We start from the raw sequence: 57,671 nt of genomic DNA, 5'->3' as shown, positions 1-57,671 counted from the left end.
ATGCGCATCATCGGAATCGACCCCGGCCTCACCCGCTGCGGCGTCGGCATCGTGACCGCAGGGACGGGGCGCCGCGTTGAGTTTTCGCACGTTGAGGTACTGGGCAGCCCCGCTGGCGCCAGCCTGCCTGCACGCTTGCACCAGATCGGCTCAGGGATCCGACGGCTGCTCGATGGAGAGCGCCCCGATGGGATCGCACTCGAGCGTGTCTTTGCGCAAAGCAACGTCGCGAGCGTCATGGGCGTCGCGCAGATCAGCGGGGTCGTCATGTACCTGGCTGAAGAGCGTGGGATCCCGGTGGCGCTCTACACCCCGAACGAAGTGAAGTCTCAAGTGACCGGCTACGGCGCTGCCGACAAGGCGCAGGTCACCACGATGGTCACCCGACTGCTCGGCCTCGCGGCACCGCCGAAGCCCGCCGACGCGGCTGACGCGCTCGCCCTCGCCATTACTCACGCCTGGCACCTGGGGCGTGGTGGCGCGGCCGACCGCCAAGGGAAGGGCGTTGCGCCGGCGGGGGAGACCCCGGCCCAGCGCGCGTGGCGCGAGGCCGAGGCGAAACTCGGTCGTCGGCGAAGCGGGCCCCGCGCGTAGCCTCCGAGCGAGGAACAGCTACTCGCGTCGGTCTTCCGGCGGGCACTCCCGCGGGTCTTCGCCCGGGCCGGGACGCATGTCCCACAGCGGGTCTGGCTTCACCTCTGGGCTTGCTCCCGTGGAGTGTGAGCGCGCGGCCCCGCTCGCGGTTCCGAAGTCATCGACCTCGCCAAGATCGGTCACATCCGCGAGGTGCGAGAGATCGATGGGCAGCGTGATCGCGCCGGTCGTGAGCGCCTCTTCGATGACCTGCTCCACCTGGCGCTGTCGGCGCAGTTGGATTCGGCTGAGCGCGCGCTGCTCGGGAAGACTCCACCCGAAGCGCACGGCGAGCAACCGCAGGATCGCTGTGACGATGACACACACAACGCCCGCAACCATCACGGGAACCCCGAGGGCGAGGAGCACCGCGAGCGTCGCGACGCCGACGAGACTTGCGACCGCGTAGAGCGAGCCGACGTGCATGAGAGCGATCGGAATGTTGAGCATCACGTCACGGAGCACGCCGCCACCCACCGCGGAGACGGTGCCGATGAAGAGCGCCGGGATCACGGGCATTCCCATGGCGAGCGCCTTTGTCGTGCCGATCGCGCCGAACATCCCGATGCTTAGCGCGTCGAGCACGGTGATCACCGGGTCGACCTTCTGGAGGAGACGCGGCAGCAGCATGCCGACGAACGCCGCGAGCGTTGCGACGACCAGATACAGGTTTTCGGAGAACGCGGCGGGGGTGACGCCGAGCAGAATGTCGCGGAGGAAGCCGCCGCCGATGCCCGACGCGATGCCGATGATCGCTACGCCGAGGAGATCAATGCGCTTGAAGCCTGCGGCGAACAGCGCACCCTGCAGACTGCCCACGCCGACCGCGATGAGATCGATGGGGAGCGGGGTACGGAACGTCTCGTCAAGCACACATCTATTCTCCTGCATCCCCCGGGATGGCGCCTGCTGAGCCTCCCAGCCGCGCTGCGCGGAGTCCGTTCGCGATCACCACGACCTCAGCGATCTCGTGCACCAGCACAACTCCGCCGAGGCTGAGTACGCCACTCAGAGCGAGCGGGACAAGAACGGCAATGATCCCAATCGAGAGGACGATGTTCTGTGTCATGATGCCGCGGCTCCGCTTGGCGTGCGCGAGCATGATCGGGATCGCCGAAAGCGTGTGCCCGGCGAGAGCCACATCCGCCGCTTCAACGGCCGCGGCCGAGCCCGCAGTCCCCAGCGCGATACCGACGGTCGCCGTCGCGAGTGCGGGGGCGTCGTTCATGCCGTCACCCACCATAGCGGTCGGCGCGTCTTCGCTCAGTGTGCGAACCGCGGCTGCCTTGTCGGCGGGGAGCTGTTCCGCCCGCACATCGGTGATGCCGGCCGCGTCGCCCAGTGCGCGGGCGGTACGCGCGTTGTCGCCAGTCAGCATGAGGGTGCGCAGGCCCTGCGCGGTGAGCTGTCGTACGGTGCGCGCAGCGTCCGCTCGAAGTTCGTCGCGCACCCCGATCACGCCTACCGGGGCGCCCGCACGCTCGACCACGACTACGGTCATCCCGTCGGCGGCGAGCTCGTCCGTGCGTTCCGCGAGCGCACCGGGGGAGATCCAACGGCTGCTGCCGACGCGGACTGCGACCCCATCGACCATGCCTGCAACGCCCTGCCCAGGGTGCTCGCGCACTGCCGTGGCCGGGAGCGCATGTGGCACTGCGGCTGCGAATGCCGCCGCGAGCGGGTGTCCGCTGTCGCGCTCCACCGCAGCCGCCCACGACAGCACCTGTTCTGGAACTCTGCCCTCGGCCGCGTGACAGGCGACGATGCGCGGGGTTCCGGCGGTGAGCGTTCCGGTCTTGTCGAATGCGATCGTGCGAATCCCACCCAGCCGTTCGAACGCGGAGCCGGAAGTCACCACGATGCCGAGCCGGGCGAGCGCGCCAATGGCGCTGATCACGGTGACGGGGACCGAGATGGCGAGGGCGCAGGGGGAAGCAGCAACCAGCACGATGAGTGCTCGCTCGAGCCACGCTCGTGGATCGTCTGACCAGAGTCCCAGAATTGCCACCACCGCGGCCAGCCCGAGAATTGTTGGAACGAGGGGGCGCGCAATGCGATCGGCCAGCCGTGCGCGTTCACCCTTCTGGGCTTGTGCTTCACGCACCAGCGTGACCGTGTGGGTGAGGGAACTGTCGCTTCCCGGCGCGGTTGCGGTGAGACGCAGTGCACCGCTGTTGTTCAGGCTGCCCGCAAGCAGGGCGTCACCCGGCCCGACGGCCACCGGGATGGACTCGCCCGTCACTGCTGAAGCGTCGACGGTGGAGTTGCCTGACTCGATGACCGCGTCCGTGGGCACCCGGTCGCCTGCTCTGAGCAATATGAGGTCGCCGACGCGCAGCTGGGCAACAGGCACTTCGCGCGCCTCGCCTGCCGCGACAATGTACGTCGTTTCGGGGAGCAATGTGAGGAGTGTGTAGACCCCGTCGCGTGCGTGACGCATCGCGCGGTGCTCAAGTGCCTCCGCGAATGCGAAGAGAAAAGCAAGCATGGCGGCCTCTGCGAGCTGCCCGAGCGCGATCGCCCCAACCGCGGCGATGGTCATGAGGAGCCCGATAGTGAGGACTCCGCTGCCCAGCTTCCGGAGTGCGCGCGGCGTGAACGTCGAGCCACCGAGCGCGACCGCGACGAGGAAGGCTGCCTCCGATGCGATCTTGAATCCAAGGAACTCGATTGCCACGCCAACAATCAGCGTGAGCCCGGCCGCGAGCGGCACGAGCATCGTGGGATCACGCCACCAGCTGGGCTGTGTGGGCGATCGTGGCTTCTTCTCTGCTGTGGGTGAGGGAGTGCAGCAGTCCTCGCTCACGCGTTCGTTCCGGTCTGCGCGTCACAGCCCGGCACCGAACACGTGGGGTCAATGCAGGGGACGCGCTCATCGACGTTCAGTGTGACCTCGACCAGCGCCCGGAATGCGGCAGCGAGGTGCGGGTCAGCGAGTTCATACCGCGTCTTTCGTCCCTCCGGTGTCGCGGTGACAATGCCGCACCCGCGGAGGCAGGTGAGGTGGTTGGAGACATTCGTGCGCGTGATGTCCAGCGCGCGGGCAAGCTCGGCCGGGTATCCGGGGTGTTCGAGGAGAGCGAGCAAAATTCGAGAACGCGTGGGGTCGGCCATGGCGCGGCCCAGGCGATTCATCGCGTCGACACGATCAGGAATGGTCAGCATGTGATGACCATACAGTGAATGCTGACCAATTGCGAGCCTGTGGGGCCTGGCGTACGGCGCGAGTGTCAGCGGGGTGCGCGATACTGGGGGAGTGCCCCTCTATCGTGAACAAGGTGTGGTGCTTCGCACGCACAAGCTCGGCGAAGCCGACCGCATCGTCACGTTCCTGACCCGTGGTCGCGGCGTGCTGCGCGCCGTCGCGAAGGGGGTGCGACGCACGTCGTCGAAGTTCGGCGCGCGGCTTGAGCCGTTCATGGTGGCCGACCTCCAGTGCTTCGAGGGCCGAACACTCGACACGATTACGCAGGCCGAGACTGTGGGAGCCTACGGGCCAGCAATCAGCGCAGATTACGAGCGATACCGCGCGGGAAGCGCGATGGTCGAGGCCGCCGAAAAACTCGCGGAGGGCGAGCCGACGCAGGCGTTCTACACGCTCCTGGTGGGCGCGCTCCGCACGCTTGCGGCGGGCAAGATCCCAAGCGAACTCGTGCGCGATGGATACCTGCTCCGCGCACTTGCGCAGGCCGGTTGGACCCCGGGGTTTGTGGACTGCGTGCGCTGCGGGGCCCCGGGCCCTCACACCGCGGTCGTCGTGCAACTCGGCGGCGTGGTGTGCGAGGAATGCCGCCCGCCGGGCGCGCCCCGCCTGGACCCCGGCAGCATCACGCTCTTGCAGGCGCTCCTCGCGGGCGACTGGGAGACAGCGCTGGCCGCCTCCGAGCGCGAGCGCGGCCAGGCGGCAGGCATCGTCGCGGCGTACACGCAGTGGCACCTCGAGCGTGGCCTGCGCTCCTTCTCCACACCGCGGCTTTAGAATCGGAACCATGTTCTCTGCCCCCGACGCACTCGTACCGGTTGATTGGACAGGGGTCGAGCCGCCCCGCTTCGCGGGCCCCGCCCCGAAGCACGTTGCCATCGTGATGGACGGCAACGGACGCTGGGCGAATCAGCGCGGCCTGTCCCGCGTTGAGGGGCACCGCATGGGCGAGCAGGTGCTGCTCGACGTGGTGGCTGGCGCGATCCAGGCGGGGGTGACACACCTCAGCGTCTACGCGTTCTCCACGGAGAACTGGCGGCGCTCGCCCGATGAGGTCCGCTTCCTGATGGGCTTCAACCGAGACGTGCTGCGCCGCCGTCGCGCCCAGCTCCACTCTTGGAATGTGCGCATGCGCTGGGCCGGGCGCAAGCCCAAGCTCTGGGGGTCGGTGATCAGCGAGCTGCGCGCATCCGAGCGGGAAACCGCAAACAACACCGGCCTCACTCTCACGATGTGCGTGAACTATGGCGGACGCAACGAGCTCGTGGACGCGGTACGCGCCATCGCCGCGGACGTCGAGAGCGGCCGGCTCACCCCGGGCGGCATCACGGAGCGCACCCTCGAACGCCACTTGTATGTGCCGGAGCTGCCCGACGTGGACCTCTTCCTGCGCAGCTCGGGCGAACAGCGCACCAGCAACTTCATGCTCTGGCAGTCCGCCTACGCGGAGATGGTATTCCTCGACACCCTGTGGCCGGATTTCAGCCGCGAGGAGCTGTGGCGCGCGATCCAGATCTATCATGCGCGGGATCGGCGCTTCGGTGGGGCTGTGGATACGCCGACTGCGGACTCCTGAACGTGAGAGAATAGGCAGGATATGACTGCCCAGACCCTTCCCGACTCCCGGCTTCGCATCGGGCCGCTCACGCTCGACGTGCCCGTGGTGCTCGCCCCGATGGCCGGAATCACGAACACCGCCTTCCGGCGCCTGTGCCGCGAGTACGGCGCTGGCCTGTACGTGAGCGAGATGATCACCAGCCGTGCGCTCGTCGAGCGCACGCCCGCGTCGCTGCGTCTCATCAAGCATCACGAGAGCGAGACGCCGCGCTCCATCCAGCTCTACGGGGTCGACCCGAAGACGGTGTCTGAAGCGGTGCGCTTCCTGGTGGATCAGGACCTCGCGGATCACATCGATCTGAACTTTGGTTGCCCTGTGCCGAAGGTGACGCGGAAGGGCGGCGGCTCCGCGCTGCCATGGAAGCGCGACCTGTTCGAGGCCATCGTCACCGGCGCGGTGAAGGCGGCGGGCGATATCCCGCTGACGATCAAGATGCGCAAGGGCATCGATCAGGATCACCTCACGTACCTGGATGCCGCGCGCGCGGCGGAGGGTGCCGGCGTTGCCGCGATCGCCCTGCATGGTCGCACGGCGAACGAGTTCTACTCGGGCGAGGCCGACTGGTCGTCGATTGCGACCCTCAAGGAGACGATTACGAGTGTGCCGATCCTCGGCAACGGTGACATCTGGTCCGCGGAAGACGCGATTCGGATGGTGCGCGAGACCGGTTGCGACGGCGTGGTGGTCGGGCGCGGCTGCCTCGGTCGCCCGTGGCTCTTCGGGGATCTCGCCGCGGCGTTCCGCGCCGAGGCTGGCGAGCTCAGCTGGGACGAAGCGGAGGCCGCGATCGCGAAACCGCCGCTCGGCTTCGTGATGGAGGCGATGCGCCGCCATACCGAACTGCTCATCGAATTCTTCGACGGCGAGGAGGATCGTGCCTGCCGCGATATTCGCAAGCACGTCGCCTGGTACTACAAGGGCTACGGCGTGGGAGGCGACACACGCCGCGCACTCGCGACGGTCGAGTCACTTGCGCAGATGGATGAGATCTTCGCGACGATGGACGCCGCGATGCCGTACCCCGGTGAGGGTGCGGAGGGGCAGCGCGGCAGAGCGGGTTCGCCGAAGCGCGTGCACCTGCCCGATGGCTGGCTGAAGAGCCGCACGAGCGAGGGTATTGACTTCGCAGACCTTGCTGAGGCTGAGCGGGACGATTCGGGTGGCTGAGGCGCTGCCCGAGGGGTACAGCGCTGAGGACGCAGAGCGCTTCGCACCGGAGACCCACGGTGGCGCACGTTCCGATTTTGCGCGGGATCGTGCGCGTGTGCTGCATTCGAGCGCCTGGCGCCGCTTGGCGGCAAAGACGCAGGTGCTCAGTCCCACCGCGGGAATCGATTTCGCGCGGAATCGGCTGACGCACTCGCTCGAGGTCGCGCAGATTGGCCGTGAGCTTGCTGTTGCGCTCGGGCTCGCGCAAGACGTCGTAGATACCGCGTGCCTCGCGCACGATCTGGGCCACCCACCGTTTGGGCACAATGGGGAGAAAGCCCTGAACGCTTGGGCGGCCGACGCGGGCGGCTTCGAGGGCAATGCGCAGACGCTGCGCCTGCTCACCCGACTCGAGCCGAAGCGCTTCGCAGCTGATGGCTCGAGCCTGGGGCTGAACCTCACCCGTGCCACCCTCGACGCGAGCTGCAAGTACCCGTGGAGCCTCGCCGAGGCTGAGCCGGGCAGCGTGAAGTTCGGCTACTTCGCGGATGACGAGCCCGTGTTCGCCTGGCTGCGCCAGGGCGCTCCGGCTCGGGTGAAGTGTGCCGAGGCGCAGGTCATGGATCTCTCGGACGATATTGCGTACTCCGTGCATGACTTTGAGGACGCCGTCGTGAGCGAGTACATCGATCCTGAGATCCTCACCGCGCGCTCGGGGCACGACTCGCTCATTCGCGCTGTCTCAGAGTGGGCCGGTGGGTCGTTCTCTAGTGATGAGCTCGGCGCGGCGTACGACCGCATCGCGGAGACCGACACCTGGCTGACTCGGTGGGACGGCTCGCGTGGCCACCAAGCGCAGCTGAAGAACTTCACGAGCGACATGATTGGCCGCTTCGCCCGCGCATCAATCACGGCGACTCTCGCGGAGGCCGATGGTCGGCCGCTCGCCCGCTACGGCTCCGGCGTCGTCGTGCCTGCCGAGATCCGCGCCGAGATTGCCGTCCTCAAGGGCATCGTGGCGGCCTTCGTGATGGCGAGTGGGCGCCGCCAGCCGACGTATCGCCGCCAGCGTGATCTGCTCACCGAGCTGCTCGAAGCGCTGTGGGCGGCGGGGGAGCGTTCGCTCGAGCCCGCGTTCGCGGCTGACTTCCGCGCCGCGACCGACGAGGCGGGGGCGCGACGCGCGGTCGTCGACCAGGTGGCGTCGCTCACGGATCAGGCCGCGATCGCCTGGCACAAGGAACATTGCGACATTCCCCTCGTGTGACGCGCCGAAAGGCGCGAGCTCAGTGAAGTGGGCCCCGCGCGCTCCGCCTGTGGAGATCGTCGGTGCCGGTGCCGTTCGCGGCACTAAGCTGGCGGGTATGGCAGGCAGGATCCGCGCGAGCGACATTGAGGAAGTGAAGCGGCGCACGAACCTCGGCGATCTCGTGGGCGACTACGTCACGCTCAAGAACGCGGGGATCGACTCGATGAAGGGGCTGTGCCCGTTCCACGACGAGCGCAGCCCGTCGTTTCACGTGCGCCCCGCGCTTGGGTACTACCACTGCTTCGGCTGCGGTGAGTCTGGCGACGCCTTCACTTTCCTGCAGCGCATGGACCATCTCACCTTCGCCGAGTCGGTTGAACGTCTTGCCGCGCGCATTCACTACGTGCTCACCTACGAGGAAGGCAACTTCCAACGGGAGGACGGCCCGAATCGTGCGCGCCTGCTCGCCGCGAATCAGGCCGCCGCGGCCTTCTACGTCGCGCAACTAGCGACCGAGGAGGGTGCCGCTGGACGCGCATTCCTCGAGCAGCGCGGCTTCGACCCCGCGGCCGCCGAGCGATTCGGCGTCGGCTACGCGCCGCGCGGCTGGAACGGCGTGACCGATCACCTGAAGGCGCAGGGCTTCACACCCGCCGAGCTTGCCCAGGCTGGCCTGGTGTCGGAAGGCCAGCGAGGCGTCTACGACCGCTTTCGCGGTCGCGTGGTGTGGCCCATTCGAGACACGAGTGGGCAGACGATCGGCTTCGGCGCGCGCAAGCTGTACGAGGACGACAACGGACCGAAGTACCTGAACACCCCGGAGACGCCGGTCTACCACAAGTCGCAGGTGCTCTACGGGCTTGACCTCGCGAAGCGCGCGATCTCCCGCGGCAAGCGTGCCGTCGTGGTGGAGGGCTACACCGACGTGATGGCCTGCCACCTGGCCGGAATCGACACGGCGGTTGCCACCTGTGGCACCGCGTTCGGGAAAGAGCACATCTCGGTGCTGCGCCGCATCATGGGCGATGACACCGCCGCCGAGGTGGTCTTCACATTTGACCCCGACGAGGCCGGCCAGAAGGCCGCGCTGCGCGCGTTCAGCGAGGAGAAGCGCTTCACCGCGCAGACGTATGTCGCGGTGGCACCCGATGGCTACGATCCCTGCGACCTGCGACTGCACCGCGGGGATGAAGCGGTGCGAGAGCTCTTCACCCGAAAGCAGCCGCTGTTCGAATTCGCGCTCCGCCAGGCGGTCTCGCGCTTCGACCTGAACTCAGTGGAGGGCCGCGTCTCTGCGCTCCGCGCCGCCGCGCCGATCGTCGCGGAAATCAAGGATCCCTCGCTCCGCCCGGGGTACGCGCGGGAGCTCGCGCGCATGCTCGGTGTCGAGCTCGCCGAGGTGCAGCATGCGGTGCGCACATCCGAGCGCGGCGGACGCGGCGCAGCCTCGCAGGCTGGCCCCGACCGTGGCCCGGAACCGGACTACTCGGGCAACCTGGGCGGCGCGCCCGCCGCGCCCGTACTGGGTATCGCAGCGCTCCGAAATCTCCCGACGACGCGACTCGAGCGGGATGCGCTGATGGCGATGTTGCAGCAGGGCGACGCAATCGGCGCGGAGCTGCTGCAGCAGGCCGCGACCGCGCAGGTGAACGAACCAAACCTGCGCATCGTGCGCGATGCCATCGCCTCGGCGCTCCCCGCGCTCGGCACGCCCGAGTGGCTCGAGACCGTGTCCGCCGCCACGCCCGAGACGCATCGCGGGCTGTTCCGTGAGTTGACGGTGTTGCCGATGCCGGAGCGCCGGGCCGAGCACCTACCGGTGTACGCGCGGGACGTTGTGGTGTCGCTCCTCGACCGAGATCTGGTAGGGCTGAAGCAGGAGCTCCTGGCGCGCATGCAGCGCATCGGCGACTCCTCCGACCCGGGCTCACGACGCCTGCAGGAGCAGCTCGTTGCGCTTGAAGCGGCGCGCCGAGGCCTCCGCGAAGAGTAAACACGTCGGGCGCGCAACGCCAGCGTGCATGCGCCGTCCCCTAGGCTTGCGCACACGGACCCTTGGTGCACGTTGCCGCGGCGTCCGGGTGTACCCCTTCCGCCCACCCCGAGGAGACTAGCCCGTGGCTCATCCCAACCTCGACGCGGCCCCTGCGATCCGCGTTTCCGATATCTCGCTCTCGTACCCGGCGCACGCCGGCGGCAAAGAGTTTGAGGCCGTTGAGGGCGTGAGCTTCGAGGTGGGGCGTGGCGAGGTGATGGCCTTGCTCGGCGAAAGCGGCTCGGGCAAGTCGACGATCGCGCGCTTTCTGGCGGGTCGAGCGCTCGACGCGGGGGAGAAGTCCTCACGAATGAAGCTCACGGGCGGCGCGGCCACCGTGCTTGACGTCCCCATGCGCCGCCTCGGCCGTCGGAGCCGCAGCCGACTGACGGCCTACGTTGGGCATCTGGCGCAGGACGCCGGTGCGACCCTCACCCCGGAGCTCAACGTCGGCGACATCCTCTTCGAGCCGATCGCCGAGCGAAGCCGGGATTTCGACCGGGAGGCGCTTGGCGAACTGGTCGCCGAGATGATGGACATCGTCGCGCTGCCGCTCGCGAAGCTGCAGGAATACCCGTACGAGCTCTCAAAGGGGCAGCGCCAGCGTGTCGCGGTGATGCGCTCACTCATGCTGAATCCGCCCGTTCTCGTAGCCGACGAGCCCACCCTCGGTGTCGACGCGAACAATCGCCCACGCATCGTCGAGCTGCTCCGCTGGTATCGGGAGCGCACCAGCGCAACGATGCTGCTGATCAGCCACGACATTGGGATGCTCGAGGCGCTGGTGCAGGACGTCCTGGTGATGCAGCAGGGACGACTTGTTGGTCACGGCGACATCAACGAGATCTTCCGCACCGCGGATCACGGCTACGTGCAAAAGCTCGCTCAGGCGCTGCGTGCCACCGCCTACGACGAGATTGCCGAGGAGTAGCCCTGCGCGGCGCGCCCGGCTTCCCGCCCGTGGTGGCCCGATTTGCATCCCGTTTCACCGCCTTGGTACGATAATCAGGTTGCAACGCAATGATCCCCTGTAGCTCAGTTGGCAGAGCGCTTGACTGTTAATCAGGATGTCGCTGGTTCGAGCCCAGCCGGGGGAGCGATAAGGCCCTCACCGTTTGGTGGGGGCCTTTTGCGATCTTCAAGGAGGCAGACGTGAGTGAAGTAGGCACGCCAGAGGGGCAGCGCGACGGAGCGGTGGGAGTACCGAACGGTTCGCATGGCCTCGTGATCCCACTCGATCCGCAGCGTTTCCCGCACGTTGCGTCAAGCGCGTGGCTCGCCCCCGGGGCCGTGGTGGTGGGCGACGTGACCCTCGGTGAAGATGTCAGTGTCTGGTACAACGCGGTGCTACGTGGGGACTCGGATGCGGTGCGTGTGGGGCCGCGGAGCAACCTCCAGGACGGCGTTGTGGTGCACACTCAGTCCGGCGATCCCGCGCTGATTGGCGCCGATGTCTCGGTGGGGCACAACGCAATCATCCATGGCGCGACCGTCGAAGATGGGTGTTTGATCGGCATGGGGGCGACGGTGCTGAGTGGCGCCACGATCGGATCGGGATCGCTCATCGCCGCGGGCGCGCTCGTACCGCAGGGGGTGACGGTCCCGCCCCACACGCTCTTCGCAGGTGTTCCGGGCCGCGTGGTGCGTGAGCTGAGGCCCGAGGAACGCGCCGGCGTGCGCGAAAACGCGGAGATTTACCTGCGGCACACGGCGCATCACGCGGCCGCGACACGCGAACTCGGAGCGGGAAATCGCGACGCGGAACACTGATGCACTATGCTCAGTGAGGTGCTTCGGCACTCGGAGCACGCGCCACGGGGATGTAGCTCAATGGTAGAGCCTCAGTCTTCCAAACTGATTACGCGGGTTCGATTCCCGTCATCCCCTCCAATTGAAACCCCCGCCTCGCGCGGGGGTTTCGTGTTTTGCGGCGCGGAGTGCGCCACGCAGCTGGTTTCGGATAGACTTGCTCGGGTTGCGCGCGTAACGCGTGTTCCGGCTGTGAAACCCACGTGGTTTTCGGGGCGTAGCTCAGCTTGGCTAGAGCGCCCGCTTTGGGAGCGGGAGGTCGCAGGTTCGAATCCTGTCGCCCCGACCAGGGTCATCCGACCCGACACAGGCTGATATGCAGCACGATTTTCGATCATTGAGAGGCCAAATTGCCGAAGACGACAGCTGAGAAGCTCACTCCGACCCGCGCCAAGCTGAGCGTGGAGGTCACGCTCGACGAGCTGGAGCCGTACCTCAAGCAGGCGTACAAGACCATCTCCGAGCAGGTCTCGATCCCCGGCTTCCGCAAGGGCAAGGTTCCCGCGCCGATCATTGATCAGCGCGTCGGCCGCGAGGCGGTCATCCAGGAGGCAGTGAACCACTCACTCGACGATTTCTACCAGGCCGCCCTCGCTGAGTCGGATGAGCGCCCCATGGGCCGCCCGACCGCTGACGTGGCAAGCTGGCCCGATGCGAAGGACCCGAAGAGCACGCTCGGTCTCGTATTCGAGGTCGAGGTTCGCCCCGAGTTCACGCTGCCCAACTACGACGGCATCACGCTGACCGTGGACAACGCTGAGGTGGATGAGGCTGCGGTCGACGCTGAGCTCCTCAAGCTCCGCGAGCGCTTCGGCACCCTCGTCACGGTGGATCGCCCCGCCAAGACCGGTGACTTCGTTGAGCTGGACCTCGTTGCGACCGTTGACGGCGAAGAGGTCGACCAGGCGCAGGGAGTCTCCTACGAGGTCGGCGCAGGCAACCTGCTCGAGGGCACCGATGAGGCAGTTGAGACCCTCACCGCAGGTGAGTCGACGACGTTCTCCTCGCAGCTGCTCGGCGGCGAGCACGAGGGCCGCGACGCTGAGGTGTCGCTGACGCTCACCGCGGTCAAGGAGCGCGAGCTGCCCGAGGCTGACGACGAGTTCGCACAGCTTGCGAGCGAGTTCGACACGATCGCTGAGCTCCGCGAGAGCCTCAAGGACCAGGCCGCACGCGCCAGCGTGTTCGCGCAGGGCCAGCAGGCGCGCGATCTCTTCACCGAGACCCTCATCGAGCAGGCCGGCATCCCCGTGTCGGAGGAGCTCGTCGAGGAGGAGGTGCACCGTCACCTCGAGGGTGAGGGCCGTCTCGAGGACGACGAGCACCGCGCAGAGGTCCGCGTCTCCTCGGAGAAGCAGATCCAGCTCCAGCTCCTGCTCGACGCAATCGTCGAGGCAGAAGAGGTCACCCCGACCCAGAACGAGCTCTCGCAGTACATCTTCCAGTCGGCTCAGCAGTACGGCATGGAGCCCACCCAGTTCCTCCAGGCGATCAGCCAGGGCAACCAGATGGGCGTCATCCTTGGCGAGGTCACCCGTAACAAGGCGCTCGCGATTGCGCTCGCGAAGGCCAACGTCGTGGACCAGAACGGCAAGGCTGTCGATCTGAGCGAGTTCACCGCGGTGGACACCGAGGACGAGGGCGCTGAGGACGAGGCTGAGGCAACCGAGGCCGCGGCCGAGGAGAAGCCCGCCAAGAAGGCGCCCGCGAAGAAGGCTGCTGCGAAGAAGGCACCGAAGGCTGAGGCCGACGACGCTGAGGTGAGCGATGAGGAGGCCGCGAAGAAGGCCGCACGCTCCGCCGCTGCGAAGAAGGCTGCCGCCACTCGCGCCGCGAAGAAGGCTGCTGCCGAGGCTGCCGAGTAATCGACTGCTTCGAGCACGGAAGCCCCGCACCCATCTGGGTGCGGGGCTTCCGCCGTTTTCGCGCAGGGCGCTCGCACATGCGCCTAGGGCGAACAACGGCGCGAGCGGGCGCGCAACTCGGTACGCTCGAATCACGACCCAACGATTGGAGCGCCGAATGGCAGAACAGACGCCACCGAACAGCGTGTTCGAACGCCTGCTGAAGGATCGCATCATCTGGCTCGGATCTGAAGTTCGCGACGAGAACGCGAACGAGATCTGCGCGAAGATCCTGCTCCTGGCAGCTGAGGATCCGGAAGCGGATATCTACCTCTACATCAACTCGCCCGGCGGTTCGATCACCGCGGGTATGGCGATCTACGACACGATGTCCTTCGTGCCGAACGACATCGTCACCGTGGGCATCGGCATGGCGGCCTCGATGGGCCAGTTCCTGCTGACGGCTGGCACCAAGGGCAAGCGGTACATCACGCCGAACGCCCGCGTGCTGCTCCACCAGCCCCACGGCGGCTTCGGTGGCACCGCGAGCGACATTCAGACGCAGGCACAGCTCATCACCTCGATGAAGAACCGCCTCGCCGAGATCACCGCTGCGCAGACCGGCAAGACGGTTGAGCAGATCAACGAGGACGGAGACCGGGATCGCTGGTTCTCCGCACAGGAAGCACTTGAGTACGGCTTCGTCGACTTCATTCGCGACTCCGCGTCTGATGTCATCGGCGGCGGCGGAACGAAGCGCTAGAGCATGGGACAGGAAACGAGCCTTTCGATGATGACCTCACACATGCCGCAGGCCGGCGGTTCCGGCCTCATGATGCCGGAGTCGCGCTACGTGCTGCCCTCGTTCGAGGAGCGCACCGCGTACGGCTACAAGCGCCAGGACCCCTACGCCAAGCTGTTCGAGGATCGCATCATCTTCCTCGGTGTGCAGGTGGACGACGCCTCGGCCGATGACGTGATGGCGCAGCTCCTCGTCCTGGAAAGCCAGGATCCCGAGCGCGACATCACGATGTACATCAACTCGCCCGGTGGCTCGTTCACCGCGATGACGGCGATCTACGACACGATGCAGTACATCCGTCCGCATGTGCAGACGGTCTGCCTCGGCCAGGCTGCTTCGGCCGCCGCGGTGCTGCTCGCCGGTGGCACCCCGGGCAAGCGCCTCGCGCTGCCGAACGCGCGTGTGCTGATCCACCAGCCCTCCACGGGCCAGGCGGGTCACGGCCAGGCCTCGGACATCGAGATCCAGGCCCGCGAGATCATGCGGATGCGTGAGTGGCTCGAGGAGACGCTCTCGAAGCACTCGAAGCGTTCGATCGAAGAGGTCCACCGCGATATCGACCGCGACAAGATCCTCAGCGCTCAGGAAGCGCTCGAGTACGGTCTGGTCGACCAGGTGCTCACGAGCCGGAAGAACCCGCAGCCGGTCCTTCCGCAGTAAGCCACTCGGGCCCCGGGGAGTGCCCCGGGGCCCGCGGCGTGCCGTCCGCCAATGTCGGAGGTGCCCGCTATTCTCGATGGTGTTCCCCCGACCGAGTGTGAAGGAGCCTCAGCATGGCGAAGATCGGCGAAAGCAGCGAGCTGCTCAAGTGCTCCTTCTGCGGAAAGTCGCAGAAGCAAGTCCAACAGCTCATCGCTGGGCCGCAGATCTACATCTGTGATGAGTGCGTTGCGCTCTGCAACGAGATCATCGAGGAGCGCCTCGCGGAGACGCAGACGAGCGAGGCGAGTGACTTCACTCTGCACAAGCCCCGCGAAATCTCAGACTTCCTCGACGAGTACGTCATCGGGCAAGACCGTGCAAAGCAGTCGCTTGCGGTCGCGGTGTACAACCACTACAAGCGGGTGCGCGCTGCTGCGGCCCTCACGAGCGCTGACGCGATCTCTGATCAAGTTGAGATCGAAAAGTCGAATATTCTGCTGATCGGCCCGACCGGTTGCGGCAAGACCTACCTGGCGCAGTCGCTCGCACGTCAACTCGGTGTGCCCTTCGCGGTTGCCGATGCCACGGCACTCACGGAGGCCGGCTACGTCGGCGAGGACGTCGAGAACATCCTTCTGAAACTTCTTCAGGCCGCGGACTTCGATGTCCAGCGAGCTGAAACCGGCATTATTTACATTGACGAGATCGACAAGATCTCGCGCAAGGCCGAAAACCCCTCGATTACGCGCGACGTCTCGGGCGAGGGCGTGCAGCAGGCCCTGCTCAAGATCCTTGAAGGCACCGTTGCCTCGATTCCGCCGCAGGGCGGCCGGAAGCATCCGAACCAGGAGTTCCTGCAGCTGGACACCACGAACGTGCTGTTCATCGTCGCGGGCGCGTTTGCGGGTCTCGAAGAGATCATCGGTTCGCGTCTCGGCAAGGGGGGCATCGGCTTCGGCGCTCCCGTGTCTGCTCGTCGCGATGAAGAGAACCTCTTTGCCAAGGTTGAGCCTGAGGACCTGCACAAGTTCGGCCTCATCCCCGAGTTCATTGGGCGTCTCCCCGTCGTTGCGACGGTTGATCCGCTCGACGTCCCCGCACTCACCCGGATTCTCACCGAGCCTCGCAACGCGTTGGTGAAGCAGTATCAGCGCATGTTCGAGCTTGATGGCGTGAGCCTCGAGTTCGAGGAGGCCGCGCTCGAGGCGATTGCCGAGCAGGCCGTCGAGCGAAAGACGGGAGCGCGCGGACTCCGCTCGATCCTGGAGCGGGTGCTCGGCTCCGTCATGTTCGAGGTGCCCTCGAGCGACGAGGTCACGAAGGTGATCGTGACGCGCGAGTCAGTGCTCGGCGAATCTGGCCCGCGTGTGCTGCAGGCGCGTGGGGGTCGCGAAAGCGCCTAGCCTCGCTCCGCGCGGGCACGAGTTCCCAGGCCATCGAACTCCCCGGACACGGAGCTTCGGCCGGTACGTTCTACGGTGCCAGCTCGATGTCATAGGAGAGCAGCACCTGGCCGTCCTCCTGGGGGATCGTGATGCCGAGCGCGCTCACCCCCGCACCGGTGAGCTGCGCGCTGACGCCACCCTCTGCGGTTCCCGTGGTCTCGGCGGCAGTGAAGCCGTTTGTTGCAATGATCTCGTTCCAGAGCGCGTCCGCGACAGTCGTGTCCGCGGCGCGGAGCACGACGAACCATGCGGTGTCTGAGCGAGCGCCGGCGTCATCCACAATCGCACCGTCGGGGAGACGGAACTGTTCAGCCGGGAACGAATCGGGAAGCGTGGTGCTCTTCGGGAGTTCTGCCGAGGTGTCGCGCTCCGGCCAGCTCTCGCCGTCGCCGCCCTTCCCCTCGGAAGAGTCGCCCTCTTTGCCCTTGGCACCTGCGACGCTCTCGGGAATCGTGTTGCCCGTGTCTGCGCCCGGCTCCGGTGCGCACGCGGTCAACGGGAGCGCCAGAAGCGTCGCTGCGCAGACCGCGAACAGCAGCCGTTGCGGCCGTGGGTTCCGCCATTCACGCATCAGTTCCTCCGTGCCCCGACTAGCCGAGCCAGTCGTCATCATCGTCGTCTTCGGATTCGCGCTGCGCAGTCTGCACACCGCCGCTCGCATCGAGTGACACCACGAGCAACTCGTCGAGCGCGCACTGGGGACGCCCTTCAAGCCAGGTGAGGGTCCACGAGCCGGATCCGGGGTGCGCGGCCTCGGCGGCCGTGATTGCGTCGTGCAGTTCCGGGGGCACGCCGCGGTGCGGCGGTTCGCCCACCTGCCAGCGTGCCCCCAGCTGCATGACTAGCCCTCCGCCTGCTCGAGCTGGATCTCGGCGACCGTAACCGCCTCGACCTCGGCCGCCTCGATGCGCAGCTCGGTGATGCGGCCCACGGCCGCAAGGTCAGCGGCGGCGCGCTGCAGGCGATCCCGATCTGCTGCGGGGGCGTGCACCACCGCGAGCGTGACCGGGGTCTTCTGCGAGGCCTTCGCCGCTGTCTTCGCGCCGCGCACGCCAATCAGTGCGCCACCCACGAGCGCGAGGAGTGCCGCATCCGCGTCGTCTCCCGCTAGCGCCTGGGCTTCAGCCGCAACGGGCCACTGCGCCTGGTGCACGGAACCCTCGCCGAACCACGACCAGACCTCCTCGGTCGCGTAGGGGAGGAATGGCGCGAAGAGGCGCACGAACACCGACAGTGCGGCACGCAGCGCAGTCACGGCCGACGCGCGGGGCTGGCCGGTGCCGTCATCGCCCGCCGCGCCGTGCGCGCGCTCCTTGACGAGCTCGAGGTAGTCGTCGCAGAACGTCCAGAAGTACGACTCCGTGAGCTCAAGCGCCCGTGCGTGGTCGTAGTTCTCGAACGCGCGCGTCGCGTCCTCGATCACGTTCGCGAGGCCTGCGAGCATCGCTCGGTCGAGGGGCTCGGTCACCGTGCCGACGCCGCTCGTGTCGAAGCCGAGGGTGAACTTCGCCGCGTTGAGCAGCTTGATCGCCAGACGGCGGCCAATCTTGATCTGCGTGGGGTTCTGCGGGTCGAACGACGCATCCGTGCCGAGCTTCGCAGAGGCAGCCCAGTAACGCACCGCGTCCGAGCCGTGCTGCTCGAGCATACCGGCGGGCGTCACGACGTTGCCCTTTGACTTCGACATCTTCTTGCGGTCGGGATCCAGGATCCAGCCCGAGATGCCGGCGTTCTTCCACGGCAGCTGCCCGGCTTCGAGCTCGGAGCGCAGCAGCGTCGAGAAGAGCCAGGTGCGAATGATGTCCTGGCCCTGCGGGCGCAGGCTATAGGGGTACACGAGGTCAAACAGCTCGGGATCGCGCTCCCAGCCGCCCGCGAGCTGCGGGGTGAGCGAGGAGGTCGCCCAGGTGTCCATCACGTCGACCTCGCCCTGGAAGCCACCGGCCACGCCGCGCTGTGCCTCGGTGAACCCTGCGGGCACATCGCTCGAGGGATCGACGGGCAGCTGCTCGGTCGTGGGCAGGATCGGCTGATCGAAGACAGGATTGCCGTCGGCATCAAGCGGGTACCAGACCGGGATCGGCACACCGAAGAAGCGCTGGCGCGAGATGAGCCAATCACCCGACAGGCCCTCGACCCAGTTCTCGTAGCGCACCCGCATGAAGTCGGGGTGCCACTCGAGCTCCTTGCCGTGCGCGAGGAGGCGCTCGCGGAGCGACTCGTCGCGTGCGCCGTTCTTGATGTACCACTGGCGCGTGGAAACGATCTCGAGGGGCTTGTCACCCTTCTCGAAGAACTTCACGGGGTGCGTGATCTTGCGGATCTCGCCCGTCAGCTCGCCGGACGCCTGCAGCAGCTCGACCATTGTCTGCTTGGCGCTGAACACGGTCTTGCCGGCGATCTGCGCGTACGCCTCGCGGCCAGCCTCCGAGGTGATTGCCTCCGGCGCCTCGCTGATCACGCGGCCATCGAAGCCGAGGATCGCGCGGTTCGGGAGGTCGAGCTCGCGCCACCAGATCACATCGGTCACATCGCCGAAGGTGCAGATCATCGCGATACCGGTGCCCTTGTCCTGCTTCGCGAGGTGGTGCGCAACAATCGGCACCTCAACGTCGAAGATGGGGGTGCGCACGGTGGTGCCGAAGAGCGGCTGGAAACGCTCGTCGTCGGGGTGGGCGACGAGCGCCACGCACGCTGCGAGCAGCTCGGGGCGGGTGGTGTCGATGAGAATGTCGCCCGAGCCATCGGACTTGTGGAACGCGAGCGTGTGGTACGCACTCGGCTGTTCGCGATCCTCAAGCTCAGCCTGGGCGACCGCGGTGCGGAAGGTGATGTCCCACAGGGTCGGCGCCTGTGCCTGGTACGCCTCGCCGCGCTCAATGTTGCGGAGGAACGCGAGCTGCGAGGCGCGCAGCGAGTCGGCCCCGATCGTGCGGTAGCTCTGCGACCAGTCGACCGACAGGCCGAGCGTGCGCCACAGGTCCTCGAACTGCTTCTCGTCCTCAACAGTCAGGCGCTCGCACAGCTCAATGAAATTGCGGCGCGAGATTGGCTGCTGGTCGGCAGCCTTGATGCTCTTGCCTTCGCCACCATCGTGCGGGGGCACGAAGTCCGCCACATAGGGGAGCGAGGGATCGCAGCGCACGCCATAGTAGTTCTGCACGCGGCGCTCGGTGGGCAGGCCGTTGTCGTCCCAGCCCATGGGGTAGAACACGCGCTTGCCCTGCATACGCTGATACCGCGCAACGGTATCGGTGTGCGTGTACGAGAACACGTGGCCGACGTGCAGGGAGCCCGAAGCCGTGGGCGGGGGAGTGTCGATGCTGTAGACGCTGTCAGCAGTGGCGCCCTCGCGGGGGAACGCGTAGGTCCCAGACTCTTCCCATACCGGGCCCCACTTCGCTTCGAGGCCTTCGAGTGCCGGCTTGTCGGGGATCGCGCTCATACCAGGGGGCTCCGTTCTCGACGCGCGGCGAGGTGTCTCGCACGGTCGGGCTCGATGTGGGCGGCACCGCGTCGTCGGGCTGCGTGCGTGTCACCGCAAACGCCCTGGTGCCTGATGGTTTACGGCACCTAGTCTACCCGGCCAGCAGCTCAGGCCAGGTGCACCCCAAGCAGTGTTTCATTCAGTGCGGGATCGCCACCCGGTTCGGGCTCGGTCAGGTACTGCTCCCATGCGACTCCGGAGGGGGTGTGGCCGGCCTCGGCGATCCAATCGAAGAGGAACGCGTACGCATCGGTGAGGCCGTTGTAGTCGCCGCGTACGAGGAGTGTTGCGACGGTGCCCGCAGGCAGGGTCTCGCCGTGGACCTCGCCGTCACCGTCCGGGGTGAACGGTGCGGCCACCGGCACTGCGACCGAGAGATCGATCGTGGTGCCGGGTTCGCCATGCACCACCCCGAGCGGTGCACCGCCCGGCGCGAGCCCCGCCGAGTCGAGCGTGGCAAAGATCAGCGGGAACGCGCGGTCGTAGAGGCCGGGTATCGCGTCCATGTGCACGGTTTCGCGCACCGCCGCGAGGTGTTGTGCGTCGCGTTCGGAGAGGGTCGGGGAATCGAAGCGAGAGTCTTCGGTGCTCATGGCAGCATTGTGCCAGCCGCGTGGTTGCCGGGGAACGGGCGGGAGCGGGCCGTGGCCGAGCTGTGACCTGCGGCTTGGCCGGGTGGCCTGTTTCGAGCCGCGAGCAGGATGGCTTCCTCAATGTTGGCGGGTGCATCCGTCAGTTCCGCCGCGACTCGACCTTCGGCGAGGATCACGAGGCGATCGCACTGCGCCGCCTCTTGCATGTAGTGCGTGCTGACGAGGATTCCGGTGCCAGGATCAGCGCGGTGATGCAGCTCCTTCCAGAGGCGAGTGCGCGAGAGTGCGTCCATACCGGAGGTGGGCTCGTCAAGTACGAGGAGCTCAGGCTCATGCAGTGACGCGGCAGCGCACCCGAGGAGCCGGCGGGTGCCGAGTGGCAGCTCGGTGACAGGTGTGGTGCCCCATTGTGCGGCCCAGGTCGCCAGCGGGTCTGGGATCGGGCAGCCCTGCACGGACGCGACGAACTGCAGGTTGGCGGTCGCAGAGAGGAGGGGGTACATCCCGAGGCCTTGCGCGACATAACCGAGGCGTCGGCGGCGCGGGAGGCTGGGCAGGCCGCCACAGAGGGTCACCTCACCCGCGCTCGGGTCTCGAGCCCCAACAACACGCGCATGAGGGTGGTTTTGCCTGCGCCGTTGCCGCCCAACAGGCCGACGATTTCGCCGGGTGCGACGGAGAGCGACACCCCGTCGAGCGCGGTGAAGCTGCCGAACCGCTGCACGATGCCGCGCACCTCGACGAGCAGCGATCCGTCGCGTTCCACGACCGGCGCGGGGATGAGCTGCGGCACGGCGACGACGCCCTCTCCTCGGGCGGCCGCGCGGTCTTCCGCGCTCAGGAGCAGCGCGATGCTCGCGTTCTCGAGGTCCGGTTGTGCTCGCTGAAAGCCTGCCGGGGGTGGGGCGCTCGCCTCGCGGGTCCAGCGGTAGATTGAATGACCGCGCCGCCAGGTATCGTTCTCGAGCTCCGCGCCTCGCGGGAGCGACGAGGGGGCTGTGGCCTCCCAGAGCGCCCCGGGAGCACGCGCACTCACATCGGTCGCTGTGCCCTCAGCGAGTACCCGGCCGTCAGCCAGAAAGTGCAGCTGCGAGGCGCGCTCCGCCTCGTCCAGGTAGCTTGTGGCGAACACCACGGTCGCGCCTTCGGCTGCGACGCGCTCGATGAGCGCCCAGAGTTCCGACCGGCTGAGCGGATCGACACCGGTCGTCGGCTCATCGAGCAGCACCAGGCTCGGCTCGTGCAGGGTGGCGAGGAGGACGCCGAGCTTCCGACGCATGCCGCCGGAAAGGGCGCCCGCAAGCCGGTCGCGCACCTGTTGCAGGCCGGCGCGCTCAAGCAGTATCTCCTCGCGGGCACGGGCGGTGGAGGCGGGGATCCGATACGTGTGCGCGACGAACTCGAGGTTTTCGGCAACCGACAGCGAGCGCCACACACCGGCGTCCGCCGGCTGTACGCCAATGTCTGCTCGGTGCGAAGTGAGGCCACGGAACTGACCACTCGTGAGTGGCAGCCGCCCGGAGAGTGCGCGCAAAAGGGTGGACTTGCCTGCACCGTCCCCGCCGATCACTGCGGAGATCGTCGCTGGCTGAAACATGCCGGTGAAGTCGGTGAGCGCGTGCTGCTTGCCGAAGCGCACCGTCGCGTTGTCTGCGTGGACGATCACGGCCGACATCAGCGAGCTCCGCCGTGCGTGAGGGAGTGGCGCATGAGCTGACGAGCGCGAAGCCGCCCGGTCGCGAGGTGAGGGACGCTGAGAGTGCCGCGATTCCCGCCGCATCCAGATGATTCGTTGGCTCGTCAAGGAGGAGGAGCTCGGCGTCGCCGCCGAGAACGCAGGCGAGCCGGACGCGGTACCGCTGGCCCACCGATAGCTCGGCCAGGGGGCGTGCGAACTCCGTCTCCGCGCCGAGCGCCTCGAGCATCTTCGTCACACGACGCTCCGCGTCCCACGCGTCGAGTCGCACCGCGTCCTCGAGCGCCGCAGCGTAGCGTAGATTTGCCGCGACCGTTCTCGCCGACGATGGCGAGGCGGCTGCTCGTGCTGATTGTCAGCGTGAGATCGCTGAGCAGGGTGCGTCCACCACGGCGCAGCGTGACGTTGTGCGCAGTGATGCGGGTGCTGACGTGAGGGGTCGACGAATTGCGGGTCATGGTGGTCCTTCTGCGGTACGCGCCGTCCCCACACAACGCACCGTGCAGAAACGGGTGCGCAGGACAGCGCTTCGGGCGTCGAAAACTTCATCCGCGAAACTCAGCTGGGCCGATGCGGAAGAGGACAGCCTTAGATGAAGAAGAACACGCGCATAGCTGCAGCCTACGCGACGGCGGCCCGCCCCACCAGGGGACGAGCCGCCGTCGACTTGCGTGACTGCGGTGGGCGGGATCGCTGGATCCCGTCCACGCGAGTCAGGCTACTTCGTCAGTTCCGTGCTGAATGCATCGGGGAACTTCCCGAGCCATTCGGTGATCGCCTCGGGCTCCTTGCCCTTGCCGTACTCATTCACGACGAGGTCTTCGAGCGCGCCGTACTCTGCGTCGTCGAGCTCGATGCCCTCGATCAGCTCAGCAGCGTCCGGGTACTTCTCGGAGAAACCCTTCGTGGCGAGGAAGTGCAGTGCCTCGGGCTCACCCATCGCCTGCTTGGGATCCTTGAGGTCCTTTACCGGGAACGCGTCGTTCGCCCAGAACGGGCGCCAGAGCGTCACCACGACGTCTTCCTTGCGATCGATCTTGTCCTTCAGCGTCGCGAGCATGGTTGCGGTGGACGACGTCACGAGCTCGTACTCCGAGTCAAGCCCGTACTCGGGCATCACCACGGTCTGGGTCTGCTCGGTGAGACCCGCGCTCGGCTCAATACCGATGATCTTGCCGTCGAAACGCGAGGCATTCCCCTTCAGGTCCTCGATCGAGTCGATATCCACGTAGTCGGGAACCGCGAGCGTGAGCACTGCGTTGTCGTAGTACGCGCCGAGATCCTCGATGTCGTCGCCGTACTTCTCCATGTACTTCGTGTGTGTCTTCTCCGACCACGCCGAGGGGTAGATGTCGATGTCGCCCGAGGCTAGACCGGTGTACAGGACGGCTGCCTCAGTGAGCTCTTCCATCTTCACCTCGTAGCCCAGCTGCTCAAGCTGGTTCTCGAGGAGGTATGCAGTGCTCAGACCATCGGTCCACGACGGGAGGAACCCGAGGGTGATGGTCTTGTCTGCGTCGCCGCCGGCGTCGGAGCCGCCGTTCCCATTCGAGCTGCAGCCCGTGAGCGCAAGTGCTGCGGCTGCGCCGAGCGCGACTACTCCGGTGAGGGTGCGCTTGTTCATCTTCATCGTGCGTCTTCCTTTCTGCCCGCGCAGAGCGCGGATCGTCTGGAGTTCGAGGCCGAGGCCTCGGGGTCGTGCAGGTTTGTGTGCTGTTAGGCGGGGGAGGCCGCCGGACGCGGCGCTGCGGGTGTTGCGGATGCGGCAGCCTTTCCGGTCGAGCTCACGCCCCGCTTCCGGCGAAGCGTTGCCCGCAGCGAAGCCGGGTACTGGCTAGGCGTTCCGAGCGAGGCGGTCACGCGATCGAGGAACACTGCGAGGAGCACCACGCTGAGTCCAGCCTCAACGCCCTGGCTGACGTTGAGCGTGGAGATCGACGCAATGACTTCCTTGCCAAGCCCGTTCGCGCCGGCCATACCAGCGACCACGGCCATCGAGAGGGCGAGCATGATCACCTGGTTGATGCCCGCCATAATCGTCGGCATGGCAAGGGGCAGCTGGATCCCGCGCAGGATCGCTCCGGGAGTCGCACCGAAGGCGTAGCCCGCTTCGACGGTCTCACTGTCCACGCCGCGAATTCCGAGCTCGGTGAAGCGGACGCCCGGCGGCAGTGCGAAGATTACCGTGGCGAAGACGCCCGGCGCGAAGCCGATCGTGAAGAAGATCACGGCGGGGATCAGGTACACAAAGGCCGGCATGGTCTGCATGAAGTCGAGCACAGGCTTCAGCACTGCGCTGACACGATCGTTCCGCGCGGCCCAAATGCCGAGCGGGACCGCGAGCGCAACCGCGACGAGCGTCGCGATGAGCACGAGCGCGAGCGTGTACATCGCGTTCTCCCACTGATCCATCGCGACGATGAGAAGCAGCGTGATGATCGTGCCGAGCCCGAACCGCCACGAGCGCACGGTCCACCCGATCAGGGCGAAAATCACGATGAGCAGCAGGAACGGCACCGCGAGCAGGCCGTCCGACAGAGTTTCGACCAGCCAGCTCATCACGAAGCCGACAACGTCAAGGAAGCCCTTGAAAGCGACCTTGATCCAGTCGAGCGCCGCTTCGGCCCACTCGCCAACGGGCAGGCGGAACCACTCGGGTGCCGCACTCAGAGCAATCGAAGTGGTGGTGAGGGTCACAGTGCCTCCTCCGTTCGGGGTGCGAGTGACTCGGCCGCGCTTTCGGCGAGGGTCTCGGTGATTGTGGCCGATGGCACGGTCAGCGTGGGCTCGATGATCGGGATTTCCGTGGTGACGGGCGGGAGGTCCGTGAGCGCTGCGAGCAGCGTGACGCGCGGCACAACCCCGATGAGGCGATCCTCATCGTCGATCACGGCAACGGGCAGTGGGCTCTCCACTGCGAGCTCGAACAGCTCGGAGATCACCTGATCGGCACGCACCACCGAGGGGGTGGGGCGCAGCACAGCGGTGAGGTCGGTGCCACCCTCGCGCACCTGACGCAGCACGTCCTTGTCGCGAACGACGCCGAGCAAGGTACGCGCGCCGGTCGTCACGAAGCAGGCGGAAGTCTGCAGATCGCGCATCGTGCGCAGTGCCGTGCGGGGACCGGCCGAACCGGGAACCACCGCGCGCGGCGGTTCCATGACATCGCCGGCGGTGAGCACACGCGCCCGGTCGACGTCCTGCACAAACTGCGCGACGTAGTCGTTCGCCGGGTCGGTGAGGATGTCGTTCGGGGTGCCCACCTGGACGATGCGTCCGTCGCGCATCACCGCGATGCGGTCGCCGAGGAACATGGCCTCGTTCAGATCATGGGTGATAAACACGATCGTCTTCTTGAGCTCCTGCTGCAGCTCCACGAGCTGCTCCTGCATCTCGCGCCGAATCAGCGGGTCGAGCGCGGAGAAAGCCTCGTCCATCAGCAGAATGTCGGTGTCTGTGGCGAACGCGCGCGCAATGCCGACGCGCTGCTGCATGCCGCCGGAGAGCTCTCCGGGCAGCCGCTCCTCCCAGCCAGCAAGACCAACACGCTCGAGCCAGTGACTGGCCCGTTCCCGGCGTTCGGCGAGCCCGACGCCCTGGAGCTCGAGTCCGTACGCCACGTTGTCGAGCACACTGCGGTGGGGGAGTAGGGCGAAGTGCTGAAACACCATCGACATGCGGTCGCGTCGGAGCGCGCGGAGATCGGCAGGCGCGAGACCCGCGACCTCGGTGCCGAAGACGCGGATGGAACCGTCGGTCGTGTCGTTGAGGCCGTTCAGCATGCGGATGAGGGTCGACTTGCCCGAGCCGGAGAGCCCCATGACGACGAAGATTTCGCCGGGCTTGACGTCGAAGGTTGCGTCGATGACCGCGGCCGTTCCCTGGCTGCGGAGCTCCTCGCGGCTCGCGCCGCGCTGAAGACGCTTCACGACCTCGCGCGGGCGACGGCCAAAGACTTTGTATGCGTGTGCCACTTCGATGGCGGGTGGCGTTCCCGTAGGTTCCCCCGGGGTGCCCGCCGAAGCGGACTGTTCAGTTGTTCGGGTCACTCAGTACTCCTCGAATAATCTCTTGGCACGGACTCAGAGGGTCGCCGACGGAGTCGCTGCAGAAGCGCTTCGTCGAAGGCGCTGTGGAGCGGGCGGCCACTCGATGGCCAGATCTCTATTGCGGGGCGGAATTTGACGGGCGCCACATTGCTCGTGCAGTTCGTCGACTCTCGACGATGCTCCTGACGGCAGGGCGGCGCGCCAGTGCCAAATCGCACTCAACGCTGCCTTCGACGCTAACAATGGATTGCGTGTATGCGCAAGGGATCGCGGTGCGTGATCGTGGAGATATCCCTGCTCAAGTTCGGGCTGATCAGGTGTTTCATCTTTCTTCGGTTGTTATGTTTTCGTTACCTATGGGGTTGTTTTGGGGAGCGTGGTGCATCGAAACGCGCTGTTCGCCGGGCGTTCAGGGTATGCGCGGTGTGCTGCGCTACACTGGCTTCACTGACTGCGATCCGGCGATCACCGGGGAGTCTTCGGAAGAACGGCGCGTCCTCGGATGCGCTCAGTAGAGCCGAACGGGAACGGCCCGTTACAGCCGAACGAAGTGGGAGCCCAGATGTTTGGGCGACAAGCGGGGTGGTACCGCGGGCCGAAGGGCTCGTCCCGGCAGAGCGATGATCGATGTCCGGACCACGAAGGAACTTCATGCCGTACCCCCAGCAGCCCACCGGTCCCGCAGAGGCGGGCAACGCCTCCGGCGCCGCGTTCGGCGTCGCGCCCTCGCCGAGTTTCCCCGAGCTTGAGGAGCGGGTGCTCGAGTTTTGGCGGCGCGACGACACCTTCCAGGAGTCCATTCGTCAGCGTGAGGGCGCGGAGGAGTGGGTCTTCAACGACGGTCCGCCCTTCGCAAATGGGCTGCCGCACTACGGTCACCTGCTCACGGGGTACGCCAAGGACGTGTTCCCGCGCTTCCAGACGATGCGGGGCAAGAAAGTCGAGCGCCGCTTCGGCTGGGACACCCACGGACTCCCCGCTGAGCTTGAGGCGATGAAGCAGCTCGGCATCACCGAGAAGGCCGAGATCGAGGAGATGGGCGTCGCGGCGTTCAACGCCGAAGCGCGCTCCTCGGTGCTGCGCTACGTCGATGAGTGGGAGGACTACGTCACCCGCCAGGCGCGCTGGGTCGACTTTGAGCACGGCTACAAGACGCTCAACCTGGGCTACATGGAGAGCGTCATCTGGGCGTTCAAGCAGCTCTACGACAAGGGCCTCGCGTACGAGGGTTCGCGGATCCTGCCGTATTGCTGGCGCGATGAGACGCCGCTCTCGAACCACGAGTTGCGCATGGACGATGACGTCTATCAGATGCGCCAGGATCCCTCAGTGACGGTGACGTTCCCGCTCGAGGGTGATCGTGCGAACGCGCTCGGCCTCAGCGGAGTGCGCGCCCTCGCCTGGACCACCACGCCGTGGACGCTTCCCACGAACCTCGCCCTCGCGGTCGGCCCGGCAATTAGCTACGCGGTCGTGCCCGCTGGTCCGAACGGGGCGGCCGACGGCGGTGCCGCGGGCGAAACTGAGTACCTGCTCGCGATCGACCTGGTTGCTGCGCACGCGAAGGAACTCGGCTACGAGTCCCCTGACGCGGCGCGCGAAGCCGTCGCTCGCACCGTTCTCGGTGCCGAGCTCGCCGGGGTGCGCTACGCGCGCCTCTTCGACTTCTACGCGGACGCCGAGGTATGGGGAACGGGCGAGGCCTGGCAGATCCTGGTCGATGACTACGTGTCGACGAGCGACGGTACGGGCATCGTGCACCAGGCACCCGCCTACGGCGAGGATGACCAGCGCATCGCCACCGCGGCCGGCATCCCCACCATCGTGAGCGTGGACGACGGCGGTCGGTTCCTGAACTCCGTTCCGGACGTAGCCGGTGAGCTGTGGATGGACGCCAACCGGCCGCTCATCCGCCAGCTGCGCGAGCGCAGCCGCCTCCTCCGCGAGGCGAGCTACGAGCACTCGTACCCGCACTGCTGGCGCTGCCGGAACCCACTGATCTACAAGGCGGTGTCGAGTTGGTTCGTGCGCGTCACCGACATCAAGGAACGCATGCTCGAGACGAACGAGGACATCACCTGGGTCCCCGCAAACGTCAAGCATGGCCAGTTCGGCAAGTGGCTCGAGGGTGCCCGTGACTGGTCGATCAGCCGCAACCGCTTCTGGGGCAGCCCGATCCCGGTCTGGAAGAGCGACAACCCCGACTTCCCGCGCGTCGACGTGTACGGATCGGTCGCGGAGCTCGAGGCCGATTTTGGCGAACTGCCGCGCAATGCGGATGGCGAGATCGATCTGCACCGGCCGTACATTGACGAGCTGACCCGCGCGAACCCGGATGATCCGAGTGGTCAGTCGACCATGCGCCGCATCGAGGACGTGCTGGACGTGTGGTTCGACTCCGCATCGATGCCGTTCGCACAGGCGCACTACCCGTTCGAGAACCAGGAATGGTTCGATACACATCAGCCGGCGGACTTTATCGTCGAGTACATCGGGCAGACCCGCGGCTGGTTCTACGTGCAGCATGTGCTTGCTACGGCGCTTTTCGATCGCCCCGCATTCACGAACGTGATCAGTCACGGCATTGTGCTCGGCTCCGACGGCAACAAGATGTCGAAGTCGCTGCAGAACTACCCCGACGTGAACGAGGTGTTCAACCGCGACGGTTCGGACGCGATGCGCTGGTTCCTCATGGCGTCGCCCGTGGTGCGCGGCGGCAACCTCGTGGTCACCGAAGAGGGAATCCGCGAGGGGGTGCGTCAGTTCATCCTGCCGCTCTGGAACAGCTGGTACTTCTTCAGCCTGTACGCGAACGCCGATGGCGTGACCGCGAGCCGCCGCACCGACTCCACTGATCCGCTCGACCGCTACATCCTGGCGAAGACCGGCGACCTCGTTCGCGAGGTTGGCGCGCACCTCGACGGACTCGACACCACCTCCGCCGCCGAGGCGCTCCGTGCCTTCGCGGAGGTGCTGACGAACTGGTACGTGCGCCGCTCGCGCGACCGCTTCTGGGAGGGCGTGCACGGCGAGAACGGGAAGCCCGAGAACGCTCAGGCATTCGACACGCTGTACACCGTTCTCGAGACGGTCGCGCGGGTCGCGGCACCGCTCGCACCGCTCGTGACCGAAGAGCTGTGGCGTGGCCTCACGGGCGGGCGCTCAGTGCACCTGACCGAGTGGCCGGATGCCGCCGATTTCCCTGCCGATCCCGAGCTCGTCGCTGCGATGGACGAGGTGCGCCAGATCACCTCGCAAGCGCTCGCGCTGCGGAAGGCCCGTCGCTTGCGCGTCCGGTTGCCGCTCGCTGAGCTCACCGTCGTCACGGCGCGCCCGGCAGCGCTCGAGCCGTTCGCTGCGATCCTGCGCGAGGAGCTCAACGTCAAGAACGTGCAACTGATCGAGCAGACCGAGACCAGCGCAGCCGACCACGGTGTCGTGCAGACGCTTGCGGTGAACGCGCGTGCCGCGGGCCCGCGCCTCGGCAAGCAGGTACAGCAGGCCATCAAGGCGGCAAAGTCCGGCGACTGGGCCGAGGAGAACGGTGTGGTTGTTGCGGGCGGCATCGCGCTCGAGCCGCACGAGTACGAGCTCACGCTGCGCGTGGGTGACGGTTCCGAAGAGGGCCCCGCGCTGGGGCTCATCCCCGGCGGCGGTTTCGTGCTCCTCGAGACCGAGACCACACCGGAGCTTGAAGCTGAGGGGGTCGCGCGCGACGCGATTCGAGCCGTGCAGGAGGCGCGCAAGCAGGCGGGACTCGATGTGAGCGATCGCATCGTGCTCGCACTGAACGCCGAGCCCGCGCACGCCGTGGCGCTGCAGACGCATTCCGCCCTCATCGCTGCGGAGACGCTTGCGGTCGGCATCGCTGTCCAGGAGGCGATCGGGATCGACGCGATCATCGACGACATCCAGTCGCCAGGCGGCGGCGTCTTCATTACCGGAGCGAAGGCGATCGGGGTGGAGAAGGCGCCGCTCGTCATCACGATCGACACGACCGGGCTCGACGCGCCCGACACGGAGGGCACGCGATGAGCGCCGCAGAAGCTGTGTACGAGGCGCTGCTTGAGCGCGTGGGGGAGGCGAACCCCCGCCCGCGCATCGAGCCGGTGCGCAGGCTTGCCGAGCTCGCTGGTTCGCCGCAGCTCTCGTTCCCCGTGATCCAGGTCGCAGGTACGAACGGCAAGACCTCGACGAGCCGCGCGATCGAATCGCTGCTGCGCGCGCACGGGCTGCGCACGGGCCTGTTTACGAGCCCGCACCTCGTTGATTTCACCGAGCGATTCCAACTCGATGGGGAGCCGATCGACGGGGAAGTGCTCGCGTCCGCGTGGCAGGAGCTGCAGGCGCCCCTCGCGCTGGTGGACGCCGAGCTCGCCTCGGCTGGCCACGGTCCGATCACCTTCTTTGAGGCGCTCGCCGTGCTCGCGTTCACCGCGTTTGCGGACGCCCCCGTCGACGTCGCCGTGATCGAGGTGGGCATGGGAGGCGAGTGGGACGCGACGAACATTGTCAACGCGCAGGTCGCGGTGTTCACTCCGATCGATCTTGACCACACCGCGATCCTGGGCTCGGATATTGAGACGATTGCGCGCACGAAGGCCGGCATTGTGAAGCCTGGAAGCTTCATGGTGTCCGCAGAGCAGGATCCGGCAGCGGTAGAGGAACTGCGGGCCGCGGCCGAGCGCCTCGAAACGCCTTTCGCGCTCGCGGGTCGCGACTTCGCGCTCACTGACGATCGCCTCGCAGTTGGCGGACGCATGATCACGGTCTCCGGCATCGCCGGTGTCACCTATGCGCCCACGTTTGTGCCGCTCTTCGGGCACCACCAGGCGCAGAACGCGGCGCTCGCGATGGTGGCGGTCGAGGCGTTCTTCGGCGCCGAACGGGGAATCTCGGAGGAGGTGCTCGAGGAGGGCTTTGGTCAGCTCACTTCACCCGGGCGCCTCCAGCTCATTGGTACCGAACCGGTGGTCTACGTCGATGCGGCGCACAATCCGCACGGTGCAGAGGCGCTCGCACGGGCCGTGGCAGAGTCGTTTAGTTTCGATGAGCTCGCCCTCGTCGTCGGCGTGCTCGAGGAGAAGGACGCCGCGGGTGTTCTTGCTGCCCTGGCGCCGATCGCGCACCGCGTCACGCTCACCCCCGTTGACTCGCCGCGGAGCACCGGCGTCGCCGAGCTCGCGCGCATCGCCGGTGACGAGGTTCCCGACACCCCCGTGGAGATCGCGGAGTCGCTGCCCGAAGCGCTCGACGAAGCACGCGCATGGGCGGGGCGCTCGCCGGGGCGCGGAGTGCTCGTCGTTGGATCAGTCGTACTCGCGGGTGAGGCGATTGCCTTCGCACGCGCCGAAGGATGGAGTGCCGCATGAGCCGCGATCCGTACACGTCCGGGGGCGCAGAGACGCCGGACGAGCCCGAACTCAAGCTGTCGCCCTCCGAGACGGTTGCGCACAACTCGGCAATGCGAATCTCGGGCGCGCGGCGCGGCGGCACCTCCACGCAGAAGGCACTCGCCTCGATCGTGCTCGGCTTTGAGTTGATCGTCGTGGTGCTCATCGGGCTGACGCTTTTCGGGCTCGGCACCCTCGAACCCCGCGAGCTGGGCCTGTACATCGGCGGTGGCCTCGCAGTGGTCATCATCGCCGGCCTCGCGACGGTGCGCTTTGGTCGCGTTGGCATCACGATCGGGTGGATCGTCCACGCACTCATGCTGGCCACCGCCTTCATCCTGCCGATGGCGCTCATCGTCGGCCTGCTCTTCACCGCGCTGTGGATCTACTGCATGGTCAAGGGCAGCCAGATGGACCGCGATCGCGCCGCATGGATCGCCGCGCAAGAGTAGCGCGCCGTCCACCACTAGACTGGTGCGCCGAGCGCACGAGACTCACCGAAACACCCCGATACAAGGAGCGTGCATGTCCGCAGAAGAAACTCTCATCCTGGTCAAGCCCGACGGCGTGGCCCGTGGTCTGACGGGGGAGATCCTCCGCCGCGTCGAGGCGAAGGGCTACCGGATCACCGATCTGCGGATGCTCACCGCCAGCCGCGAGCTGCTCGCTGAGCACTACGAGGAGCACGAGGGCAAGCCGTTCTTCGAGCCGCTGCTCGAGTTCATGTCCTCCGGCCCCGTCGTCGCCGTGCGCGCCGAGGGCAACCGCGTGATCGAGGGTTTCCGCTCGCTCGCCGGTGCCACCGATCCGACCGCTGCGGCCCCCGGCACAATCCGTGGTGACCTTGGACGGGACTGGGGCGTTGCCGTGCAGCAGAACCTCGTGCACGGATCGGACTCGACCCTCTCCGCCGAGCGCGAGCTCGGCCTCTGGTTCGCGTAACTCGCGCTTCGCGTGCGGCGGTTCGGCCCGATGGGTCGGGCCGCCGCTTTGTATGTGTGCCGTGCCGATCGCGTCGGCGCGCGCTCGCTAGGCTGAGGTGATGCTCGATCTCCGCCGCGTCGCCGACCGCCTCACCCGTGCACTCGGCCGGCAAGACTGGTGGCCCGCGGAGAGTGCGTTCGAGATGATGCTCGGCGCGGTGCTCGTGCAGAACACGCGGTGGCACAACGTCACGCTCGCGATGGCATTGCTTCGCGAGGCAGGACTCCTCGATCCCGATCGCTGGAATGAGGTCTCTGACCAGCAGGTACTCGCCGCGATACACTCTTGCGGCTTCCACCGCGCCAAGCTGCGTGCCACTCGTGGACTTGCCGACTGGATGCGTGAGGTGGGCGACGCCGAGCTGAGGCAGCCGTCGCGCCCCGATCCTGAGCTGCGTGCCGAGCTCCGGTCGCTTGCGGGCGTGGGTGAGGAGACCGCGGACGCGATTCTGCTCTACGCCTTCGACCGGCCGACGTTCATCTACGACGCGTACGCCCGCCGCATGTTCGACGCGCTCACCGGCGCAGAACTGCGCTCATACGCCGCCGCGCGACGCGCACACGAGGCCTGCGTGGCCCGCGCCGGGTTTACGCTCGACGAACTGCAACAGCTCCACGCGCTGATCGATGAGTTTGGGAAACTCGTCGCGAGCGGCGCGCGGAGCTGGGCAGAACTTCGTTAGAACGTGTCGGGGATCACGCGAACGGCTCCCTTGTCGGCCGACTGCGCGAATGCGGCGTATGCACGCAGCGCATCAGTGATCGGGCGTACCCGGTTCTTCGGGCGGTAGCCACCCGCAGCCTCAAGGGCTGCGCGGCGGCGATCCAACTCGTCCTGCGGGACGTCCAGCGTGAGTGCGCGCGTGGGGATGTCGATCGAGATGATGTCGCCATCTTCGACCAGCGCGATCACGCCACCGCTCGCTGCTTCCGGCGAAATGTGACCAATCGATAGTCCCGAGGTGCCGCCTGAGAACCGCCCGTCTGTGATGAGCGCGCACGCCTTCCCGAGACCGCGCCCCTTCAGGAACGAGGTCGGGTAGAGCATCTCCTGCATGCCCGGGCCGCCCTTCGGGCCCTCATAGCGAATCACGACGACGTCGCCCTCACCCACCTGCTTATTGAGAATCTTCTCGACGGCCTCGTCCTGCGATTCGCAGACTACGGCCGGGCCCGAGAACGTCCAGATGGACTCGTCCACGCCGGCGGTCTTCACGACCGCACCATCCACGGCAATGTTTCCGCGCAGCACGGCGAGCCCGCCATCCTTCGAGTAGGCGTGCTCAACGGAGTGGATGCACCCGTTCTCCTGATCGAGATCGAGCTCTCGCCAGCGCTCCGACTGCGAGAACGCGGTGGACGAGCGCACGCCGCCGGGTGCCGCGTGGAAGAGCTCGAACGCCTCATCGCTCGCCTGCCCCCCGCGCACATCCCACTCGTCGAGCCACTCGCCCAGGGTCTTCGCGTGCACGGTGTGTACGTTCTCGTCGAGCATGCCGCCGCGGCGCAGTTCGCCGAGCAGCGCGGGGATGCCGCCTGCGCGGTGCACATCCTCCATGTAGTAGGTCTTGCCGTTGGCCACGTTCGGGGCAACCTTCGCGAGGCATGGGACCCGGCGCGATACTGCGTCAATCTCGGTGAGCCCGAAGTCGACCCCCGCCTCGTGCGCCGCTGCGAGCAAGTGCAGAATCGTGTTGGTCGATCCGCCCATGGCGATGTCGAGCGCCATGGCGTTCTCGAACGCGGCGGGCGTGGCGATGTTGCGCGGCAGCACGCTCGCGTCGTCATCGTCGTAGTAGCGGCGGGTGATGTCGACCACCGTCTTGCCCGCGTTTTCGTAGAGCGCCTTGCGGGCGGTGTGTGTTGCGAGGGTCGAGCCATTGCCCGGCAGCGAGAGCCCGATCGCTTCGGTGAGGCAGTTCATCGAGTTCGCGGTGAACATGCCGGAGCACGAGCCGCAGGTCGGGCAGGCCGACTCCTCGATTTTCTGGATGTCCTCGTCCGACACGTTCTCGTTGACGGCCTCGGAGATCGCATCAACGAGATCGAGCGTGCGGACCATGCCGTTCGCGAGCACGGCGCGGCCCGACTCCATGGGGCCGCCGGAGACGAACACGGTCGGGATGTTCAAGCGGAGGGCCGCGAGCAGCATGCCGGGCGTGATTTTGTCGCAGTTCGAGATGCAGATAAGGGCGTCGGCGCAGTGCGCGTTCACCATGTATTCGACGGAGTCTGCGATGAGATCGCGCGAAGGCAGCGAGTACAGCATGCCGCCGTGGCCCATGGCGATACCGTCGTCGACCGCGATCGTGTTGAACTCGCGCGGGATCCCACCGGCCTCCGTGATCGCGTCCGACACAATGCGACCGACGGGCGCGAGGTGCGTGTGGCCGGGTACGAACTCGGTGAATGAGTTCGCCACGGCGATGATCGGCTTGCGCCCGAGATCGGCGCCATTGACGCCGGCGGCGCGGAAGAGCGCGCGGGCGCCTGCCATGTTGCGGCCGTGGGTGACTGTAAACGAGCGATAGGTCGGCATATGACCATTGAGCCAGAGCGTTAGGCTCTGTGGAAGTGAGTATTTGTACTAGTACTGGTGATACTATGATCTGATGATTCGGCCACGGACCGCCCGCGGCGTGCAGCTCGGTGAGTTCTTGACCGCACGACGCAGAGCTCAGCCACGCGCGGAGCACGGGCTCCCGCCGGGGAGTCGGCGCAGTGAAGTGGGGCTTAGCCGGGAAGAGGTTGCGACGCTCTCGGGAATTAGCGTGAGCTGGTACACCTGGCTGGAACAGGGGCGCGAAATCAACGCCTCGCGCCAGGTGCTGAGCGCGGTGGCGCGGGTGCTGCGCCTCACCGATTCGGAGACCGAGTACGTCTTCGCGCTCGCTGGCCCCGGGCGCGAGCCCGTGTCGGTGCCCGTGGATCGCGCGCCCGCCCACCTGCTCCACCTCATCGCTGCGTTCGACTTCCCCGCGTTCATTCTTGCGAGCGATTGGACCATAGTGGGCTGGAATGCCGGCTATGAGTGGCTCTACGGCTCGATCGCGACCACCGCGCCCGCGGAGCGCAACCTCCTGCGCCTCGTCTACACCGATCCGCGGCTCCGTGACATCCTGCCCAACTGGGAGCTCGACAGTCGGAGCTTCCTTGCGGAGTTTCGTGCGGAGTCCGGCATTCGATTGGGATCGGCACGGCACAGCGCCGTCGTGCAGGGGCTCATTGAGGAAAGTGCCGACTTTCGCGCGCACTGGGCTGAGCAGTCCGTCGTTCGGTTCCGCTCCCGCCTGCGCACCTTTGCCCATCCTGAAGCGGGCGAGCTCGTGTTCGAGCACCACCGGCTCGTGCCGTCGGATGCACCGGACCTGCACATCGTCATGTACCCACCGGCGGGCGAAAAGTAGCGTTCCTGGGCGCGTGCGTGCGCGCGTGTCGGGGGTGCCCGCTAGCGTTCTCGCATGACTGAAACACTCAGCGCCGCGGAGGCGAGGCGAATCGCTCTCGCCGCGCAGGGCTTTTCCAGTTCCGCGCGGCTGCGGCAGCGGCGACCGTTCGACCCCGCGTTGGAAGCCCTGCACGTGCTGCAGATTGACTCGGTGAATGTGTTCTCGCGCAGCCACTACCTCCCCGTATTCTCGCGGCACGGTGCGTACTCGCACGCGGCGCTTGATCGCCATCTGTGGGAGGGCAGCGAGTACACGGAGTACTGGGCGCATGAGGCAGCGTTTCTCCCCGTGGCCGACCGACCCCTATTTGGGTGGCGCATGGCTGACTTCCGGGATCGCTTCGCCGCGAACGGTCGAGCCGCACAGCTTGCGCCCGAGATCGCGCGCCTGCGCAGGCTGCTCGCCGACGGGCAGCCGCGTTTTGTTCGCGAGCTCGAGGAAGGGCCGCGCGAGAAGCGCGGTCCCTGGTGGGACTGGAGCGACACCAAGCAGGCCGTTGAGGTCATGTTTGCGGAGGGGGAGGTGGTGTCGGCCGGGCGCGAGGGCTTTCAGCGCCGCTACACCCTGGCCGAGCACGCTCTCCCAGCGGCCGCGCTTGCTGAGGTGCCGCGGGCGGAGGCTCAGCGCCAGCTCATTTCCCGCGCGGCGCGCTCACTCGGTGTCGGCACACTCGCGGACCTCGCCGACTATCACCGGCTCAAGGCTGCCCCCGCTCGCGCGGCAGTCCGCGCCCTGGAGGAATCAGGGGAGCTCGTGCCCGTGCAGGTTGCGGGGTGGCGCCGAGCCTCAGGCGCGGTGGAATCCGCGTGGCGGCACCGCGACGCGCGGCTTCCATCCCGGCTCGCGCCCGACGCGCTTCTCACCCCGTTTGATCCGGTGGTGTGGTTTCGGCCGCGCGCCGAGCGCATGTTCGACTTTCACTACCGCATCGAGATCTACACACCCAAGGAGCAGCGCCAGTTTGGGTACTACTGCCTGCCACTCATGGTGGCGGGAAAACTGGCGGGCCGGATCGACCTGAAAGCGGATCGTGAGGCGCGGGTGCTGCTCGTGCAGGCTGCCTGGCGCGAACCGGGCGCGCCCGGCCGCACGAGTGAGGTCGCCACAGCACTCCTCGCCCGTGCCGCAGCGTGGCAGGGGCTTGACGAAGTGCGGGTCTCAGGCGTCGGGAACCTGCCGTTGCCCGCGCGGTTTGACGCCGCCTGAGCCGCACCGAATGCGGCGTATCAGACGCGGAGAGTCCCCGATCCCACCCTCCCGACTCGATCTCGACACGCGGTAGTGCGCGGTGCGCGGTGGCTGGTCACATGTGCACAGTGCTGGGCTGCACTGTGTGTGGTGGGCTGCCCGCTGCCCTGCAAGAGCCAGATTTGCCCGTCTGGCGCGGGGTGTGCCCGCTGATCGAGTCGGTACCGACTCCGCTGTGTGAAGTTGTGTCGTACACTGCGCCGGGCGGACTCCGCCGCCCCGGCGGCTAGTCTCCGAGGAGCTCGTGCGCCCAGTTCGCCTGCTGCACGCGCGCATCAAGCTCACGCAACTCGCGGGCCAGCGCGTCTGCCTGCGTGCGGAGCGTCGGCACCTCGAGGGCACTGAGCTCGCGGAGCTCCGAGCGCATCTGACGGTACGCGCCACTGCCCTGTGCGGCCTCCGCAGCCTCGACGAGGATCGCGTGGCGCATGCGCAGGCTATCGCGGAGCGCGAGCGCGTCGGTCATGGTGACGGTCTTCGCCTCCGTTGCGCCCGCCTCTCGCCGGCGGCCGCCCGAACTGCGCGTGGGTGCCGTTGGGAGCGCGACCTCGATCGCTGAGTTCGTGGCGTTGATGCTGCGGACCAGCTGCTCGAGCTCACCGACAGCGAGCGCGGCCTCGGCGAGCAGCGCCTTCGCGTCCTCCGAGGGTTCCTCGCCCTCCTGGTAGCGCGCGTTTGCGACGATGCGTGCTCGGAGCTGTGCGATGCGCTTCTGCGTATCAGCGCGGAGCGCAAGCGCTTCTGCGAGTTTCACCCGGTGCCTCAATTCTCGTGGTGTGCTCGGCGGGAACGCCAGGCTAGCACGCGCGGGCGCGCGGATTCTGCGGAGAGGTGAGATCAGCTGTGCGCGGATCCCGATCTGAATGTCAGAGGGTGGCGTTAGTCTTTTTGGTATGGAACCTACGCGCAGCGTCCGCCCCTTCGAGGTGATCAGCGAGTACGAGCCGAGCGGCGATCAGCCCAAGGCAATCGCAGAGCTTGCCGACCGAATTAACGCTGGTGAGACCGATGTTGTGCTCCTCGGTGCAACGGGTACGGGCAAGTCGGCGACGACCGCTTGGCTCATCGAGGCGGTGCAGCGCCCCACGCTCATCCTCGCCCACAATAAGACGCTCGCCGCGCAGCTCGCGAGCGAGTTCCGTCAGCTCATGCCGAACAACTCGGTTGAGTACTTCGTGAGCTACTACGACTACTACCAGCCGGAAGCGTACGTACCGCAGACGGACACGTTCATCGAGAAGGACTCCTCCGTGAACGCGGAGGTAGAACGGCTGCGTCACTCTACGACGAACGCGCTCCTCAGTCGGCGTGACACCGTCGTCGTCTCGACCGTCTCGTGCATCTACGGTCTCGGCAAGCCCGAGGAGTACTACGAGGCAATGGTGCCGCTCGTGGTGGGGGACGTGCTGAATCGCGATGTGCTGCTGCGGCGCTTCGTGGACATGCAGTACCAGCGCAACGACATCGAGTTTGTGCGCGGCAACTTCCGCGTTCGGGGCGACACGGTCGAGATCATCCCGATGTACGAGGAGCTCGCGATCCGCATCGAGTTCTTCGGTGACGAGATCGAGGCGCTGTACTACCTACACCCAGTCACGGGCGATGTGATCAAGCAGGTCGAGACCGTCTCGGTGTTCCCTGGCTCGCACTACGTTGCAAGCCGCGAGGTGATGAACCGAGCGATGGGCACCATCTCCGACGAGCTCGACGCTCGGCTCGACGAGCTGAAGCGACAGAACAAGCTGGTAGAAGAGCAGAGGCTGCGCATGCGCACCACCTTTGACCTCGAGATGATGGAACAGATCGGGTTCTGCTCGGGCATCGAGAACTACTCGCGTCACATCGACGGACGTGAGAAGGGCGAGGCGCCGCACTGCTTGCTCGACTACTTCCCGGACGATTTCCTGGTGGTCATCGACGAGTCGCACGTCACGGTGCCGCAGATCGGTGCGATGTATGAGGGCGATGCATCACGCAAGCGCACGCTCGTCGATCATGGGTTCCGGCTGCCGAGCGCGCTCGACAACCGGCCGCTCACCTTCGGCGAGTTCAACGATCGGGTGGGCCAGATCGTGTATCTGTCGGCCACCCCGGGCAAGTACGAGCTCGAGCGGGCAGACGGCATCGTTGAGCAGATCATCCGCCCGACCGGATTGATCGACCCCGAAATCATTGTGAAGCCGAGTGAGGGGCAGATCGATGATCTGCTCGAGGAAGTGCGCGTCCGAGCAGAGCGCGATGAGCGCGTGCTCGTCACGACCCTCACGAAGAAGATGGCCGAGCAGCTCACCACCTTCATGGAGGAGGCGGGGGTGCGCGTGCGCTACTTGCACTCCGATGTCGATACGCTGCGCCGCGTCGAGCTGCTGACCGAGCTACGCGCGGGGGTCTACGACGTGCTCGTCGGCATCAACCTGCTGCGTGAGGGCCTCGACCTGCCCGAGGTCTCGCTGGTGGCGATCCTCGACGCCGACAAGGAGGGGTTCCTCCGCTCCAGTACCTCGCTCATTCAGACGATCGGCCGCGCGGCACGAAACGTTTCCGGGCAAGTGCACATGTACGCCGACAAGATCACCCGCTCCATGCGCGAAGCAATTGACGAGACGAATCGTCGTCGCGAGATCCAGGTCGCGTACAACACGGAGCACGGCATCGATCCACAGCCGCTGCGCAAGAAGATCGGCGACATCACCGAGATGCTCGCGCGAGAGGCTGCTGACACGGAGGACGTGCTCTCACGGACGGGCGCGCATTCCCAGCGCAAGGGCGATTCGCCGCAGCGTGCGAAGGGCAAGGCCGCGGCGCGCGCCGGCGCGATCGCGGCCGAGGGCTCGGCGAAGCTTGAGGAGCTGATCGGTGATCTCACAGAGCAGATGCTCGCGGCCGCCGAGGAGCTGAAGTTTGAGCTCGCGGCGCGACTGCGCGACGAGGTGTCTGAGCTGAAGCGAGAGCTGCGGAGCATGGACGCCGCCGGGCACCTCTAAGCGCTCGGCGCGGTCGTGTACCACGAACTCCGAGTCCCCGCAGTGGGGACGCTCTGGTGGGCTCACGCGGAGCATCCAGCGTCATTCTCTGATGGTGAGGCTGGTGGGGCGACTGGTGGAGAGGCTGGCGGTCGGATCATCGCGGCGGATGGGAGCGCCGACCTCATCCTCCGTGATGACTCGCTGCTCGTCGCCGGCCCGTCGACACGCGCTCTCCGCGTGCAGGGATCCCGATCCGGGGTCACCGTGGGGGTGCGTTTTGACCCCGGGGCTGCCGGCCTCGCGCTCTCGCAGTCCGCGGCGCCGCTTCGCGATGCGCAGCTCGCCGGGACGGCGGTGCTCAGCCCGCTCCAGCTGCGCTCCGCGCTGAGTCTCCTCCGGCGTGTCCGTGGCGCGGTTGTAGAAGCAGGTCAGGCGGGCGACACGGCCTCCCGCCTGCCCGGTGAGGCGCAAGCTCGTGCGGTTCAGGCTGCAGCGGCCGCGTTGCAGCGCGCCTACGCTCCCGTGCTCGCGGAGCAGCGGCACTGGCGCTCCGCGGTGCGCAGCGCAGCGGCGAGTGGCGCCCCCGCGGCTGCGGTGGCGGGTGAGTTCGGGGTGTCCGAGCGCCACTTTCGACGGCGGATGACGGAGGGCTTCGGCTATGGATTCACGAGCCTGCGACGGGTGCTCCGCGCGGAACGCGCGCATGAGCTGCTCCGCGGCGGAGTGCCGGTCGTGGACGTCGCCGCGCGTGGGGGCTATGCCGACCAGGCTCACCTCACCCGCGAGCTGCGCGACATCGCGGGCACCACCCCGGGGCGAGTCTCACGCTACGCCGCGGGGAGCGGCGCGTAGAGATCGACCGCGTTGCCGTCGGGGTCGTGCACGGTGGCGTAGCGCTGGCCCCACGGCGCATCCCAGGGGGCGGTTGCGGCAGCGGCGGGGAAGCGAGCGGTGACCTCGGCGTACGCGGCATCAACCGCGGCGGGGGAGTCCGCCTCGCACGCGAAGCCGATGCGGCCCGGGCCAGTCGGCAGCACGAAGTCGGGATTGAAGCTGTGGATCGTAGTGAGCGGATCCCACGCGAGCGTGGTACCGCCCGGGAGCGTCACCTCCACGTGGGGTTCCGCGTCGAGCCCCTCGGGAATGTCGAGACCAAGCGTGCGATAAAAGGCGAGCGAGGCCGAGAGGTCGCTCGTGACGATGCCGATGAAGTTCAGTGCGAGTGTCATGCGGCAAGCGTACGCTCACGCGTGATGGCCGTCTTGAAGAAAACGGCCATCACGCGTTCGTGAGCGCGGGTGCTCACGCGGCGCAGAAGACCAGGCGCCCCGAAAAGTTCAGACCTGGCCGATCGGCTCGCGCTTCTCCGCCTGGAAAGCGTCCTCACGACGGCCGTAGGCCCAGTACGGCGAAAGGGACAGCTGTGCGCGGTCCAGGCCGCGCTCGTCGGTGAAGTACGGCCGCAGCGCCTTCATCGCCCCCCGCTCGCCGTGCACGAACACCTGCACACGGCCGGGCAGCCACGTTGCAGCGCGTACCGCATCGACAAGCACTGTTGAGGTGCCGGCTTCGGCGTCACCGCGATGCAGCCAGGTGACGTTGATTCCGGTGGGGGCGTCGAGGGAAAGCTCGTCCTCCGGGCCGCCCACCTCGATGAGAGCGGTGCCGACCGCGTCGCGCGGCATGGCCTCAAGCGCCGCCGCGATCGCGGGGATGGCGGCCTCATCGCCCGCCAGGAGGTGCCAATCCGCGGTGGGGTCGGGGGCATAGCCACCGCCGATGCCACGGAGAACGACAGCGTCGCCCGGCTGCGCGCGGTCAGCCCAGGGCCCTGCGACTCCCGCTTCGCCGTGGGTCACGAAGTCGATCCAAATCTCTCCGGCGTCGAGATCAAAGCGCCGGATCGAGTAGGTGCGCGTCGAGGGCATCTGCTCCGGGCTCAGTTCCTCCCGCAGCGCATCGAGATCGTACGGCGGTTTCAGCGGCGTATCGGGCTGCGTGAACAGCATCTTGCTGTACGCGTCCGTCTTTCCGTTCGGCTCAATCTGCGCGACCCCTGGACCGCCGGCGACGATGCGCACGAGGTGACGGGAGAGCTGAACGCGTTCGAGCACCTCGAGTACGATTTGCGGCCGCGCGGTGCGTGCGGCGCGCGTCGGCGCTGCTGCTGCTGCGGGAGCGGCGGCGGGGGACTCGGGAGTGCTCATGGGGACCTCAATCGTCTGATGTTTGTGCACCCTCCACCCTGTCACACCCGTATGTTTCCTGCCAGGGTGGGGCACGGGAAGCCCCTTCATGCGCGAGGTCGGTTCGCTCAGGGCGTCGCGAGCGCCGCGCGACCCATCGCACATATGTTCGAATTTCCAGTCAGTGCAGCATAAGATGGTGGGGTGAGCTCGAAGAACCCCGCACCGATCCGTTCCTCCGCCGCCCACGCGCAGATCAGCGTGCAGGGCGCCCGCGTGCATAACCTGCAGAACGTGGATTTGGCGATCCCGCGCGACTCGATGGTCGTGTTCACCGGCCTCTCGGGGAGCGGGAAGTCGAGCCTTGCGTTCGACACGATCTTCGCCGAGGGGCAGCGCCGCTATGTCGAGTCGCTGAGCGCGTACGCCCGGCAGTTCCTAGGTCAGGTGGATCGCCCCGACGTTGATTTCATCGAGGGGTTGAGCCCCGCGGTGTCCATCGACCAGAAGTCAACGAATCGCAACCCGCGCTCTACCGTGGGCACGATTACCGAGATCTATGACTACATGCGACTGCTCTGGGCGCGCATCGGCGTGCCGCACTGTGCGGTGTGCGGCGAACGCATCGCGTCGCAGACCGTGCAGCAGATCGCTGATCAGCTGATGGAGCTCGAGGAGCGCACGCGTTTCCAGGTGCTTGCCCCGGTGGTGAGTAAGAAGAAGGGCGAGTTCGTCGACCTCTTCCAGGACCTCGCGGCGAGCGGCTACTCGCGTGCGCACGTGGATGGCGAGCTCATTCAGCTGTCCGACCCGCCGAAGCTGAAGAAGCAGATCAAACACGATATCTCAGTGGTGATCGACCGCCTGGTCGCGGGCCCCGAGGTCCTCGGCCGGTTGACCGACTCCCTGGAGACCGCACTGCGCTTGTCCGGGGGACTCGTCACGATTGACTTCGTTGACCGTGAAGCCGGGGCGGCGGATCGCACCCAACTCTTCTCCGAGCACCTGTCGTGCCCGAACCAGCACCCCGTGCAGCTCACCGAGATCGAGCCGCGCACCTTTTCCTTCAACGCGCCCTTCGGTGCCTGCAGTACCTGCTCCGGTCTCGGAACCAGCATGTCGGTCGACGATGACCTCGTGCTCGGTGATCCCGAGCTGTCGATTGGCGAGGGCGTCATCATCCCGTGGACGAGCCAGGGCAAGAGCCTCTACCAGTACTACGAGAAGCTGTTGATCGGTCTCGCGAACGATCTCGAGTTCTCGCTTGATACGCCCTGGGGTGAATTGAGTGACGAGGTGCGCGAAGCGGTGCTTCACGGCAATAACTTCAAGGTCAACGTGCGCTGGAAGAACCGCTTCGGCCGTGAGGTGAAGTACTCCTCGGGGTTTGAAGGCGTGATCCCGTTCATCGAGCGGCAGTACGCCGAAGCCGAGAGCGACACGAAGCGCGATCGGTGGTCCGAGTTCCTCCGTGAGGTGCCCTGCCACGCTTGCAACGGTCAGCGGCTGAAGCCCGAGGTGCTCGCGGTCACGGTCAACGAGCAGTCGATCGCGGGGGTGGGCGAATTCAGCCTGAGCGACGCGAAGCGCTTCTTCGACGAGGTGACGCTCTCCGAGCGCGAGGCGAAGATTGCCGCGCAGGTGCTGCGTGAGATCCGACTCCGCTTCGACTTCCTCATCGAGGTGGGGCTCGGCTACCTGACTCTCGCGCGCGGCGCAGGCACACTCTCAGGTGGTGAGGCGCAGCGCATTCGCCTCGCCACGCAGATCGGCTCCGGCCTCACGGGTGTGCTCTACGTGCTCGACGAGCCCTCCATCGGTCTCCACCAGCGAGACAACCGACGCCTGATTGAAACCCTCATCAAGCTGCGTGATCTCGGCAACACGCTCATCGTGGTGGAACACGACGAAGAAACGATCGAGGCCGCCGATTGGATCGTCGACATCGGTCCCGGCGCCGGCGTTGAGGGCGGCACGGTGGTGCACTCAGGTGAGTACGCGGAGCTGATTGCCAACGAGCGATCCATCACCGGTGACTACCTGGCGGGGCGCCGTTCGATCGAGACGCCGAAGAAGCGGCGCAAGCGCGATCGGAAGCGCGAGCTGAAGGTGGTGGGTGCCCGGTCGAACAACCTGCAGAACGTCGATGCCACCTTCCCGCTCGGCGTGATGACTGCGGTGACCGGCGTGTCTGGCTCGGGGAAGTCAACGCTTGTGAACGACATCCTCTACCGGGTGCTCGCGAACCAGCTCAACGGGGCGCGCCTGGTGCCCGGCAAGCACACTCGCATCACCGGTCTGGAGCACCTCGACAAGGTGGTGCACGTCGATCAGGCACCCATCGGTCGGACCCCGCGATCAAACCCCGCGACCTACACCGGTGTGTTCGACAAGATCCGCACGCTGTTCTCCGAGACTCCCGAGGCGAAGACTCGCGGCTATCTCCCGGGTCGCTTCAGCTTCAACGTCAAGGGTGGCCGCTGCGAGGCATGCTCGGGCGACGGCACGCTGAAGATCGAGATGAACTTCCTGCCCGACGTGTACGTCGCGTGCGAGGTGTGCGGTGGTTCGCGCTACAACCGCGAGACCCTCCAGGTGCGCTACAAGGGCAAGAACATCTCCGAGGTGCTCGAGATGCCGATCGCTGAGGCGGAGGAGTTCTTCAAGCCGATCTCGTCGATCCACCGCTACATGAAGACGCTCGTCGATGTGGGGCTTGGCTACGTTCGTCTCGGGCAGAGCGCGACGACGCTCTCGGGTGGCGAGGCGCAGCGCGTCAAGCTTGCCACTGAGCTGCAGAAGCGTTCGAACGGCCGCAGCATCTACGTCCTCGACGAGCCCACCACCGGCCTGCACTTCGAAGACGTTCGCAAGCTTCTCCTTGTGCTCAACGGCCTGGTCGATAAGGGCAATACCGTGATTACGATTGAGCACAACCTGGACGTGATCCGGAGCGCAGACTGGATTATCGATCTCGGGCCCGAGGGGGGCTCGGGCGGTGGCACGATCCTTGCCGAGGGGACGCCGGAGCAGCTCGCGAAGCATCCGGAGAGCCACACTGGTCGCTTCCTTGCCGAGGTGCTCGAGGGCTGGGCTGCGAAGTCCGCGCGCGCGGTGGAAGCGAGCGCGAAGGCGAGCGCGTGATCGCCGCCTCAGGGGGCATTGAGGGACCGCACGCAGCCGCCCCGGCCGACGGGGAGCCTGCGGGGAGGAACGCGAGCGCAGATTCTGTGACCTCGGAGATCGGGATCACGGACAACCGCGCGTCGTTCCGGCCTGCGCAGGGCGAGATCCCGACCTCGCCGGGCGTCTATCGCTTCAGCGACAAGTACGGCCGCGTGCTGTACATCGGAAAGGCGAAAAACCTTCGGGCCAGGCTCGCAAACTACTTCCAGCCGCTGCACTCACTCATGCCGCGGACCCGGCGCATGCTGGCGCTCGCGGCGAAACTGGACTGGACCGTTGTCGCCACCGACACCGAGTCTCTCGTGCTCGAGCACACGTGGATCACGGAGTTCAAGCCACCGTTCAACGTCCAGTTCAAGGACGACAAGACCTATCCGTACCTCGCGGTCACCCTGCGCGAGGAGTCGCCGCGGCTGATCATCACCCGCAACGAGAAGATTCGCGGTGCCCGGTATTTCGGCCCGTACCCCAAGGTGTGGGCGCTGCGCGAGACGACGGGGCTGCTGCAGCAGGCGTTTCCGATTCGCACCTGCAACGACGCCGATTACAAACGTGCGATGTCGAGCGGTCGTCCCTGCCTCGCGGGGCAGATCGGCCGGTGCCACGGCCCGTGTTCGCAGCTCATCTCGATTGAGGATCACCGGGCGCGAGTCGAGGAGCTCGTCGCGTTCCTCGCAGGCGGAGACACGAGCCACCTGCGGGCACTGCAACACGGGATGCGCGAGGCGGCACTCGAGCAGCGCTACGAGGAGGCAGCGCGGCTCCGTGATCAGGTGCAGGCCGTGCAGCACGTGCTCGAGAAGAACGCGGTGGTGCTCGGGCACGACGTGAACCTCGACGTGTTCGGTTTGCGGGCCGATGAGCTCGCGGCTGCGGCTCACCAGTTCATCATTCGCGGGGGGCGCATTCGCGGTGAGCGCAGCTGGATCGTCGACGTTGAGCTCGACGATTCGCCGAGCACGCTGCTCGAACAGGTTGTCCAGTCGGCGTACGAGGGGGAGCGCGAGCCCCCGCCCGAGATTCTTGTCCCGCTGCTGCCCGAGGGCTCCGAAGCGCTCGAGAACGCGCTCAGCGCGAAGCGTCCCCGGCGCGGCAGGGTCCGCGTGCGCGTACCCGAGCGTGGCGAAAAGGTACAGCTCATGGAGCGCGCGGTGCTGAACGCTGGTGAGCACCTCATCAGGCACAAGCTCAAGCGAGCCGCCGACCTCACGGCGCGTACGGACGCGCTCGCCGAGCTGCAGCGCGCGCTCGGCATGGTTGAGGCGCCACTTCGGATCGAGTGTGTGGACGTCTCGCACCTGCAGGGCACCGGGGTGGTGGCCTCCCTTGTCGTGTTCGAAGACGGGCTTCCCGCGAAGGGGGCATATCGCAAGTACCGGATCGAAGAGACCACCGACGATACCGACTCGATTTACCAGGTGATCTCACGCCGCGCTGCACAGTTGAACGCCGCCCGCGAAGCTGGCGAGCAGCCGAGCGGGATCTATCGCGATCGCCCACAGCTCCTCATCGTTGACGGTGGGGAGCCGCAGGTGAAGGCAGCCGCCCGCGCGTTGCGGGAGGCGGGAATCACGGACATCGCGCTGTGTGGCGTCGCCAAGCGACTCGAAGAGCTCTGGCTGCCCGATGATCCGTTCCCTGTCATTTTGCCGCGCACGAGTGAGGCGCTGTTCCTCGTGCAGCGCGTGCGCGACGAGGCGCACCGCTTCGCGATCACCTTCCAGCGGCAGCGACGCAGCACGGCGATTGCGAGCCAACTTTCGGAGATCCCGGGCCTTGGACCGAAGCGAGTGCAGGGCCTGCTCAAATACTTCGGCTCCGTAGCGCGTCTGCGGGCTGCAAGTCTTGAGGAGCTCTCTGCGGCGCCCGGGCTCGGGCCCAGGCTCGCCGAACAGGTGCGAGCGCACCTCGGGGAGGTGCCAGCGGATTCTGCTTCGAGTGATGTGGCTGACGCTAAGCTGGAGACGGCATCCACGACGGAGCCGGGCGAGGAGGGAAGCGCATGAGCGAGGTGGAATCCACGCAGGAGATACTGATCGTGACGGGGATGTCAGGGGCCGGTCGAAGCACCGTCGCCAACACCCTCGAAGACCTGGGCTGGTACGTTGTCGACAACCTCCCGCTCACGATGCTGAAGACCCTGGCTGACATGGCAGACCGCTCGGGCGGGGCGCTGCCAAAGATCGCCGCGGTCGTTGATGTTCGTGGTCGTGACCTGTTCGCCGATATTCAGCACACCGTCACTGAGCTTCGCGAGAATGCCACCGTTCGTGTGGTGTTCCTAGACGCTACCGATGAGATTCTCGTTCGACGCTATGAGTCTGTCCGGCGTCCGCACCCCTTCCAGGCCGAGGCCGGCAGCCTGCTCGAGGGCATTCGTTTGGAGCGTGATCGGCTGCAAGAGTTGCGCGCTTCGAGCGACGTAGTGATCGATACCTCGCGCTACAACGTGCACGATCTTTCGACGGCTACACGGGAACTTTTCTCCGACGACAACACGCCCGGCCTGCAGCTGTCGGTGGTGAGCTTCGGCTTCAAGTACGGTGCGCCCACAGACGTGGACCTGATGGTCGATATGCGCTTCCTCCCGAACCCGTTTTGGGAGCCTGAGCTGCGCGCTCTCACCGGAGTTGACGCGGAAGTCAAGGACTACGTTCTGAGTCGTGACGGCGCAACGGAATTCCTCGACAACTACGTTGCAGCGCTCACTCCGGTGCTTGCTGGCTTCCAGCGCGAGAACAAGCGACACGCCTCACTCGCGGTAGGATGCACCGGCGGCAAACATCGTTCTGTCGCCACCGCACGCGAGCTCGCTGATCGACTCGCGGGCCTTCCGGGCGTCAGTGTCAGTCTGCGCCACCGCGACCTCGGTCGCGAGTAGATTCTGCAGCGCTGCTTCGGCGCCCCGCCTTCCCATATCCTGATTTTTGAGAGGACTCATTCGTGCTGTCGACCCTTGAGGTGAAGAGTGAGCTGGTACGTTTCCCCGTCCAGCGCACTGGAGAGCGTGTCGCCGAGGTCGCAACGATCCTCCGCCTGGCTGGCGGACTCCACACCATTTCCGGGCGCATTGCGCTCGAGGCGGAGCTCCACACTCCACAGATCGTGCAGCGGGTCCGCAAGGACCTCGCCGAACTGTACGGCGTGCGCTCCGAGGCCAAGCAGCTGCCTCCGTCGAGCACCCGCCCGGGCGCACCGCAGTTCCTCGTTCGTGTACTGGACGGTGAGACGCTTGCTCGCCAGCTTGGCCTGCTTGATCCTCGCCGCCGGCAGATCCGTGGTTTGCCGAACCGGCTCACGACGGGAGCGCAGCCCGAGCTTGCCGCCGTGTGGCGCGGTGCGTTCATGGCGCGCGGAGGTCTGACTGCCCCCGGCCGTTCCGCAAGCCTCGAGGTCGTGTGCCCGAGCAACGAGGTCGCGATGGCACTCGTCGGAGCCGCGAGCCGTCTGGGCATCGATGCAAAGAGCCGCGAGATCCGGGGTCAGAATAAGGTTTTGATTCGTGACGCCGAGGCGATCGGCGCGATGCTTGGCGCGATGGGCGCAGAGCAAGCCCGCAACAGCTGGGACGAGCTCCGTCGCGCGCGCGAGACCCGCGCGACTGCGAACCGTCTCGTGAACTTCGACGATGCAAACCTTCGTCGTTCCGCACAGGCTTCCGTCGCGGCGTGCGCACGCGTGGAGCGCGCCCTGGAGATTCTTGGCGACGAGATTCCCGAGCACCTCAAGTACGCCGGCGAGCTGCGACTGCAGCACCGGGAGGCAAGCCTCGATGACCTCGGCGCGCGTGCTGAGCCCGTGCTCACGAAGGATGCGATCGCTGGGCGAATCCGGCGCCTGCTCGCGATGGCCGACAAGGAGGCCGCGGCTCGCGGCATTCCCGGCACTGAGGCGAGCCTCCCCGAGGAACTCGACCGCATCTGACCCCCCAGGCGGGGCCCGGCAGGGCCCCGCCTTTCCTGTGGAGTTTCCCGCCACCTCGACCCGCGTCGTCGATAGACTGTGATGGACCACTGCCCGTCGCAGAGATTGGAGCGCCTCATGGCTGCCTATTCACTTCCTGAACTTCCGTACGATTACGCTGCCCTCGAGCCGCACATCAGCGGCAAGATCATGCAGCTGCACCACGACAAGCACCACCAGGCCTACGTCACGGGTGCGAACACCGCCCTCGACCAGCTGGCCGAGGCGCGCGACTCCGGCAACCTCGCTGCGGTCAACAAGCTCGAGAAGGACCTCGCGTTCAACGTTGGCGGCCACGTCAACCACACCATCTTCTGGAACAACATGTCGCCCGAGGGCGGCGAGCGCCCCGAGGGTGAGCTCGCAGCGGCAATCGACGAGTTCTTCGGCGACTTCGAGAAGTTCCAGGCACACTTCACCGCGACCGCGATGGGCGTGCAGGGCTCCGGCTGGGCCGTTTTGGCGTGGGATGCACTGGGGCAGCGCCCGAACATCGTCCAGCTGTTCGACCAGCAGGGCAACCTCCCCGCGGGCACCGTGCCGCTCCTCATGCTCGATGTGTGGGAGCACGCGTACTACCTCGATTACCTCAACGTTCGCGCGGACTACGTGAAGGCGTTCTGGAACATCGCGAACTGGCAGGACGTCGCGAAGCGCTTCGAAGCTGCTCGCACACAGACGCCCGGCCTGATCTAACCGCCGACTCAAGGAGCCCGCCGCACCCATGCGCACCATTGAATCCCTGGGATCGCTCAGCGAGAAGACGGTCATCGTCCGCTGCGATCTGAACGTCCCGCTTTCGGATGGCGTGATCACCGACGACGGCCGCATTCGCGCGTCGCTCGCAACGATCACCGAACTCCGTGAAGCAGGAGCAAAGATCGTTCTCATCAGCCACCTCGGTCGCCCGAAGGGTGAGCCCGAGGAGCGCTTCTCGCTTCGCCCAGTGGCGACGCGGATGGCGGAACTGCTCGGCGCTCCCGTGCAGTTCGTGGCGGAGACGGTGGGGGAGATCGCCGCCGCAGCGGTCGCAGCGCTGGCCCCCGGGGATGCGGTGTTGCTCGAGAACCTCCGCTTCAACGCGGGAGAGACGAGCAAGGATGATGCGGAGCGCGCCGCGTTCGCGCAGCAGCTCGCCGCTTTCGGAGACGCCTTCGTGTCCGATGGCTTTGGGGTCGTGCACCGCCGCCAGGCGAGCGTGTATGACCTCGCGAAGCTGCTGCCGAGCGCGGCGGGCCGCCTCGTTGCGGCAGAGCTCGAGGTGCTCAAGCGCCTCACCGAGTCCGCTGAGCGGCCGTACGCGGTCGTGTTGGGCGGCTCGAAGGTTTCGGACAAGCTGGGCGTCATCTCGCACCTCTTGGAGCGAGTCGACACGCTGCTCATCGGCGGCGGCATGCTGTTCACCTTCCTTGCTGCGCAGGGCTTCAAGGTGGGCGCGAGCCTCTTGGAGGTCGACCAGCTCGACACCGTTCGCGGCTACCTGCAGACCGCTGCGGAGCGTGGAGTACAGATCGTTCTGCCGAGCGACGTTGTCGTGGCCGAGGCGTTTGCAGCGGATGCGGCTCACGAGGTCGTTCCAGCGGATTCGATCGAGTCCTCAACGTTCGGCGCAAATGGGCTTGGCCTCGATATCGGCCCCGAGTCCGCCCTCGCATTTGCGACGGTGATCGCGGAGTCGCAGACGGTGTTCTGGAACGGCCCAATGGGTGTCTTCGAGATGCCCGCGTTCGCGAACGGCACGCGCACGGTTGCCGAGGCACTCACGAAGACTGCGGGCTTCACCGTCGTCGGTGGTGGTGATTCCGCTGCCGCGGTGCGCGCGCTCGGTTTTGCCGATGACCAGTTTGGTCACATCTCAACCGGCGGCGGCGCGAGCCTCGAGTTCCTCGAGGGCAAGCAGCTGCCCGGGCTCGAGGTGCTCGCATGAGCGACGAGAACCTGACCACCGCGCCGGCCCGTGAACCTCTGCCCTTTGCTGCCCGCACCCCGCTGATTGCCGGCAACTGGAAGATGAACCTCGACCACCTCCAGGCCATCGCGCTCGTGCAGAAGCTTGCGTGGGCGCTGAAGGATGCGCGGCATGACTATGCGGACGGGGAGGTGGCGGTTTTCCCGCCCTTTACTGATCTTCGCTCCGTGCAGACTCTGCTCACCGCAGACAAGCTTCCGCTCGCGCTCGGCGCGCAGGACCTGTCTCCGCATGATGCGGGTGCGTACACGGGAGACATTTCCGCGGCGATGCTCGCGAAGCTCGACGTGCGCTACGCGCTCGTTGGGCACTCCGAGCGACGTCATGGGCATGGCGAGTCAGACGAGACGGTCGGTGCGAAGGCTCTCGCCGCGCACCGGGGCGGCATGATTCCCATGATCTGCGTCGGGGAGACTGCCGCGGATCTTGAGGAGCACGGTGCCGCGGCGGTGCCGCTTGCCCAGCTCGCGGCTGCCCTTGCTCCGCTCCCGAAGGGTGCGGAGTATGTGATCGCGTACGAGCCCGTGTGGGCAATTGGCAGTGGTCAGGCAGCTACCGCCGATCAGGCTGAAGAGGTCGCCCGTGCGCTGCGCGAAGCTCTGCGCGATCTGCGCGATGACGCAGAGGCCGCTGCGACCAGGATCCTCTACGGCGGTTCGGTGACGAGCCAGAACATTGCCGGCTTCCTGAAACAGCCGAACGTCGATGGCGCGCTGGTCGGTGGCGCCAGCCTCAAGGCTGATGAGTTCAGCCGGATCGTGCAGTTCAAGAAGCACGTTACCGCTGCGTAGCCTGTCGCACCCCGTATTTTCGTCGCCGCCGGTATACTGGCAGCTGGCGCTTCACGCCCTCAACTCCGAAAGGTGCTCTGCGTGCTCATCCTCAAGATCGCACTGATCGTGATTCTCGTGCTCACGAGTCTCCTGCTGACCCTGTTCATCCTCCTCCACAAGGGACGCGGTGGCGGGCTTTCCGACATGTTCGGTGGCGGGGTGACCTCGAGCCTGGGCTCTTCGGGGGTCGCGGAGCGCAACCTCAATCGCATTACCGTGGTCGTGTCGATCATCTGGGTTGCTTCGATCGTCGGACTCGGGCTGATCGCCCGCTTCTCCGTCGTCTAACCACCCCACCCGACACACCACTCAGAAAGGGATTCCGTGGCAGGCAGTAACGCCATCCGCGGCGCCCGCGTCGGTTCTGGCCCCATGGGGGAGAAGGACCACGGCGCGCGCGCTGAACGCACTCAGGTTTCGTACTGGGACGCCCTCGGCAACGAGACCGTCCGCTACTTCGCGGCCGATGTCTCCGACGAGGAGATCCCCGAGCAGATTGACTCGCCGACCTCGGGCCTTCCCGCTGGTCGCGACAAGGCGAACCCGCCGCAGCTGCTCAAGAACGAGCCGTACAAGACGCACCTCGCCTACGTGAAGGAGCGGCGCACCCCCGAGGAAGCCGAAGAGCTCCTCGAAGCAGCACTGCTCAAGCTTCGCCAGCGTCGCGGGACGGCCCGCGCAACGGCCTAAGCATTCGGCCGGCGCTCTGCCGGCCTGAACACCGCAATACGGCAGCGGCCCCGATGGAATGCATCGCGGCCGCTGCCGTATTGCGTCGTGCTGCTCTGGTGGCGCTAGGCCAGTGCCCGGAGCAGCTGTGCGACAAGTGCCGAAGGATCAACGGTCTCCAGCGCAAACACTGAACGCCCGCGAGAGGCGAGCACTTCGCGATCCCCGCGTGCCTGTGCCGCAATCAGCGTTGCAAACCCTGAGTCCGCGCCCGGGATCGCTACGTCTTCACTGCTCCCACCGCTGAGCTGCAGGAACGAGCCAAGCGCCGGGCCACCCTTGTGAAGCTGCCCCACTGAATGCAGGTAGCGTGGGCCCCAGCCGAGCGCCACGGGTACCTCAAACTCTTGCGCGAGCGCGTCTCGCAGGCGCTCGAGCTCAGCCGCATACGGAGCGGTGGGATCGAGATAGGCCTGAATTGCGAGGTATCCGTTCGCGGGCACGGATGCGCGCAGAGCCGCGAGGAGTTCCGCGCAGTCACCGGGGCCGGGAACGACAGGACTCGCGAGCAGCCGAGCGGGGAGATCCACGATCCTTGACCCCGGTGTGGTTCCGTCCGAATCATTGCTCTGGGTAAGCACCGCGCGCGCCGCAACCTTTGCCGATTCAACATCGGGCTGATTGAACGGATCGATGTTCATGAGATGGCCGAGGAGTGCCGTCGCGGTCTCCCACAGCAAAAGCTGTGCGCCCAGGCCGCCAGCGACCTGGAGTTCCGGTGCGTTCGGCCCGGACTCTGGTGCGGCACCGGCCTCGCGTACGAGCACGCGGGTGAGGTTCGCGGGGTGAGTGCCAGCCTCGGGCGCCCCAGCATGCAGCGCTATCGGTAGCACTCCGTAGCCCGACTTGCCTGTCGACTCCGCGACGAGCTGCTCGACCCAGGTGCCGAGGCCCCACGCCGTGTCCGCACGCTCGATGATCCCCAGCACGTACTCTTCCGGAAGGTCCGCATGGATCGCGGCGGCCAGTTGCAGTGCAGGATTCTCCTGCGAGTCCTCAAGCAGGAATGGGCGCAGCGCGCACGCTTCAGCGAGGAGCGCCCGCACGTCGATTCCCGCGAGCGCGGTCGGCACTAGGCCGAAGGCGGTCAGGGCAGAAAACCTACCACCGACGTCGGGGTCTGCATAGCACACCCGCTGTCCGGCAGCGCGCGCAGCAGCGGCGAGCGGGGAGCCGGGATCCGTGACCACGATAATGCGCTCGGCCGGATCCAGTCCGGCAGCGGTGAACGCGGCCGTGAACGCAGCACGGTGGCTCTGCGTCTCAATGGTGCTTCCGGATTTTGAGCTCACCACAACGAGTGTTCTGCTGAGATCCGAACCGAGCGTCTGGGCGATGAATGCCGGGTGGGTTGAATCGACGACGGTGAGTGGCCGGCCGGCCCAGCGCGCAATCACCTCTGGGGCGAGGCTCGATCCACCCATGCCGCACAGCACCACGCGGTCCAGTCCGAGCGCATCGAGCTCTGCGCGGATGTCCTCCGCCGCAGCGATTGCCGAGAGCGCGTTCCGCTCAAAATCAGTCCATCCCAGTCGATACGCGGCTGAAGAGGTTGCGGGCCAGAGGGTGGTGTCTCGGGCGAACAGGCGGCTTGCCGCTCGATCCGCGACGAGTGCCGCCATGGTTGCTGCGTACCGGGCCGGGGGCTGCGCAATCGTCACGGTGAGCGGGGCCGAGGCGCGCATTAGGCAACCGCCTCCTCGAGGGCGCTCGCAACCGTGGCGCACAGCTCATCCCACGAGGCGTCGAACTTCGCGAGTCCTTCCGATTCAAGCACCTCAGTCACTGCAACGTAGTCGATGCCGAGTCCGTCAAGCGTGTTGAGTACCTGGTTGGACTCGAGGTACTGCGTCGTGACGGTATCGCCGCGAATCTCACCGTGGTCGGCTAGCGCCTCCAGCGTTGCTGCGGGCATGGTGTTCACCGTGCCGGAGGCGACGAGCTCAGTAACGTAGAGCGTGTCCGGGAGCTTCGGGTTCTTCACGCCGGTGGACGCCCAGAGCGGGCGCTGCGCTTGTGCTCCGAGCGACAGGAGCATCTGTGCTCGCTCGCTGTTAAACGTCTCTGCGTACACCTCGTAGGCGAGCCGCGCGTTTGCGATCCCTGCCTGGCTCTCAAGCGCGAGCGCCTCGGGGGTGCCGAGCGCGGCGAGGCGGGCGTCGACCTCAGTGTCGAGACGCGAAACGAAGAAGGATGCGACCGAGTGAATCTCGTTCAGGTTCTTTCCTGCGGCGCGAGCGAGCTCGAGGCCAGTCAGGTACGCGTTGATGACCTGGCGGTAACGCTGAATGCTGAAGATCAGTGTCACGTTCACGCTGATTCCCTCGGCAATCAGTGCGGTAATTGCGGGAAGCCCCTCGGTCGTCGCGGGCACCTTGATCATGGCATTCGGGCGATTCACCCGGGCCCAGAGTTCCCGGCCTTGTTGGATGGTGCCCTCGGTGTCGCGTGCGAGTCGCGGCTCAACCTCGATCGACACACGGCCGTCAGCGCCGCCGCTCCCCGTGTAGGTCTCGGCAAAAAGGTCACACGCGTCGGCAACGTCGCTGGTGGTGAGCTCGATAATTGTCTCCGCGACCCCGAGCCCCCGGGCGGCACAAGACGCGATGCGCTCTCCATAGCCGACGCCACCCGCGAGAGCCGACGCAAAGATCGTGGGGTTCGTGGTGACCCCGACGACGTTGTGGCTCGCGCGTAGCGCGCTGAGCTCCCCGCTCTCGATCCGGCTCCGGGAAAGATCATCAAGCCAGATGCTGACGCCGGCCTCGCTCAGGTCGGCGGTGGGGGAGTTCGTCATGGTGGGTGCTCCTTGAAATCGTGTGGGGCGGGGCGCCGGGTCTTGTGAACCCGGGCACCCCGCCAAGATGCGCTCGGGACTAGGCCGCGAGCGAGGCGCGAGCCGCGGAAACAACGGCCTCGGTCGTGATGCCAAACTCGCGGAAGAGGGTCTCGAAGTCGGCCGAGGCGCCGAAGTGCTCGATCGAGACAGAACGACCGCGGTCGCCCACGAAGCGCTCCCAGCCCAGGCTGAGCCCTGCTTCGACGCTGACGCGAGCCGTGACGGCCGCGGGAATCACGCTGTCTCGGTACTCCGTAGTCTGCTCGGCAAACCACTCGAGGCAGGGAGCGGAGATCACGCGTGCTCCCACGCCCTCCGCAGCCAGGCGTTCCCGGGCTTCAACGGCGAGCTGCACCTCGGATCCGGTGGCGATCAAGAGCACATCGAGCGAGTCAGTGGGCGTGTCTGCGAGCACGTAGGCGCCGCGACGCACGCCTTCCGCTGCCTGCTCGGGCGTGGCGAAGTCGCCACCGCGGGGGAGTACGGGCACGTTCTGGCGAGTCAGCGCCAGGCCTGCGGGGCCGGCGTGACGCGTGAGAATCTCGTGCCAGGCAATCGACACCTCGTTGGCATCTGCGGGGCGCACAACCGCCAGGTTCGGGATCGCACGGAGCGTGGCGAGCTGCTCGATCGGCTGGTGGGTGGGGCCATCCTCACCCAGTGCGATGGAGTCGTGCGTCCACACGAACACGCTCGGAACGTTCATCAGCGCAGCGAGGCGCACGGCGGGCCGCATGTAGTCGCTGAAGATGAGGAAGGTGCCACCGTAGCTGCGCGTCTTGCCATGCAGCTGGATGCCGTTCAGAATGGCACCCATCGCGTGCTCGCGGATGCCGAAGTGCAGCACGCGACCGTAGGGGTCGCCTGACCAGGTGCTGGTCGAGTGGCCAGCCGGTACGAACGACGGAACCCCGGGAATGGTCGTGTTGTTTGAGCCCGCGAGGTCAGCAGAGCCACCCCACAGCTCGGGCATGATCGGACCGAGCGCGGCGAGGACCTTCCCGCTCGCTGAACGGGTGGCCACGCTCGCGCCTGGCTCGAACGTCGGAAGCGCCTCAAGCGCGCCCTCGGGCAGCTCCTGCGCCTCGACGCGATCGAAGAGCGCCTTCCGCTCGGGGTTGGCCGCAGCCCAGGCGTCAAAACTCTGCTGCCACTCTGCGCGGTGCGCGGCTCCGCGATCCGCGGCCTTACGCGTGTGGGCGATGACCTCGGGGGCGACAGCGAAGTGCTCCGCGGGATCGAAACCGAGGGCCTCCTTCAGGCCGGCGAGTTCCTCTGCGCCAAGCTTTGCGCCGTGGATTCCGCCCGTGTTCTGTTTGCCGGGGGAAGGCCAGCCGATGATGGTCTTGAGGATGATGAGGCTCGGCTTCGTCGTTTCGGATTTCGCCTCCTCGATCGCGCGGTTGAGCTCCGCGAGATCCTCGACGTATGCGCCCGTCTTCTTCCAGTCGACCTCGATGACCTGCCAGCCGTAGGACTCGTAGCGCTTCGCAACGTCCTCGGAGAACGAGATATCGGTGTCGTCCTCGATGGAAATCTGGTTGGAGTCGTAGATGGCGATCAGGTTGCCGAGCTCCTGGTGCCCCGCGAGTGAGGACGCCTCGCTCGTCACTCCCTCCTGCAGGTCGCCGTCGCCGGCCACGACGTAGATGAAGTGATCGAACGGGCTCGTGC

49 protein-coding genes, 3 tRNA genes and 1 pseudogene (1 of these 53 only partly in view) are annotated in these 57,671 nt (G+C 66.7%); 33 read left to right on the top strand and 20 right to left on the bottom strand.

Features of this window, described 5'->3' with window-relative positions; translation table 11 throughout:
• Positions 1-594, top strand: a complete 594-nt coding sequence (ruvC, locus tag D3226_RS11775) for a crossover junction endodeoxyribonuclease RuvC (protein WP_202382794.1) — start codon at positions 1-3, stop codon at positions 592-594.
• A gap of 18 nt (positions 595-612) precedes the next feature.
• On the opposite strand, the gene D3226_RS11770 is transcribed toward ruvC, so the two are convergent.
• The 3 genes from D3226_RS11770 to cmtR are packed head-to-tail and all read right to left on the bottom strand — an operon-like array spanning position 613 to position 3,798.
• Positions 613-1,506 carry a trimeric intracellular cation channel family protein gene (locus D3226_RS11770; protein WP_337248985.1) on the bottom strand — a complete coding sequence of 298 codons (894 nt, stop codon included), beginning with the start codon at positions 1,504-1,506 and terminating at the stop codon, positions 613-615.
• 4 nt (positions 1,507-1,510) lie between these two features.
• Positions 1,511-3,439 (bottom strand): heavy metal translocating P-type ATPase, encoded by a 1,929-nt coding sequence (locus tag D3226_RS11765; RefSeq protein ID WP_202382793.1) that lies wholly within the window; start codon positions 3,437-3,439, stop codon positions 1,511-1,513.
• Complete coding sequence (gene cmtR, locus D3226_RS11760) at positions 3,436-3,798, bottom strand: Cd(II)/Pb(II)-sensing metalloregulatory transcriptional regulator CmtR (protein WP_202382792.1); 363 nt, start codon at positions 3,796-3,798, stop codon at positions 3,436-3,438. The genes D3226_RS11765 and cmtR overlap by 4 nt, the downstream gene beginning before the upstream one ends.
• A 91-nt stretch (positions 3,799-3,889) precedes the next feature.
• Between cmtR and recO the strand changes: the two genes are divergently transcribed.
• The 14 genes from recO (at position 3,890) to clpX (ending at position 16,386) form a co-directional block, all read left to right on the top strand.
• The gene (recO, locus tag D3226_RS11755; protein ID WP_202382791.1) at positions 3,890-4,612 is read left to right on the top strand and encodes a DNA repair protein RecO; all 723 of its coding nucleotides are present in this window, start codon (positions 3,890-3,892) and stop codon (positions 4,610-4,612) included.
• Between the two features lie 10 nt (positions 4,613-4,622).
• A complete protein-coding gene (locus D3226_RS11750; protein WP_202382790.1) occupies positions 4,623-5,411 on the top strand; it encodes an isoprenyl transferase in 789 nt (262 codons plus the stop codon).
• Positions 5,412-5,432: 21 nt separating this feature from the next.
• On the top strand, positions 5,433-6,620 hold the full coding sequence (gene dusB / locus D3226_RS11745) for a tRNA dihydrouridine synthase DusB (RefSeq protein ID WP_202382789.1): 1,188 nt from the start codon (positions 5,433-5,435) through the stop codon (positions 6,618-6,620).
• Positions 6,613-7,869 carry a deoxyguanosinetriphosphate triphosphohydrolase gene (locus tag D3226_RS11740; RefSeq protein ID WP_202382983.1) on the top strand — a complete coding sequence of 419 codons (1,257 nt, stop codon included), beginning with the start codon at positions 6,613-6,615 and terminating at the stop codon, positions 7,867-7,869. The genes dusB and D3226_RS11740 overlap by 8 nt, the downstream gene beginning before the upstream one ends.
• A gap of 97 nt (positions 7,870-7,966) precedes the next feature.
• Entirely contained in the window at positions 7,967-9,844 is a 1,878-nt protein-coding gene (dnaG, locus tag D3226_RS11735) for a DNA primase (protein WP_202382788.1), read from the top strand.
• Between the two features lie 124 nt (positions 9,845-9,968).
• Positions 9,969-10,817, top strand: a complete 849-nt coding sequence (locus tag D3226_RS11730; protein WP_202382787.1) for an ATP-binding cassette domain-containing protein — start codon at positions 9,969-9,971, stop codon at positions 10,815-10,817.
• Positions 10,818-10,910: 93 nt separating this feature from the next.
• Positions 10,911-10,983, top strand: a tRNA-Asn gene (locus tag D3226_RS11725).
• Between the two features lie 127 nt (positions 10,984-11,110).
• The gene (locus tag D3226_RS11720; protein ID WP_420029101.1) at positions 11,111-11,656 is read left to right on the top strand and encodes a gamma carbonic anhydrase family protein; all 546 of its coding nucleotides are present in this window, start codon (positions 11,111-11,113) and stop codon (positions 11,654-11,656) included.
• Between the two features lie 46 nt (positions 11,657-11,702).
• A tRNA-Gly gene (locus D3226_RS11715) sits at positions 11,703-11,776 on the top strand.
• 130 nt (positions 11,777-11,906) lie between these two features.
• Positions 11,907-11,984: transfer RNA gene (locus D3226_RS11710), tRNA-Pro, on the top strand.
• Positions 11,985-12,045: 61 nt separating this feature from the next.
• Positions 12,046-13,560, top strand: a complete 1,515-nt coding sequence (tig, locus tag D3226_RS11705; RefSeq protein ID WP_202382786.1) for a trigger factor — start codon at positions 12,046-12,048, stop codon at positions 13,558-13,560.
• Positions 13,561-13,594: 34 nt separating this feature from the next.
• Complete coding sequence (locus tag D3226_RS11700; RefSeq protein ID WP_420029100.1) at positions 13,595-14,302, top strand: ATP-dependent Clp protease proteolytic subunit; 708 nt, start codon at positions 13,595-13,597, stop codon at positions 14,300-14,302.
• Positions 14,303-14,329: 27 nt separating this feature from the next.
• Complete coding sequence (locus D3226_RS11695) at positions 14,330-15,001, top strand: ATP-dependent Clp protease proteolytic subunit (protein ID WP_202382784.1); 672 nt, start codon at positions 14,330-14,332, stop codon at positions 14,999-15,001.
• Between the two features lie 113 nt (positions 15,002-15,114).
• The gene (gene clpX / locus D3226_RS11690) at positions 15,115-16,386 is read left to right on the top strand and encodes an ATP-dependent Clp protease ATP-binding subunit ClpX (protein WP_202382783.1); all 1,272 of its coding nucleotides are present in this window, start codon (positions 15,115-15,117) and stop codon (positions 16,384-16,386) included.
• Between the two features lie 70 nt (positions 16,387-16,456).
• On the opposite strand, the gene D3226_RS11685 is transcribed toward clpX, so the two are convergent.
• The 10 genes and pseudogenes from D3226_RS11685 to D3226_RS11640 all read right to left on the bottom strand — a co-directional run bounded on the left by D3226_RS11685 (position 16,457) and on the right by D3226_RS11640 (position 26,253).
• Positions 16,457-16,999 (bottom strand): hypothetical protein, encoded by a 543-nt coding sequence (locus D3226_RS11685; protein ID WP_202382782.1) that lies wholly within the window; start codon positions 16,997-16,999, stop codon positions 16,457-16,459.
• A gap of 19 nt (positions 17,000-17,018) precedes the next feature.
• The gene (locus D3226_RS11680) at positions 17,019-17,267 is read right to left on the bottom strand and encodes a Fe-S oxidoreductase (protein ID WP_202382781.1); all 249 of its coding nucleotides are present in this window, start codon (positions 17,265-17,267) and stop codon (positions 17,019-17,021) included.
• A gap of 2 nt (positions 17,268-17,269) precedes the next feature.
• The gene (valS, locus tag D3226_RS11675) at positions 17,270-19,873 is read right to left on the bottom strand and encodes a valine--tRNA ligase (RefSeq protein ID WP_202382780.1); all 2,604 of its coding nucleotides are present in this window, start codon (positions 19,871-19,873) and stop codon (positions 17,270-17,272) included.
• 149 nt (positions 19,874-20,022) lie between these two features.
• The gene (locus D3226_RS11670) at positions 20,023-20,508 is read right to left on the bottom strand and encodes a GyrI-like domain-containing protein (protein ID WP_202382779.1); all 486 of its coding nucleotides are present in this window, start codon (positions 20,506-20,508) and stop codon (positions 20,023-20,025) included.
• Positions 20,505-21,011, bottom strand: a complete 507-nt coding sequence (locus tag D3226_RS11665) for an ATP-binding cassette domain-containing protein (RefSeq protein WP_202382778.1) — start codon at positions 21,009-21,011, stop codon at positions 20,505-20,507. Before D3226_RS11665 ends, D3226_RS11670 begins: the two co-directional genes overlap by 4 nt.
• Before the next feature lie 68 nt (positions 21,012-21,079).
• Positions 21,080-22,183 (bottom strand): ATP-binding cassette domain-containing protein, encoded by a 1,104-nt coding sequence (locus D3226_RS14930; protein WP_272928930.1) that lies wholly within the window; start codon positions 22,181-22,183, stop codon positions 21,080-21,082.
• Between the two features lie 124 nt (positions 22,184-22,307).
• Positions 22,308-22,496, bottom strand: a pseudogene (locus tag D3226_RS15190) (ATP-binding cassette domain-containing protein); the annotation flags it as partial.
• Positions 22,497-22,922: 426 nt separating this feature from the next.
• Positions 22,923-23,828, bottom strand: coding sequence for a glycine betaine ABC transporter substrate-binding protein (locus D3226_RS11650; protein WP_202382981.1), 906 nt, complete (start codon positions 23,826-23,828; stop codon positions 22,923-22,925).
• 92 nt (positions 23,829-23,920) lie between these two features.
• Positions 23,921-24,901, bottom strand: coding sequence for an ABC transporter permease (locus D3226_RS11645; RefSeq protein WP_337248983.1), 981 nt, complete (start codon positions 24,899-24,901; stop codon positions 23,921-23,923).
• Positions 24,898-26,253: a quaternary amine ABC transporter ATP-binding protein gene (locus tag D3226_RS11640; protein ID WP_202382775.1), complete on the bottom strand. Its 1,356-nt coding sequence runs from the start codon at positions 26,251-26,253 to the stop codon at positions 24,898-24,900. The genes D3226_RS11645 and D3226_RS11640 overlap by 4 nt, the downstream gene beginning before the upstream one ends.
• Before the next feature lie 651 nt (positions 26,254-26,904).
• Between D3226_RS11640 and ileS the strand changes: the two genes are divergently transcribed.
• The 5 genes from ileS (at position 26,905) to D3226_RS11615 (ending at position 33,312) form a co-directional block, all read left to right on the top strand.
• Positions 26,905-30,288, top strand: a complete 3,384-nt coding sequence (ileS, locus tag D3226_RS11635; protein WP_202382773.1) for an isoleucine--tRNA ligase — start codon at positions 26,905-26,907, stop codon at positions 30,286-30,288.
• Positions 30,285-31,625 (top strand): bifunctional folylpolyglutamate synthase/dihydrofolate synthase, encoded by a 1,341-nt coding sequence (locus D3226_RS11630; RefSeq protein WP_202382771.1) that lies wholly within the window; start codon positions 30,285-30,287, stop codon positions 31,623-31,625. The genes ileS and D3226_RS11630 overlap by 4 nt, the downstream gene beginning before the upstream one ends.
• Entirely contained in the window at positions 31,622-32,098 is a 477-nt protein-coding gene (locus D3226_RS11625; RefSeq protein WP_202382769.1) for a DUF4233 domain-containing protein, read from the top strand. Before D3226_RS11630 ends, D3226_RS11625 begins: the two co-directional genes overlap by 4 nt.
• 73 nt (positions 32,099-32,171) lie before the next feature.
• Positions 32,172-32,588 (top strand): nucleoside-diphosphate kinase, encoded by a 417-nt coding sequence (gene ndk / locus D3226_RS11620; RefSeq protein WP_202382767.1) that lies wholly within the window; start codon positions 32,172-32,174, stop codon positions 32,586-32,588.
• A 100-nt stretch (positions 32,589-32,688) separates the two neighbouring features.
• Positions 32,689-33,312, top strand: coding sequence for an endonuclease III domain-containing protein (locus D3226_RS11615; RefSeq protein WP_202382766.1), 624 nt, complete (start codon positions 32,689-32,691; stop codon positions 33,310-33,312).
• Here D3226_RS11615 and ilvD read toward each other — a convergent pair.
• Complete coding sequence (gene ilvD / locus D3226_RS11610; RefSeq protein ID WP_202382765.1) at positions 33,309-35,168, bottom strand: dihydroxy-acid dehydratase; 1,860 nt, start codon at positions 35,166-35,168, stop codon at positions 33,309-33,311. The genes D3226_RS11615 and ilvD overlap by 4 nt on opposite strands.
• A 73-nt stretch (positions 35,169-35,241) precedes the next feature.
• On the opposite strand from ilvD, the gene D3226_RS11605 reads away from it, so the two are divergent.
• Both D3226_RS11605 and D3226_RS11600 read left to right on the top strand, forming a co-directional pair.
• A complete protein-coding gene (locus D3226_RS11605) occupies positions 35,242-36,036 on the top strand; it encodes a helix-turn-helix transcriptional regulator (protein WP_202382764.1) in 795 nt (264 codons plus the stop codon).
• Positions 36,037-36,090: 54 nt separating this feature from the next.
• On the top strand, positions 36,091-37,284 hold the full coding sequence (locus tag D3226_RS11600) for a winged helix-turn-helix domain-containing protein (RefSeq protein ID WP_202382763.1): 1,194 nt from the start codon (positions 36,091-36,093) through the stop codon (positions 37,282-37,284).
• 268 nt (positions 37,285-37,552) lie between these two features.
• Here the strand turns inward: D3226_RS11600 and D3226_RS11595 are convergent, their stop codons facing one another.
• Positions 37,553-38,080 carry a DIP1984 family protein gene (locus D3226_RS11595; protein ID WP_202382762.1) on the bottom strand — a complete coding sequence of 176 codons (528 nt, stop codon included), beginning with the start codon at positions 38,078-38,080 and terminating at the stop codon, positions 37,553-37,555.
• A 139-nt stretch (positions 38,081-38,219) separates the two neighbouring features.
• On the opposite strand from D3226_RS11595, the gene uvrB reads away from it, so the two are divergent.
• Both uvrB and D3226_RS15090 read left to right on the top strand, forming a co-directional pair.
• Positions 38,220-40,310 (top strand): excinuclease ABC subunit UvrB, encoded by a 2,091-nt coding sequence (uvrB, locus tag D3226_RS11590; RefSeq protein WP_202382761.1) that lies wholly within the window; start codon positions 38,220-38,222, stop codon positions 40,308-40,310.
• A 15-nt stretch (positions 40,311-40,325) separates the two neighbouring features.
• A complete protein-coding gene (locus D3226_RS15090; RefSeq protein ID WP_202382760.1) occupies positions 40,326-41,144 on the top strand; it encodes a helix-turn-helix domain-containing protein in 819 nt (272 codons plus the stop codon).
• On the opposite strand, the gene D3226_RS11580 is transcribed toward D3226_RS15090, so the two are convergent.
• Positions 41,120-41,521 carry a VOC family protein gene (locus D3226_RS11580; protein ID WP_202382758.1) on the bottom strand — a complete coding sequence of 134 codons (402 nt, stop codon included), beginning with the start codon at positions 41,519-41,521 and terminating at the stop codon, positions 41,120-41,122. The two genes, D3226_RS15090 and D3226_RS11580, sit on opposite strands and share 25 nt — an antisense overlap.
• A gap of 108 nt (positions 41,522-41,629) precedes the next feature.
• A complete protein-coding gene (locus tag D3226_RS11575; protein ID WP_202382757.1) occupies positions 41,630-42,499 on the bottom strand; it encodes a siderophore-interacting protein in 870 nt (289 codons plus the stop codon).
• Positions 42,500-42,682: 183 nt separating this feature from the next.
• On the opposite strand from D3226_RS11575, the gene uvrA reads away from it, so the two are divergent.
• From uvrA to D3226_RS11530, 9 genes are all read left to right on the top strand, one after another.
• Positions 42,683-45,622: an excinuclease ABC subunit UvrA gene (uvrA, locus tag D3226_RS11570; RefSeq protein ID WP_202382756.1), complete on the top strand. Its 2,940-nt coding sequence runs from the start codon at positions 42,683-42,685 to the stop codon at positions 45,620-45,622.
• Between the two features lie 86 nt (positions 45,623-45,708).
• Positions 45,709-47,670, top strand: a complete 1,962-nt coding sequence (uvrC, locus tag D3226_RS11565; protein ID WP_337248994.1) for an excinuclease ABC subunit UvrC — start codon at positions 45,709-45,711, stop codon at positions 47,668-47,670.
• Positions 47,667-48,545 carry an RNase adapter RapZ gene (gene rapZ, locus D3226_RS11560; protein WP_202382755.1) on the top strand — a complete coding sequence of 293 codons (879 nt, stop codon included), beginning with the start codon at positions 47,667-47,669 and terminating at the stop codon, positions 48,543-48,545. The genes uvrC and rapZ overlap by 4 nt, the downstream gene beginning before the upstream one ends.
• Positions 48,546-48,607: 62 nt before the next feature.
• Positions 48,608-49,588, top strand: a complete 981-nt coding sequence (whiA, locus tag D3226_RS11555; RefSeq protein ID WP_202382754.1) for a DNA-binding protein WhiA — start codon at positions 48,608-48,610, stop codon at positions 49,586-49,588.
• A gap of 117 nt (positions 49,589-49,705) precedes the next feature.
• Positions 49,706-50,323 carry a superoxide dismutase gene (locus D3226_RS11550; RefSeq protein ID WP_202382753.1) on the top strand — a complete coding sequence of 206 codons (618 nt, stop codon included), beginning with the start codon at positions 49,706-49,708 and terminating at the stop codon, positions 50,321-50,323.
• A gap of 28 nt (positions 50,324-50,351) precedes the next feature.
• Positions 50,352-51,554, top strand: a complete 1,203-nt coding sequence (locus D3226_RS11545) for a phosphoglycerate kinase (RefSeq protein WP_202382752.1) — start codon at positions 50,352-50,354, stop codon at positions 51,552-51,554.
• The gene (gene tpiA / locus D3226_RS11540) at positions 51,551-52,387 is read left to right on the top strand and encodes a triose-phosphate isomerase (RefSeq protein ID WP_202382751.1); all 837 of its coding nucleotides are present in this window, start codon (positions 51,551-51,553) and stop codon (positions 52,385-52,387) included. The genes D3226_RS11545 and tpiA overlap by 4 nt, the downstream gene beginning before the upstream one ends.
• Before the next feature lie 81 nt (positions 52,388-52,468).
• Positions 52,469-52,717 (top strand): preprotein translocase subunit SecG, encoded by a 249-nt coding sequence (gene secG / locus D3226_RS11535; RefSeq protein ID WP_125099191.1) that lies wholly within the window; start codon positions 52,469-52,471, stop codon positions 52,715-52,717.
• A gap of 36 nt (positions 52,718-52,753) precedes the next feature.
• Complete coding sequence (locus D3226_RS11530) at positions 52,754-53,119, top strand: RNA polymerase-binding protein RbpA (protein ID WP_202382749.1); 366 nt, start codon at positions 52,754-52,756, stop codon at positions 53,117-53,119.
• A 104-nt stretch (positions 53,120-53,223) separates the two neighbouring features.
• Here D3226_RS11530 and D3226_RS11525 read toward each other — a convergent pair whose 3' ends face one another.
• The 3 genes from D3226_RS11525 to tkt all read right to left on the bottom strand — a co-directional run.
• Positions 53,224-54,843, bottom strand: a complete 1,620-nt coding sequence (locus tag D3226_RS11525) for a glucose-6-phosphate isomerase (RefSeq protein WP_202382748.1) — start codon at positions 54,841-54,843, stop codon at positions 53,224-53,226.
• The gene (tal, locus tag D3226_RS11520; RefSeq protein ID WP_202382747.1) at positions 54,843-55,955 is read right to left on the bottom strand and encodes a transaldolase; all 1,113 of its coding nucleotides are present in this window, start codon (positions 55,953-55,955) and stop codon (positions 54,843-54,845) included. Before tal ends, D3226_RS11525 begins: the two co-directional genes overlap by 1 nt.
• 79 nt (positions 55,956-56,034) lie before the next feature.
• Positions 56,035-57,671 carry the 3' portion of a transketolase gene (tkt, locus tag D3226_RS11515; protein WP_202382746.1) on the bottom strand. It continues 451 nt past the right edge of the window, so 1,637 of the gene's 2,088 nt are visible here — the last part of the coding sequence; the start codon falls outside the window, past its right edge — the gene reads right to left on this strand; it ends in the stop codon at positions 56,035-56,037.

Source organism: Leucobacter chromiireducens subsp. chromiireducens (assembly GCF_016758255.1).
GTDB lineage: Bacteria > Actinomycetota > Actinomycetes > Actinomycetales > Microbacteriaceae > Leucobacter > Leucobacter chromiireducens.
The sequence above is the reverse complement of the archived record's forward strand: the minus strand, read 5'-3'. Positions and strand labels throughout refer to the sequence as shown.

Coding starts and splice junctions, on each gene's coding strand:
- ruvC (WP_202382794.1), top strand. CDS start 1: ATGCGCATCATCGGAATCGACCCCGGCCTCACCCGCTGCGGCGTCGGC.
- cmtR (WP_202382792.1), bottom strand. CDS start 3,798: ATGCTGACCATTCCTGATCGTGTCGACGCGATGAATCGCCTGGGCCGC.
- D3226_RS11750 (WP_202382790.1), top strand. CDS start 4,623: ATGTTCTCTGCCCCCGACGCACTCGTACCGGTTGATTGGACAGGGGTC.
- dusB (WP_202382789.1), top strand. CDS start 5,433: ATGACTGCCCAGACCCTTCCCGACTCCCGGCTTCGCATCGGGCCGCTC.
- dnaG (WP_202382788.1), top strand. CDS start 7,967: ATGGCAGGCAGGATCCGCGCGAGCGACATTGAGGAAGTGAAGCGGCGC.
- D3226_RS11695 (WP_202382784.1), top strand. CDS start 14,330: ATGATGACCTCACACATGCCGCAGGCCGGCGGTTCCGGCCTCATGATG.
- clpX (WP_202382783.1), top strand. CDS start 15,115: ATGGCGAAGATCGGCGAAAGCAGCGAGCTGCTCAAGTGCTCCTTCTGC.
- D3226_RS11685 (WP_202382782.1), bottom strand. CDS start 16,999: ATGCGTGAATGGCGGAACCCACGGCCGCAACGGCTGCTGTTCGCGGTC.
- D3226_RS11680 (WP_202382781.1), bottom strand. CDS start 17,267: ATGCAGCTGGGGGCACGCTGGCAGGTGGGCGAACCGCCGCACCGCGGC.
- valS (WP_202382780.1), bottom strand. CDS start 19,873: ATGAGCGCGATCCCCGACAAGCCGGCACTCGAAGGCCTCGAAGCGAAG.
- D3226_RS11670 (WP_202382779.1), bottom strand. CDS start 20,508: ATGAGCACCGAAGACTCTCGCTTCGATTCCCCGACCCTCTCCGAACGC.
- D3226_RS11665 (WP_202382778.1), bottom strand. CDS start 21,011: ATGTACCCCCTCCTCTCTGCGACCGCCAACCTGCAGTTCGTCGCGTCC.
- D3226_RS14930 (WP_272928930.1), bottom strand. CDS start 22,183: ATGTCGGCCGTGATCGTCCACGCAGACAACGCGACGGTGCGCTTCGGC.
- D3226_RS11650 (WP_202382981.1), bottom strand. CDS start 23,828: ATGAACAAGCGCACCCTCACCGGAGTAGTCGCGCTCGGCGCAGCCGCA.
- ileS (WP_202382773.1), top strand. CDS start 26,905: ATGCCGTACCCCCAGCAGCCCACCGGTCCCGCAGAGGCGGGCAACGCC.
- D3226_RS11630 (WP_202382771.1), top strand. CDS start 30,285: ATGAGCGCCGCAGAAGCTGTGTACGAGGCGCTGCTTGAGCGCGTGGGG.
- D3226_RS11625 (WP_202382769.1), top strand. CDS start 31,622: ATGAGCCGCGATCCGTACACGTCCGGGGGCGCAGAGACGCCGGACGAG.
- ndk (WP_202382767.1), top strand. CDS start 32,172: ATGTCCGCAGAAGAAACTCTCATCCTGGTCAAGCCCGACGGCGTGGCC.
- D3226_RS11615 (WP_202382766.1), top strand. CDS start 32,689: ATGCTCGATCTCCGCCGCGTCGCCGACCGCCTCACCCGTGCACTCGGC.
- ilvD (WP_202382765.1), bottom strand. CDS start 35,168: ATGCCGACCTATCGCTCGTTTACAGTCACCCACGGCCGCAACATGGCA.
- D3226_RS11605 (WP_202382764.1), top strand. CDS start 35,242: ATGATTCGGCCACGGACCGCCCGCGGCGTGCAGCTCGGTGAGTTCTTG.
- D3226_RS11600 (WP_202382763.1), top strand. CDS start 36,091: ATGACTGAAACACTCAGCGCCGCGGAGGCGAGGCGAATCGCTCTCGCC.
- uvrB (WP_202382761.1), top strand. CDS start 38,220: ATGGAACCTACGCGCAGCGTCCGCCCCTTCGAGGTGATCAGCGAGTAC.
- D3226_RS11580 (WP_202382758.1), bottom strand. CDS start 41,521: ATGACACTCGCACTGAACTTCATCGGCATCGTCACGAGCGACCTCTCG.
- D3226_RS11575 (WP_202382757.1), bottom strand. CDS start 42,499: ATGAGCACTCCCGAGTCCCCCGCCGCCGCTCCCGCAGCAGCAGCAGCG.
- rapZ (WP_202382755.1), top strand. CDS start 47,667: ATGAGCGAGGTGGAATCCACGCAGGAGATACTGATCGTGACGGGGATG.
- D3226_RS11550 (WP_202382753.1), top strand. CDS start 49,706: ATGGCTGCCTATTCACTTCCTGAACTTCCGTACGATTACGCTGCCCTC.
- D3226_RS11545 (WP_202382752.1), top strand. CDS start 50,352: ATGCGCACCATTGAATCCCTGGGATCGCTCAGCGAGAAGACGGTCATC.
- tpiA (WP_202382751.1), top strand. CDS start 51,551: ATGAGCGACGAGAACCTGACCACCGCGCCGGCCCGTGAACCTCTGCCC.
- D3226_RS11525 (WP_202382748.1), bottom strand. CDS start 54,843: ATGCGCGCCTCGGCCCCGCTCACCGTGACGATTGCGCAGCCCCCGGCC.
- tal (WP_202382747.1), bottom strand. CDS start 55,955: ATGACGAACTCCCCCACCGCCGACCTGAGCGAGGCCGGCGTCAGCATC.